Source organism: Ligilactobacillus sp. Marseille-Q7487 (genome assembly GCF_949152225.1).
Classification (GTDB): domain Bacteria; phylum Bacillota; class Bacilli; order Lactobacillales; family Lactobacillaceae; genus Ligilactobacillus.
Genome location: NZ_CASCJC010000001.1, coordinates 1,480,343 through 1,538,013 on the forward strand (window position 1 = coordinate 1,480,343; position 57,671 = coordinate 1,538,013).

General features: G+C 32.9%; 64 protein-coding genes and 1 riboswitch (2 of these 65 running past the window's edge). Of the genes, 10 read left to right on the forward strand and 54 right to left on the reverse strand.

The features are described from left to right. Window positions 1-250, reverse strand: partial view of an MATE family efflux transporter gene (locus QM017_RS07380; RefSeq protein ID WP_282709319.1) — the start only. Its footprint begins 1,076 nt before the window's first position; 250 of the gene's 1,326 nt are visible here — the first part of the coding sequence; the start codon lies at window positions 248-250; its stop codon lies off the left edge, out of view. 41 nt (window positions 251-291) lie between these two features. After that, on the reverse strand, window positions 292-1,164 hold the full coding sequence (locus QM017_RS07385) for a LysR family transcriptional regulator (protein WP_178196931.1): 873 nt from the start codon (window positions 1,162-1,164) through the stop codon (window positions 292-294). Between the two features lie 157 nt (window positions 1,165-1,321). On the opposite strand from QM017_RS07385, the gene QM017_RS07390 reads away from it, so the two are divergent. Further along, on the forward strand, window positions 1,322-2,167 hold the full coding sequence (locus tag QM017_RS07390) for a sulfite exporter TauE/SafE family protein (protein WP_282709320.1): 846 nt from the start codon (window positions 1,322-1,324) through the stop codon (window positions 2,165-2,167). A 1-nt stretch (window position 2,168) separates the two neighbouring features. Further along, window positions 2,169-2,540 carry a DUF1634 domain-containing protein gene (locus QM017_RS07395; protein ID WP_178196927.1) on the forward strand — a complete coding sequence of 124 codons (372 nt, stop codon included), beginning with the start codon at window positions 2,169-2,171 and terminating at the stop codon, window positions 2,538-2,540. A gap of 40 nt (window positions 2,541-2,580) precedes the next feature. Here QM017_RS07395 and QM017_RS07400 read toward each other — a convergent pair whose 3' ends face one another. From QM017_RS07400 to QM017_RS07450, 11 genes are all read right to left on the reverse strand, one after another. Then, window positions 2,581-3,345, reverse strand: coding sequence for a 3-oxoacyl-ACP reductase (locus QM017_RS07400; RefSeq protein WP_282709576.1), 765 nt, complete (start codon window positions 3,343-3,345; stop codon window positions 2,581-2,583). After that, entirely contained in the window at window positions 3,345-3,569 is a 225-nt protein-coding gene (locus tag QM017_RS07405) for a DUF2829 domain-containing protein (RefSeq protein ID WP_178196925.1), read from the reverse strand. Before QM017_RS07405 ends, QM017_RS07400 begins: the two co-directional genes overlap by 1 nt. 9 nt (window positions 3,570-3,578) lie before the next feature. Further along, entirely contained in the window at window positions 3,579-4,070 is a 492-nt protein-coding gene (locus tag QM017_RS07410) for a QueT transporter family protein (RefSeq protein ID WP_282709321.1), read from the reverse strand. A gap of 6 nt (window positions 4,071-4,076) precedes the next feature. Further along, window positions 4,077-4,121, reverse strand: a riboswitch (PreQ1 riboswitch). Window positions 4,122-4,203: 82 nt separating this feature from the next. After that, window positions 4,204-5,046, reverse strand: coding sequence for a DegV family protein (locus QM017_RS07415; RefSeq protein WP_282709322.1), 843 nt, complete (start codon window positions 5,044-5,046; stop codon window positions 4,204-4,206). A 13-nt stretch (window positions 5,047-5,059) separates the two neighbouring features. Beyond that, the gene (gene crcB / locus QM017_RS07420) at window positions 5,060-5,398 is read right to left on the reverse strand and encodes a fluoride efflux transporter CrcB (RefSeq protein WP_282709323.1); all 339 of its coding nucleotides are present in this window, start codon (window positions 5,396-5,398) and stop codon (window positions 5,060-5,062) included. Next, window positions 5,395-5,766: a CrcB family protein gene (locus QM017_RS07425; protein WP_178196917.1), complete on the reverse strand. Its 372-nt coding sequence runs from the start codon at window positions 5,764-5,766 to the stop codon at window positions 5,395-5,397. The genes crcB and QM017_RS07425 overlap by 4 nt, the downstream gene beginning before the upstream one ends. A gap of 106 nt (window positions 5,767-5,872) precedes the next feature. Next, a complete protein-coding gene (locus tag QM017_RS07430) occupies window positions 5,873-6,703 on the reverse strand; it encodes a PRD domain-containing protein (protein WP_282709325.1) in 831 nt (276 codons plus the stop codon). A 26-nt stretch (window positions 6,704-6,729) separates the two neighbouring features. Further along, a complete protein-coding gene (locus tag QM017_RS07435; RefSeq protein ID WP_282709577.1) occupies window positions 6,730-8,175 on the reverse strand; it encodes a family 1 glycosylhydrolase in 1,446 nt (481 codons plus the stop codon). Between the two features lie 19 nt (window positions 8,176-8,194). After that, the gene (locus QM017_RS07440; RefSeq protein ID WP_282709326.1) at window positions 8,195-10,006 is read right to left on the reverse strand and encodes a beta-glucoside-specific PTS transporter subunit IIABC; all 1,812 of its coding nucleotides are present in this window, start codon (window positions 10,004-10,006) and stop codon (window positions 8,195-8,197) included. Window positions 10,007-10,236: 230 nt separating this feature from the next. Beyond that, window positions 10,237-10,560, reverse strand: a complete 324-nt coding sequence (locus QM017_RS07445; protein WP_282709327.1) for a thioredoxin family protein — start codon at window positions 10,558-10,560, stop codon at window positions 10,237-10,239. 9 nt (window positions 10,561-10,569) lie between these two features. Beyond that, window positions 10,570-11,394: a Cof-type HAD-IIB family hydrolase gene (locus QM017_RS07450; protein ID WP_282709328.1), complete on the reverse strand. Its 825-nt coding sequence runs from the start codon at window positions 11,392-11,394 to the stop codon at window positions 10,570-10,572. Between the two features lie 195 nt (window positions 11,395-11,589). Here QM017_RS07450 and QM017_RS07455 point away from each other — a divergent pair, with 195 nt between their 5' ends. Further along, the gene (locus QM017_RS07455; RefSeq protein WP_282709329.1) at window positions 11,590-12,639 is read left to right on the forward strand and encodes an FUSC family protein; all 1,050 of its coding nucleotides are present in this window, start codon (window positions 11,590-11,592) and stop codon (window positions 12,637-12,639) included. Window positions 12,640-12,708: 69 nt separating this feature from the next. Next, complete coding sequence (locus QM017_RS07460; protein WP_178196905.1) at window positions 12,709-13,443, forward strand: TerC family protein; 735 nt, start codon at window positions 12,709-12,711, stop codon at window positions 13,441-13,443. A 91-nt stretch (window positions 13,444-13,534) separates the two neighbouring features. On the opposite strand, the gene QM017_RS07465 is transcribed toward QM017_RS07460, so the two are convergent. From QM017_RS07465 to QM017_RS07490, 6 genes are all read right to left on the reverse strand, one after another. Then, window positions 13,535-14,545 (reverse strand): type II toxin-antitoxin system antitoxin SocA domain-containing protein, encoded by a 1,011-nt coding sequence (locus QM017_RS07465; protein ID WP_282709330.1) that lies wholly within the window; start codon window positions 14,543-14,545, stop codon window positions 13,535-13,537. A 27-nt stretch (window positions 14,546-14,572) separates the two neighbouring features. After that, window positions 14,573-14,959 (reverse strand): type II toxin-antitoxin system MqsR family toxin, encoded by a 387-nt coding sequence (locus QM017_RS07470; RefSeq protein ID WP_282709331.1) that lies wholly within the window; start codon window positions 14,957-14,959, stop codon window positions 14,573-14,575. 137 nt (window positions 14,960-15,096) lie between these two features. Further along, window positions 15,097-16,275 (reverse strand): acetyl-CoA C-acetyltransferase, encoded by a 1,179-nt coding sequence (locus tag QM017_RS07475; protein WP_282709332.1) that lies wholly within the window; start codon window positions 16,273-16,275, stop codon window positions 15,097-15,099. Window positions 16,276-16,407: 132 nt separating this feature from the next. Then, the gene (locus tag QM017_RS07480; RefSeq protein WP_282709578.1) at window positions 16,408-16,647 is read right to left on the reverse strand and encodes a thiol-activated cytolysin C-terminal domain-containing protein; all 240 of its coding nucleotides are present in this window, start codon (window positions 16,645-16,647) and stop codon (window positions 16,408-16,410) included. Window positions 16,648-16,799: 152 nt separating this feature from the next. Next, window positions 16,800-17,066, reverse strand: coding sequence for a thiol-activated cytolysin family protein (locus QM017_RS07485; RefSeq protein ID WP_282709333.1), 267 nt, complete (start codon window positions 17,064-17,066; stop codon window positions 16,800-16,802). A 237-nt stretch (window positions 17,067-17,303) separates the two neighbouring features. After that, complete coding sequence (locus tag QM017_RS07490; RefSeq protein ID WP_282709334.1) at window positions 17,304-18,395, reverse strand: glycosyltransferase; 1,092 nt, start codon at window positions 18,393-18,395, stop codon at window positions 17,304-17,306. Between the two features lie 161 nt (window positions 18,396-18,556). Between QM017_RS07490 and QM017_RS07495 the strand changes: the two genes are divergently transcribed. Further along, window positions 18,557-18,883, forward strand: coding sequence for a hypothetical protein (locus QM017_RS07495; RefSeq protein WP_282709335.1), 327 nt, complete (start codon window positions 18,557-18,559; stop codon window positions 18,881-18,883). A gap of 262 nt (window positions 18,884-19,145) precedes the next feature. Here the strand turns inward: QM017_RS07495 and QM017_RS07500 are convergent, their stop codons facing one another. The 26 genes from QM017_RS07500 to QM017_RS07625 form a co-directional block, all read right to left on the reverse strand. Then, window positions 19,146-19,514 (reverse strand): hypothetical protein, encoded by a 369-nt coding sequence (locus QM017_RS07500; RefSeq protein ID WP_178196895.1) that lies wholly within the window; start codon window positions 19,512-19,514, stop codon window positions 19,146-19,148. Window positions 19,515-19,527: 13 nt separating this feature from the next. Continuing rightward, a complete protein-coding gene (locus QM017_RS07505) occupies window positions 19,528-20,334 on the reverse strand; it encodes a hypothetical protein (protein WP_282709336.1) in 807 nt (268 codons plus the stop codon). A gap of 485 nt (window positions 20,335-20,819) precedes the next feature. Next, window positions 20,820-20,942, reverse strand: coding sequence for a hypothetical protein (locus tag QM017_RS07510; protein ID WP_282709586.1), 123 nt, complete (start codon window positions 20,940-20,942; stop codon window positions 20,820-20,822). A gap of 248 nt (window positions 20,943-21,190) precedes the next feature. After that, window positions 21,191-21,913, reverse strand: a complete 723-nt coding sequence (locus QM017_RS07515; protein ID WP_282709337.1) for a CpsD/CapB family tyrosine-protein kinase — start codon at window positions 21,911-21,913, stop codon at window positions 21,191-21,193. 12 nt (window positions 21,914-21,925) lie between these two features. Then, window positions 21,926-22,699, reverse strand: a complete 774-nt coding sequence (locus QM017_RS07520) for a Wzz/FepE/Etk N-terminal domain-containing protein (RefSeq protein ID WP_282709338.1) — start codon at window positions 22,697-22,699, stop codon at window positions 21,926-21,928. A gap of 13 nt (window positions 22,700-22,712) precedes the next feature. After that, window positions 22,713-23,519, reverse strand: a complete 807-nt coding sequence (locus QM017_RS07525; protein ID WP_282709339.1) for an acyltransferase family protein — start codon at window positions 23,517-23,519, stop codon at window positions 22,713-22,715. An 11-nt stretch (window positions 23,520-23,530) separates the two neighbouring features. Then, window positions 23,531-23,698, reverse strand: coding sequence for a hypothetical protein (locus QM017_RS07530; protein ID WP_282709340.1), 168 nt, complete (start codon window positions 23,696-23,698; stop codon window positions 23,531-23,533). A gap of 6 nt (window positions 23,699-23,704) precedes the next feature. After that, window positions 23,705-24,664 (reverse strand): glycosyltransferase family 8 protein, encoded by a 960-nt coding sequence (locus QM017_RS07535; RefSeq protein ID WP_282709341.1) that lies wholly within the window; start codon window positions 24,662-24,664, stop codon window positions 23,705-23,707. Beyond that, window positions 24,664-26,193 carry a hypothetical protein gene (locus tag QM017_RS07540; RefSeq protein ID WP_282709342.1) on the reverse strand — a complete coding sequence of 510 codons (1,530 nt, stop codon included), beginning with the start codon at window positions 26,191-26,193 and terminating at the stop codon, window positions 24,664-24,666. The genes QM017_RS07535 and QM017_RS07540 overlap by 1 nt, the downstream gene beginning before the upstream one ends. 24 nt (window positions 26,194-26,217) lie before the next feature. Next, window positions 26,218-27,258: a glycosyltransferase family 2 protein gene (locus QM017_RS07545; RefSeq protein ID WP_282709343.1), complete on the reverse strand. Its 1,041-nt coding sequence runs from the start codon at window positions 27,256-27,258 to the stop codon at window positions 26,218-26,220. A 3-nt stretch (window positions 27,259-27,261) separates the two neighbouring features. Then, on the reverse strand, window positions 27,262-28,269 hold the full coding sequence (locus QM017_RS07550; RefSeq protein ID WP_282709344.1) for a glycosyltransferase family 8 protein: 1,008 nt from the start codon (window positions 28,267-28,269) through the stop codon (window positions 27,262-27,264). Window positions 28,270-28,287: 18 nt separating this feature from the next. Then, complete coding sequence (locus QM017_RS07555; protein WP_282709345.1) at window positions 28,288-29,376, reverse strand: hypothetical protein; 1,089 nt, start codon at window positions 29,374-29,376, stop codon at window positions 28,288-28,290. A gap of 44 nt (window positions 29,377-29,420) precedes the next feature. Further along, window positions 29,421-30,347, reverse strand: coding sequence for a glycosyltransferase (locus QM017_RS07560; protein ID WP_282709346.1), 927 nt, complete (start codon window positions 30,345-30,347; stop codon window positions 29,421-29,423). Then, window positions 30,335-31,708 carry an O-antigen polysaccharide polymerase Wzy gene (wzy, locus tag QM017_RS07565; protein ID WP_282709347.1) on the reverse strand — a complete coding sequence of 458 codons (1,374 nt, stop codon included), beginning with the start codon at window positions 31,706-31,708 and terminating at the stop codon, window positions 30,335-30,337. Before wzy ends, QM017_RS07560 begins: the two co-directional genes overlap by 13 nt. Next, window positions 31,701-32,846, reverse strand: coding sequence for a glycosyltransferase (locus tag QM017_RS07570; RefSeq protein WP_282709348.1), 1,146 nt, complete (start codon window positions 32,844-32,846; stop codon window positions 31,701-31,703). Before QM017_RS07570 ends, wzy begins: the two co-directional genes overlap by 8 nt. Window positions 32,847-32,869: 23 nt before the next feature. Then, window positions 32,870-33,880: a glycosyltransferase family 2 protein gene (locus QM017_RS07575; RefSeq protein WP_282709349.1), complete on the reverse strand. Its 1,011-nt coding sequence runs from the start codon at window positions 33,878-33,880 to the stop codon at window positions 32,870-32,872. 49 nt (window positions 33,881-33,929) lie between these two features. Next, window positions 33,930-35,066 carry a glycosyltransferase family 4 protein gene (locus QM017_RS07580; protein WP_282709350.1) on the reverse strand — a complete coding sequence of 379 codons (1,137 nt, stop codon included), beginning with the start codon at window positions 35,064-35,066 and terminating at the stop codon, window positions 33,930-33,932. Window positions 35,067-35,068: 2 nt separating this feature from the next. After that, window positions 35,069-36,238 (reverse strand): aminotransferase class I/II-fold pyridoxal phosphate-dependent enzyme, encoded by a 1,170-nt coding sequence (locus tag QM017_RS07585; RefSeq protein ID WP_282709351.1) that lies wholly within the window; start codon window positions 36,236-36,238, stop codon window positions 35,069-35,071. A gap of 24 nt (window positions 36,239-36,262) precedes the next feature. After that, window positions 36,263-37,384, reverse strand: a complete 1,122-nt coding sequence (locus QM017_RS07590) for an ATP-grasp domain-containing protein (RefSeq protein ID WP_282709352.1) — start codon at window positions 37,382-37,384, stop codon at window positions 36,263-36,265. Continuing rightward, the gene (locus tag QM017_RS07595; protein WP_282709353.1) at window positions 37,381-38,115 is read right to left on the reverse strand and encodes a sugar transferase; all 735 of its coding nucleotides are present in this window, start codon (window positions 38,113-38,115) and stop codon (window positions 37,381-37,383) included. The genes QM017_RS07590 and QM017_RS07595 overlap by 4 nt, the downstream gene beginning before the upstream one ends. Further along, complete coding sequence (locus QM017_RS07600; protein ID WP_282709354.1) at window positions 38,112-39,203, reverse strand: hypothetical protein; 1,092 nt, start codon at window positions 39,201-39,203, stop codon at window positions 38,112-38,114. The genes QM017_RS07595 and QM017_RS07600 overlap by 4 nt, the downstream gene beginning before the upstream one ends. A 24-nt stretch (window positions 39,204-39,227) precedes the next feature. Next, window positions 39,228-40,274, reverse strand: coding sequence for a GNAT family N-acetyltransferase (locus tag QM017_RS07605; RefSeq protein WP_282709355.1), 1,047 nt, complete (start codon window positions 40,272-40,274; stop codon window positions 39,228-39,230). 16 nt (window positions 40,275-40,290) lie between these two features. Next, the gene (locus tag QM017_RS07610; RefSeq protein WP_282709356.1) at window positions 40,291-42,162 is read right to left on the reverse strand and encodes a nucleoside-diphosphate sugar epimerase/dehydratase; all 1,872 of its coding nucleotides are present in this window, start codon (window positions 42,160-42,162) and stop codon (window positions 40,291-40,293) included. Window positions 42,163-42,177: 15 nt separating this feature from the next. Further along, on the reverse strand, window positions 42,178-43,410 hold the full coding sequence (locus QM017_RS07615; protein WP_282709357.1) for a nucleotide sugar dehydrogenase: 1,233 nt from the start codon (window positions 43,408-43,410) through the stop codon (window positions 42,178-42,180). Between the two features lie 21 nt (window positions 43,411-43,431). Beyond that, window positions 43,432-44,478 (reverse strand): NAD-dependent epimerase/dehydratase family protein, encoded by a 1,047-nt coding sequence (locus QM017_RS07620; protein ID WP_282709359.1) that lies wholly within the window; start codon window positions 44,476-44,478, stop codon window positions 43,432-43,434. A 1-nt stretch (window position 44,479) separates the two neighbouring features. Further along, window positions 44,480-45,421, reverse strand: a complete 942-nt coding sequence (locus QM017_RS07625; protein ID WP_178196848.1) for a GDP-mannose 4,6-dehydratase — start codon at window positions 45,419-45,421, stop codon at window positions 44,480-44,482. A gap of 366 nt (window positions 45,422-45,787) precedes the next feature. Between QM017_RS07625 and QM017_RS07630 the strand changes: the two genes are divergently transcribed. Both QM017_RS07630 and QM017_RS07635 read left to right on the forward strand, forming a co-directional pair. Next, window positions 45,788-46,888: a hypothetical protein gene (locus tag QM017_RS07630; RefSeq protein WP_282709360.1), complete on the forward strand. Its 1,101-nt coding sequence runs from the start codon at window positions 45,788-45,790 to the stop codon at window positions 46,886-46,888. Between the two features lie 93 nt (window positions 46,889-46,981). After that, window positions 46,982-47,710: a hypothetical protein gene (locus QM017_RS07635; protein ID WP_282709361.1), complete on the forward strand. Its 729-nt coding sequence runs from the start codon at window positions 46,982-46,984 to the stop codon at window positions 47,708-47,710. A gap of 103 nt (window positions 47,711-47,813) precedes the next feature. On the opposite strand, the gene QM017_RS07640 is transcribed toward QM017_RS07635, so the two are convergent. The 4 genes from QM017_RS07640 to QM017_RS07655 form a co-directional block, all read right to left on the reverse strand. Continuing rightward, window positions 47,814-48,047, reverse strand: coding sequence for a DUF2922 domain-containing protein (locus tag QM017_RS07640; protein WP_282709362.1), 234 nt, complete (start codon window positions 48,045-48,047; stop codon window positions 47,814-47,816). A gap of 21 nt (window positions 48,048-48,068) precedes the next feature. After that, window positions 48,069-48,281 (reverse strand): hypothetical protein, encoded by a 213-nt coding sequence (locus QM017_RS07645; protein WP_282709363.1) that lies wholly within the window; start codon window positions 48,279-48,281, stop codon window positions 48,069-48,071. A 237-nt stretch (window positions 48,282-48,518) separates the two neighbouring features. Continuing rightward, complete coding sequence (locus QM017_RS07650) at window positions 48,519-49,814, reverse strand: PTS transporter subunit EIIC (protein ID WP_282709365.1); 1,296 nt, start codon at window positions 49,812-49,814, stop codon at window positions 48,519-48,521. Window position 49,815: 1 nt separating this feature from the next. Further along, a complete protein-coding gene (locus tag QM017_RS07655) occupies window positions 49,816-51,267 on the reverse strand; it encodes a glycoside hydrolase family 1 protein (RefSeq protein WP_282709366.1) in 1,452 nt (483 codons plus the stop codon). Window positions 51,268-51,541: 274 nt separating this feature from the next. Here QM017_RS07655 and QM017_RS07660 point away from each other — a divergent pair, with 274 nt between their 5' ends. Beyond that, complete coding sequence (locus tag QM017_RS07660) at window positions 51,542-52,264, forward strand: GntR family transcriptional regulator (protein ID WP_178196835.1); 723 nt, start codon at window positions 51,542-51,544, stop codon at window positions 52,262-52,264. 214 nt (window positions 52,265-52,478) lie between these two features. Here the strand turns inward: QM017_RS07660 and QM017_RS07665 are convergent, their stop codons facing one another. The 3 genes from QM017_RS07665 to tnpA all read right to left on the reverse strand — a co-directional run bounded on the left by QM017_RS07665 (window position 52,479) and on the right by tnpA (window position 54,792). Next, window positions 52,479-52,964, reverse strand: coding sequence for a VanZ family protein (locus QM017_RS07665; protein ID WP_282709579.1), 486 nt, complete (start codon window positions 52,962-52,964; stop codon window positions 52,479-52,481). A 264-nt stretch (window positions 52,965-53,228) separates the two neighbouring features. Then, window positions 53,229-54,371 (reverse strand): IS200/IS605 family element RNA-guided endonuclease TnpB, encoded by a 1,143-nt coding sequence (gene tnpB, locus QM017_RS07670; protein ID WP_282709367.1) that lies wholly within the window; start codon window positions 54,369-54,371, stop codon window positions 53,229-53,231. 16 nt (window positions 54,372-54,387) lie between these two features. Beyond that, window positions 54,388-54,792 carry an IS200/IS605 family transposase gene (tnpA, locus tag QM017_RS07675; RefSeq protein ID WP_282709368.1) on the reverse strand — a complete coding sequence of 135 codons (405 nt, stop codon included), beginning with the start codon at window positions 54,790-54,792 and terminating at the stop codon, window positions 54,388-54,390. A gap of 272 nt (window positions 54,793-55,064) precedes the next feature. Between tnpA and QM017_RS07680 the strand changes: the two genes are divergently transcribed. Further along, window positions 55,065-55,562 (forward strand): LysM peptidoglycan-binding domain-containing protein, encoded by a 498-nt coding sequence (locus QM017_RS07680; protein ID WP_282709369.1) that lies wholly within the window; start codon window positions 55,065-55,067, stop codon window positions 55,560-55,562. A gap of 56 nt (window positions 55,563-55,618) precedes the next feature. Here the strand turns inward: QM017_RS07680 and QM017_RS07685 are convergent, their stop codons facing one another. Then, on the reverse strand, window positions 55,619-56,395 hold the full coding sequence (locus QM017_RS07685) for a CpsB/CapC family capsule biosynthesis tyrosine phosphatase (RefSeq protein WP_178196303.1): 777 nt from the start codon (window positions 56,393-56,395) through the stop codon (window positions 55,619-55,621). Between the two features lie 17 nt (window positions 56,396-56,412). After that, window positions 56,413-57,399, reverse strand: coding sequence for a polyprenyl synthetase family protein (locus QM017_RS07690; protein WP_282709370.1), 987 nt, complete (start codon window positions 57,397-57,399; stop codon window positions 56,413-56,415). A gap of 180 nt (window positions 57,400-57,579) precedes the next feature. Here QM017_RS07690 and QM017_RS07695 point away from each other — a divergent pair, with 180 nt between their 5' ends. Then, on the forward strand, window positions 57,580-57,671 hold the 5' end (the start) of the coding sequence (locus QM017_RS07695; RefSeq protein WP_282709371.1) for a prenyltransferase. Its footprint extends 817 nt past the window's final position; 92 of the gene's 909 nt are visible here — the first part of the coding sequence; the start codon lies at window positions 57,580-57,582; the stop codon falls past the right edge of the window.

A 57,671-nucleotide genomic window follows, 5' to 3' on the forward strand; every position in this document is an offset into this window, starting at 1 on the left:
CTTTTTTAGGATTATTAATTTTATTTAGTGAATAAAGAGCCGATCCCCCTATTCCAAATAATAATCCAATCGAATTAAAGACATTAAAAACAGGTAAAACTAGATTTAAAGTCGTCAACCCCAATGCCCCAGCAGCTAAGGCAATAAATAAAGTATCGACGATGACATACATCGAAACTCCTAGTGAAGCAAAGATGTTTTTTACTATGTATTGTCTCACCTCATGCTTAATTTTACTTACTTCATTCAATTCTTTTCTCCTTAAATTCTTTAATATACTTACATTTTAAGCTAACTTTCACTAAATTGTGCAATGAATTTTTTCATCAAGGGTGTTGTTAGCTTATCTTTAGGCCAAATCAAGGCCATTTGTGTCTTCCATGAATCTTGCTTGACCGGAATAATGCGTGTTAAGCCTTTAGCATTGAGCTTAGCAATCGAGCTAGGTACCAAGGCTAATCCCATATTCATTTCAGCCCAGCGAATTGCGGTTCTAGCATCATCACAGCGCACTGCGATAAACGGATTTAAGCCATAATGCGTGAAAGTTTCTTTAAAGATAGTCGAAAACCTACGATAAATAATCAACGGATACTGACTAAGCGTTGTAATATCAAAGCTTTGTGGCAAGTTAGCTAAATCAGGATAGTTATTAGATACCACAACAACCATCTCTTCTTGTGCAAAATAATGTACGTTTAACCCTTGAGCATTAAACGGTGTACGTACAATAGCTGCATCTAACAGTGAATGTTGTAATTTATCAATGATTCCAAACGTATTATCTTCATAAATTTCAAAGTTAACATCGGGATATGCTTGGCAAAAGACTTGCAAATTAGCATTTGGCATCACATCACCAGACGATGAAACCGTTCCTAGACTGATTGTACCAGTAGTCCCATTTGAGTGTTTTTGAACCCGCGTGCGTGCCAATTGTTCAAGATCAATGATTTGTTGTGCATATTTAGCTAGAAGTTTGCCTTCTGGAGTTAGTTTAATACCACGTGGGGTACGTTCAAATAATTCTACGCCTAATTCTTTTTCGAGCATTTTTATCTGATAGCTAAGCGGTGGTTGCGAAATATTTAGCCGTTTAGCAGCCGCAGAAAACTGCTTTTCTTCAGCGATTGCCAAAAAATACTCCAGTTGCTTAAAGTTCATTTTCATTACTTCCTTTCGTCTGCGTCTTTTATTATAACATTTGATATATTTTTTTTGGATATTTGTTGACTAAAAGTTGTATTTTCAATATAAATGAAAAAATGGTAGGATTATTAATGAAATTTTCAGTAATCTATTTTCAGAAAGGAAGTTCACAATGGTTAGTACAGTTGTGACTATGTTACTTGTCGGGGTTTTTGCTGGCACAATGGGGGCCATCTTAGGTATTGGTGGTGGAATGATTGTCACTCCAATTGTAACGATGTTATTTGGTTTAGACATCAAATACGCAATTGGAGCAAGCATCATCGCTGTTATCGCCACTAGTTCTGGCTCAACCATCGCTTTTTTACGCGATGACGTTTTAAACTTACGAGTTGCGATGTTTCTTGAAATTGCAACTACAATTGGGGCCATCTTAGGTGCGATCTTAACTGGCATCGTTTCAGCAGGCATTCTTTATTTCTTATTTGGTTGTTTATTAATCTTTTCTAGCTGGAACATGTATCGTAAATTACGTGGAAATAATGAAGTTTTGAATCGTGCCAACCCCGATAAATTAGCTGCAAAGTTCAAGCTCAACAGCTCTTATTACGATAAAAACTTGAAAAAACAAATCGATTATCAAGTGGAAAATATTCCGGGAGGCTTTGCAATCATGTTAGGTGCCGGCTTGGCATCTGGTATGCTTGGAATTGGTTCTGGTGCCTTTAAGGTAATGGCAATGGATAATGCGATGAAGATGCCACTTAAACCGTCTAGCGCCACTAGCAACTTAATGATGGGCGTTACGGCTGCGGCTAGTGCGACCGTTTATTTCTTTAACGGTTCAATTCGCCCTGACATCGCTGTTCCTTTAGCATTAGGCATCTTAGTCGGTGCAACTATCGGTAGTCGAATCATGCAAATCTTACCTTCACGTATCATTCGGATGGTCTTTATTCCAGTGTTATTGTACTTAGGTTTGCAAATGGCATTAAAAGCGTTTGGGGTGAATATCTAGTATGCAAAAAAACAATAACGTCAAAGACGAAATGGCACAAGTTGAGATTATCATCGGCAAAATCATGCGCATCGGTGTTTTAATCGCAGCAATTGTGATGATTATTGGCTTAGTCATGTTTTTCATCAATGGTGGTGGCGGTTATGTAAACAACGCCTTTCCAACGACTTTAAGCAGTGTCATCAGCGGAATCACCCATGGTAAAGCATATGCCTTGATGATGGGTGGAATCTTTTTATTGATACTGACACCAGTTTTACGGGTAGTTGTTTCAATCTATGCTTTTATCGTTGAAAAAGATACACTCTATACTTGGATTACAATCTTAGTTTTAGTCATCTTAATCATCAGTTTCATCATTGGTCATAACTAAAAAAACAGGAACTTGAACAAAATCAAGTTCCTGTTTTTTATTACTGAATTATCCAACCACCATCAATTGGAACGACTGCTCCGTGAATATAGCTTGCGTTAGGTGAAGCTAAATAAAGTGTCAAATCAGCCACTTCACTTGCGGCTGCCCAACGTTTAACTGGTGTTTTAGCGGCAACTTCTTTAGCCATTTGACCATCATTTTCTAAAAAGTCGGCCCGATTCATTGGCGTATCGATGGCCCCTGGTGCAATGCAATTAGCTCGAATGCCACAACTTGCATAATCATAAGCCAACTGCTTGGTATAACCAACGATCGCATGCTTAGCCGCACTGTAAGCTGCTCCTCCGCCTCCAGCAACCAAACCTGCAATCGAAGCCATGTTGATTATCACACCAGCTTTTTTCGCCAACATATTGGGCAAAAATTCATTAGTCAATAAAAACATACTTTTAACGTTAGTATCAAAGACTTTATCCCATAACTGTTCGCTGGTGTCTAAACTAGACGTATAGTCATCTAAAATTCCGGCTGTATTTAACAAGATATCAACAGCATCTAGTGTCGTTAAGACTTTGGCAGCCAATGCCTTAATCTGTGTACCTTGCGTTAAGTCTGCAGGATAAAAATAAAAAGATTTCGGATAAGTTTGCAATATGGCTTGAATGTTAGCATTAGCTTGCAAATCTGTGCCAAACACATAGGCACCTTGACTTAAGAAAGCCTGTGCTTGTGCTAAGCCAATCCCAGAGCCACAGCCTGTCACAACCACTTTTTGGCCTTTTAATTCAGGATAAACAGGCATTAATCCACCAACTTCCAATCATCTGCCAAAACATCACACGAAGTCGGCATAAATTGAGATAATGCCGGTTGTTCTTTAGTTTTAATCATTAAGTATGGATTAATTTTTTCTCCATTAAGACAATGATCTGTCACAACGAAAATATATTCTTCACTGCCACCCCAATTAGTGCGGACAGCTTTTTTGCCCGCTTTTAAGGCTGGTAAAACTTCTTCAAATGTCATTTTCTTCACCTATTTTGTTAAGTCCATTTTTTGGCTGACCATCCAGACAATGATTGCACCGATAGTCATTGAGATAAATTCACCTAAAGCTACGGTAAAGTAAGTCCACCAAAACGGCGCATTAGAAATTAAGTGTAATTCTAACGCTACACTCCACATCATCAAAGTACAAATAACGACTGTGATTGCGAGCTTTAATGGTACTGATTTAACCTTTTGACTCAAGTAACGACTAATCACCGTCATCACCAAGGTACCTAACGTTCCAAAAATCACGTCAACCGCACCTAAAGATGACCAAATATTAGCCAATGCACAACCAAGAGTCACTGCCCAAATGTATCGCTTGTTAAAGACAACCAAGTTATTGAATGCCTCAGACAAACGAATTTGAATTGCGCCATAACTCATAAAAGATAAGGCTACCGTCAAAACGGCATATAATGCAGCTACGATCCCAATTTTGGTGAGTTCGACTGCCTTTACATTTGTTTTTGTCATAAGTATAACCTCCTAGTTTTTTTAAGTGGGATGTTTACGAACCACTTTTATTTAATTTTGGCGGTCAAAAACCGCTTGTTCCAGTATACGCAAAAAAACCGCCTGTGACAAGCCACAAACGGTAATTTCTAAATTATTCCCATGTAATCAAGGTACTCTTGGCCCCAGAATAAATCGTTAAGAAAGCTGGCATCAAGCCACTAGTAAGCTGAATTTGTGGACAGCGTTTAGTCAAAAATTCTTGCCAATCTGCTAATCGTTCTTCATCGGCTGTCAACAATGTGACGGGCAAAATCTCTGGGTGAGTCAGTAGATAATCTTCGATTTTTTCACCAAATTTCTTCATTCGCAAATGCGTATCTAAAACCTCAAGTTCCCCAGTATCGCTAAAGCGCAACAATGTTTTAGGTTTTAACAAAGCATTACTTACAAAATTTACCCCATTTGAAATCGATCCGGTCTTCTTTAGTCCTTTGAGATTGCCCAATATCAACAAAGTTTTAAGTTTAGCACGATATTTTTCTAACATATTCAAGATAGTTGCACTGTCTACACCATCATTAGCCAAAGTCGCTGCCAGACAAGCTAGTTTTCCTTGAGCCGGTCCAAACGTATATGTATCAAAAATATGGAGATTAATTCCGCCTAAATCACAATTTTTAGCATAAGCCATCAAGTTAGAACCAATCCCGCTGATGCTGTGAGCCAAATGGATCCAAATGATATCTTTAACACCTGGTTGTTTGAACTTTTGAATCACTTCATCGATCTGTTGTAAAGACACTTGTGCTTCAAAGATACTGTTATCTTGTTGTTCCATGATTTGCATCACACTTTTTAAGTCGCCTAATTCTTTTTCATAATAGGTAGTTTCACCAAGCACAAATGGGAGTGAGAAAACTTCGATGTCCAGTCGCTGACATTCTTCATCACTTAAGCATGCAGCATTATCAGTAATTATAATTGTTTTGTTCATCAAATACTCTCCTTTATAGTAGTGCTAAAAACACCAACAACAAGCCTCCTAAGACACTAACTAGCAAATAAAGCCAAGCCAATAAGTAGCGCCGATTAGAGACAAGTGCTAACAATTCAACATTAAAGGTTGAAAATGTTGTATATCCGCCTAAAACTCCGGTACCTAAAACAGCGTAGACACTTGGTGGACAAAAGCGAAAAACTAACCCCAAAATAAATGCCCCACTCAAGTTGATTATTAACGTTGCCAAAGGAAACAAGGTCATAAAATGTTGTTTGAAATAAGTTGTTATCAAATAACGTAAGCAAGCTCCGATAGCTGCGCCTAATCCAACTGCTAGTACAATCATCGACCTTGCCCCCTTAACGCCAGTTTTTGTGCACAAATCAATCCCAACAAGGCACAACTAAAGCCTCCTATCAGACTAATTGCCAAATAACACAAACTAGCTGTCATTGTAGAAAACTTATAAAAATCAAGCATCAAGGTTGAAAAGGTCGTAAATGCACCCACAAAACCAGTGCCTAACCCAAGACAAAGCCAATCTGCCAATAATGAGCGTTCGATAATATAATACGTAATAAATGCTAACAAAAAACAGCCCAATAAATTGACAAACATGGTTGCTTTAAAGCTAAGCCAGGTAGTCAAAAGATAACGGAAACTACCACCAAAAAAAGCAAAAAACGCTACACTGGCAAAATTTTTAAAACTCATCTTTTCTCTCCTAAATTTAGCAATTCCTACAAAATATGATACCGCCAAAGAATTTTTAGTGCAACCACACAAAATAACCCGAGAAAATATTTCCCGGGTTATTTTTTCAAATATTTCTGTTTATATGAACAATCAAATATGTCAATTCTTCACCACTAACTTTGTAATGATAATTGATATCAATAAACTCAACTAATTTGATAGCAATACTAGCAGCTTTAGTATAAGTGTTCAAAATATGCTCTTGCATAATCATATCTGTACTTTCTAATTGACGCTGACTCAAAAGACGCTCAACAAAAAATTTGAGATGTGTTACCAATCTTTGATAACTGATGCTTTGACTATCAAGCTTTGTTCCTACTTGCAATCTAATAATTGTCATCAACTCATTTAAAAGTTTAGTAACTCTCATACTATCATATTCTTGAGTAGTATTTTTTTGTGCATTAATAATGTGAAAAGCTATATTAGCAGCTTCTTCCTTAGGAAACGTCTCATTTAATTGCTCTTCAATAACCTTTAAAGCATAACATCCTACATCAAACTCTTTGGGATAATAATTTTGTACTTCCCAGTAAAGCTTATTTTGAATTTGAATATTTTCTTTCAAACGTTCCAAAGCAAATTTCAAATGATCAATCAAAAAATACATTAGATTTTTGTTCAATTCATCAGCAATTTTTTCTTCAGCATAAGCAATTATTAATTGAACAACCTCAACTAATTCTGGAGACACTTCAGCTAATAATGTCGCAAAATTACTAAATTGAGGGGCATCAGCAGGTAAAAACATTTTATCAATTTCTTGTCTGTTTAATTGTTGGCCTGCTTTTTTCCCAAATCCAATGCCTTTTCCTAACGCAATAATGTCTTTATTTTTTTTATCTTGCGCCAAAACAACACTTGAATTTAGTACTTTTTTGATTACAAGCATTTTTATCCCCTCCTTTAGTTTCTATGCTAAAGCTTTTCACCATTAGATGCAATCACATCTTTATACCAGTAGAATGAATCTTTGCGGTAACGATCCAAAGTACCATTGCCTTCATCATCTTCATCAACATAGATAAACCCATAGCGTTTAGACATTTGTGAAGTTGATGCACTAACTAAATCAATGCATCCCCAACTTGTATAGCCCATCAAATCAACGCCTGCTTCTACGGCTTTCTTCATTTCAGCAATGTGTTCTTTGAAATAATCGATGCGGTATTGGTCATGAATCGTACCATCAGGATTTAAAGTATCTTGTGCTCCCATACCATTTTCAACGATGAACAATGGTTTTTGATAACGATCATAAAGTTCGATTAAAGAGATACGCAATCCCATTGGATCGACAGTCCAGCCCCAATCAGTTGCCTTAAGATATGGATTTTTACCACCAACAATCGTATTACCACTTGTCATCTCTAAGCCACTTTCATCAGCAGCGGCAAGTAATGACATATAGTAACTAAACGAAATGAAATCAACTGGATATTTTTGTAACGCCTCTAGATCTTGCTCCGTCATTTCGATGTTTAGATTATTTTTCTTGAAAAATTCCAAGACCAAGCGTGGATAGTATCCTTTAACCTGGACGTCTGTTGGTAAGTAGTTCATCATGTTTTTATTTAAAGCAGCCAACACATCTTCGGGCTTACATGTTGCTGGATAAGTTGTCAACTTGGTTAACATACAGCCAACTTGGCTTCCTGGAATCATTTCATGACACATCTTAGTTGCCAAAGCAGAAGCTACAAATTGATAATGCAAAGCTTGATATTCATCTTGTTCAAGATTTTGACTACGATCAGGAATGATACCAGCCGAAGTAAATGGATGACGGGTAACACTATCAATTTCATTGAAGGTCAACCAATACTTAACATCTGGTAGACTTTCAAAACAAGTTTTACAAAACTTCAAGAATTCATCAATCATAGAGCGATCAGCCCAGCCATTACACTTCAAGCTCAAATGCAAAGGCATTTCATAATGCGAAAGAGTCACAAGCGGTTCAATGTTATACTTTTTAAGTTCTTTGACGAAATCTTGATAGTACTTGATACCGGCTTGGTTAGGCGTTTTTTCATCGCCATTTGGATAAATTCGTGACCATGCGATTGAAAAACGCAAGGTCTTAAAGCCCATTTCAGCATAAAGTGCGATATCTTCTTTATAACGATGATATCCATCGATTCCACGGCGTTTTGGATAATAGGTCGCCGTTTTATCAGCGATTGCTTTGGCAATATTTTCTGAAGTTACCTTAACTTGATTTTTATAGTCTTTGACATCAACATTAGGCTTATACATTGCAACATCAGCAACAGATAAACCTTTGCCATCAACATCAAAAGCTCCTTCAAATTGGTTAGCAGCAACAGCGCCACCCCATAAAAATCCTTCTTTAAATCCCATTTGTATCTTTCCTTTCATTTTAAGCTCCTACTGGAAGCAAAACTTGATTATCATTAGCTTGGGTAATCACCATAATAACGGTTGGATCAAAACCTTCTTCTTTGATTTTATCTAAATCAAATTCAACTAAAACATCACCTTTTTTAACCATTTGTTCTGTTTTAACCTTAACATCAAAATATTTCCCTTTAAGTTGCACTGTATCTAAACCTATATGGAATAAAATTTCAGAACCACCCATGGTCTTCATTCCAACTGCATGACCAGTTTCATAAACCATTGTTATTTCACCATCAATAGGAGCTTTTAATTGCCCATTAGTTGGTTCAAATGCTACACCTTCACCTAATACACCACTTGAAAACACTGTATCATTAACATCTTTTAAAGCAATTTGCTTTCCTTCTACTGGAGCAACTAATTTTTCTACTTCAGCATTGTTAAGTACTACTGGTTCATCATTTTTTTCTTCTTCGATTTCTTCAGAAACTTGGTCAGACCACAAGAAGTAACCTAAAATAAATGATACAACAATTGAAGCAACAAAGCCCCAAATTGCATGTACAAGATTAGATGGATCGTTTTTATCAACATACATTGTTAAACTTGCAATACCAGGTCCTACTAATGCAAATGCACGTACTGCTAAAATTCCAATAAAACCACCACAAACTAAACTACTAATCATAACACTCAACAAAGCACGCTTATTTTGTAAAGTAATACCGTATAATGCTGGTTCTGTGATTCCAAATAAAGCAGAAATCCCTGCAGAAATAGCTGTTGCACGCACTTTTTCATCTTTTGTCTTTAAAGCAATTGCAAAGCATGTTCCACATTCAGAAATATTATGAGCCAAAGATGCTGGGAGATATAAAACTTCTTTACCCATAGCACTCATAGATGACACTGCATAAGGAATCATTGCTTTGTGCATTCCGGTTGCAACCATCAAAGGTAAAACTGCTGCTAAAATAGCTGTTGCAATCCAACCAAAGTGATTAAACAAGAATAAGATAACACTAGTAAATCCTTCACCAACAACATAACCAAGAGGTCCTAAGATTAACAAAGTAACTGGAACGGTGATTGCCATACACAATAATGGTACAAGGAAAATTCTGACTGGCTTTGGACAATATTTGGTAATATATTTTTCCAATAAAGCATAGAATAAAACAGTCAAAATAGCTGGAAATACTTGTGATGAATAAGTAATATTATTTACACCCATTCCAAAAAGATTAATCCCTTTACCTAAAGCTGTCACCATATCTGGGTAAACAAAGCAACTCACAGTCGAAACGGCTACTAAGACGTTAACATTTAACTTTTGTGCAGTCGTTATCGCAACTAGTAATGGTAAGAAATATAGCGGCGCAGAACCAACAAAATTCAATACTTGGTAAACATCGCCTTTTTCATTAACCCAACCAAAAAGCGCAAACAACATCAACAGAGATTTTAAAACCCCACCACCTGCAATGGCTGGAACGAGCGGTTGGAAAATCCCAATAACAAAATCTAATAAGACTTCATACCATTTTTGTTTAGGAGCATTGCCTGCTTTTTTATTACCATCAATTTGTCCGACTTGTGCTTGAACTTCATCAAACATTTCAACAACATTGTTGCCAATAATAACTTGGCATTGGCCTGTAGCTATCACTGCACCTAAAACACCATCAATTTGTTTAAGACCATCTAGATCAACTTTATCAAAATCAGCTAAACTAAAACGTAATCTTGTAGAACAATGCAAAATTTTAACGATATTTTCTTTACCGCCAACCTTTTCAATAATTTGTTTTGCACTAGCTGTATAATCCATTTTTGTCATTCCTTTCTATGCTTAGAAAAGAACATGTCTTTAATCTATCTGGGCCCTAGATAAATAAAAAAAGGACCTAAAGCTAGCGTAGTGCACACTGATACTTTATCAATGTCTCAACGCTATCTCTAGATCCTGCCTGCTTTACCAGTCACATGTCTTTTAATAACTAAATAATTTTCTTTACGAAAATCATTCTAGCTCACCAAGAAAACGTTGTCAAGAAAAAATTAATCGTTTTCTTTAATTTTTTCTTGCAAATACTTAGCCAACTCATTTTTTGGTTTATAGCCGGTTATCTTTTCTTTAGCGACTCCATTGATAAATAAGATGAGTGTTGGCACACTCATGATATGATATTGTTCGACTAGAGTAGCTACCTTTTGGACATCGACTTTACAAAAAGCAATATCTTTAAATGCGCTTTGCTTGGCTAAACGCACCAACACATCTTCTAAGATAGGACACCGATTGCACCAAGGTGCGTAAAATTCGACTAAGGTCAATTTGGCTGGTAAATGCTCAAAGGCTTTTAGATTAGCAAGCTCACGCATAAATTCCACCTACTCTTCGTTAAAGATAAACTTATTGATGACTTCGGCGATTGCATCGTGATTGTTGTCAGCACTTGTCACATAGTTTGCTTCTTGTTTGACAAAATCACGACCATTAGCGACACATACACCTAAACCAGCGGCCTTGATCATCGATAAGTCGTTGCCATTATCACCAATTGCGATGATTTCACTTGGTTTAATTCCTAAAATCTCACCTAAACGAACGACAGCTTGCCCTTTATCGGCGGTTGGATCATTAAATTCGATATAACGATCAGAAGAATATGTGATATTTAATGGTGTTTTGACATGTTCTTCAACATAAGCATGCATCTCATGGCGTTTGGCTTCTTCATCAATGTTAAAAATAATCTTGGTAATTGGTTCGTCTTTTAAAAACGCAATATCTTGTTGAGTTGGTTCTTCCCAACCATCAACACGTCCGGCCAAATAATCGATTTCGCCTTGGTTAACGTTCCACATATACAAGGTTGACACCGTATAAACGTGAATACATACCCCAGCTTTTAAACCGATTTCAAATAATTGTTTAACGACATCATAAGGCATCGCTTGCACATCGACAACGCGCAAATCTTTATTTTCAACGATTGTAGCTCCGTTAAAGGAAATCACATATTGATCTGGCTTTTGAACTAAATCTAGTGTTTCTAAGTTATCTTGAATCGTTAAGAAATTCCGTCCGGTGTTAGGCACAAAATATACCCCTGCTTGGCTAGCTTTTTTGATAGCTGCGACAGTCTTTGGTGAAATCTCTCTTTGATCATTTAATAATGTTTCATCCATATCACAGGCAATTAACTTGTACATTCTAATCAACCTCACTAACTGCTTTAAAGAAAACGTTTATTGTACATATACAATTTAATACACCTCTGCCAAAAAAGCAACTCTAAGCTGTCAGTAATCTTAATAAAATCCTAAACTTTGAACGCTCTTGACTTTAAAACTCTATCAACTATACTTTATTTCACTGACTATTTTTAAGGATGTGTTTTTTTATTCATGAGTTTTTATCAAATGTTACAACTAGACGTAGGTCCGCTCAAACAACGCATTGCCAAAGCGCAGACTAAAAAAGAAAAATACACTTACCTAGCAGCGCTCATCGTGCGTGACATCTTGTTGGTGTTATTTGCCATTTTATTTGTGGCTAGTTTTGAAATGCTGTTTGGCAAAGTCAATACTCCAATGGCTATCGTTATCTTTTGTGCCTTATTAAGCATTCGCTTCATTGATTTTGGCTATAATATCTACGATTCGCTCATCTCACTTGGGATTGTGTTTGGTTTATTATGGTTTTCACCACTTGTCATGCAGCATATCTCAGGAATAGCCGGTTTAATACTTAACTTTTTGTCTTTATTGATCATCTTAATCCTAACTAGCGATCATCCTACGATGGGAAATGCTGGATTATATATGTTTGGCTATGTTTTTTTAACAGGTAGTAAGCTAAGTAAGGTTCAATGGATTGCACGTGGTGAAATGACGCTTTTAGGTTTTATTTTATGTGCTATCGTGCTTTACCGCAATCATGCTCACAAGCATCCTGAAAAATCGGTTTTCCATCTTTTTTCACGCTTTAGCTTGAAAAATGCTAAAAATCGGTGGCAATTTCAAATTGCATTTTCTTTAAGTATCTTGTTTTTATTAGGACACTACTATGATTTCAATCGGTTCATGTGGATTGGCTTTGCCTGTTCTTCATTGATTTGTGGTTATCAAATGGACTTGACTGAACGTTTTAAACAAAGGGCTTTGGGTGTTATCTTAGGCTCATTGCTATTCATGGTAATTTATCATTTCACACCGCATAAATTCTTATTTTTATTTGGCCCAGTAGCAGGATTGTGCTTAGGCTTATGTTCACATTACTATTACAAAACAATCTTTAATTGTTTTGGTGCACTTTTAGTTGCGACTAGCATCTATGGCTTGACCGGTGCAGTTGAGTTGCGCATAATCAATAACATTTTCGGTTTAATTTTTGGATATTTGTTTTTTGCAGTTTTTCAATTCATTGCAAAAGCCGTGAAAACATCTCAGAATTAATCCCACATTTTTGCAGAAAATTATGTTAGAATTTAGTTGTAAATAATATTTAACAAAGGGGAATCGTAATTGGATATCTTACAAAATCTTTATGGACCATTTTTCGATATTGAAAACTGGCGCGCTGTGATCACTTCTGGTGAGGATTGGTTAATCATCTTATCACTGGTTTTGATCGAATGTATCTTATCCGTAGATAATGCGATTGTGTTAGCAGCCCAAACACAAAAATTACCAACTAAAAAAGAACAAGAAAAATCCTTGTTTTATGGGCTATGGGGCGCTTATCTTTTCCGTTTCTTACTCATCGGAGTTGGTAGTTACCTGATTCATTTTTGGGAAATCAAAGTTATCGGGGCTTTATATTTAGTTTATCTTTCAGTAAATCACTTCTGGAAGATGGCTCATCCCGAACGTGTTAAACGTAAAAAAGGCAAGAAAAGAAAGCCAATTTTACCGCTGTTTTGGTCGGTGGTTTTGTCAATTGAATTGATGGACATTGTCTTTTCTGTTGACTCAATTCTTGCATCACTTGCAATCTCGCCTAATCCGGTCATTGTCTTGATTGGGGGCTTGATTGGGATCATCTGTATGCGTGGGATTGCCGAAGTTATCATGCGTTTGATGGACATAGTGCCCGAATTAGAAATCACGGCTTACTTCTTGGTTGGTTTAATCGGGATTAAATTGTTCTTGACGATTCCAATGATTGAAATTGAAATTCCAGCCGGGATTTTTGGCGGGATTGTCCTAGCCTTATTGGCTTTGACCGTTGTCGCACACAAATTTCGTGATCAACGTTAACTAAAAAAACTGTAACAAAAATCAGATGTTACAGTTCTAAAAATAAAGAGAAAGCCTATGAAAAAATGTTTTTTCATAGACTTTCTCTTTTTTAGTATTTTATATTTGCTCGTTTTAGACATTGATGAATATACTTTCGAATTTCTTCAGAATTAGCTAAGTCATATTTTTGGGCGACTTTGCGATAATAATTTTTGATATTTTCTTTCGTAATAATCTCTGTCGCCCGTGAATTATCATGATACCCTTCACGAGCTTTCATCCAAGGTTCCTCAACATGTGTAATACTTTCTAAGATCTTTGCGCCATAGATACCAAAAGTCCCAACTAAACAATCGATTAATTCTTTTTGTTGTAAAGTTAGTTTTTCTTTTTGCTGACTAAACATTATAAATACGGGACTTTCAATTGGATTATAGCTAAATTCTTTAAAAATATCATACACTTCACGATACACTGGTCCATGTACCCATGCTTCACAATCTTCCTTAAAAAATTGTTCATCATAGCGAGCTAAATAAAAAGCTTGCGTAAAATATAACATTTTTTGTAACATTAGTGGCGTGATTTCCTCTAATTTATCAAATAAATAACCAATTACTCCCCGAATTTCATCAGAAAGACTGTCAACTTTTTCAAGATCTAGAATTTGTTTTTTAGCTTTATTATAGGCATTTTTGCTTATCTTAGCTTTGTTTTTAATCAATAGCTTCTCAAAATAGCTCGGTGAACTCAAAGCAAGTTTCATAATATCAGAATACCGCTTAGAAGGTATTTGGCCTTCGAGATAACGACTAAGCGTTACTTCACCAAATCCCAAAGCCTTGCCAAGAGGTGCTTTCCCTAAATCATAAATAACCAGCAGACTTTCAATTTCAGGAACAGTTATTAAATCTTCAGCTTTACGATACTGTTCATCAATTTCTTTAATATTTTTATCTATTAAGCCATGTGGATTAACCTCTTCACCACAACAACGACAAACAGCAATAGTTATCTCAAAATGATATTCTTTCCCTCTTATTTCTTCTGTAACAGTTTCTTTACCTAATTCATACGGTTTAACTGTACGACAAGTTGGACAAAAAATCTTATGCTCCATGATTCTTCCTCCTTTGAATTAGACTCTTTATTTAAACGGATAATTTAATTGATACTTCTGTTCATGGAAAGAAATAATAATTACATATTGGTTGTCTAGTTTATTAATTTTAATATACAAGGATACATTTCTTAAATTCTCGCTTGTTCTCTCAAGTAATTCAACTTCTTTTCCAAAAATATATAATAATTCATACTCATATTCCGGATGATGATTACGCACAATTTGTGAAAAATCCTGAACTGTTAAACTTAATAATATTTTTCTAGCCTTAGCTTCATTTAACATATATCTCCAAAAAAGCTTATTATTATCTTCTCGACGCTTATTTCTAGATATCTGATAATTACCTTCTCTAATGGCTTTTTTCACTTCGTTTAAATAAGCTTCAACCTCTTTTTTTGTTTTTTTCACGTTGTCACCTTCGTACAAAATGATAGCTTTTTTAAAAATTCCTATCATCAAGATAGAATATATCTTGCATTTTGTCAATCAAAAATGGCTTATACACAAGCAAAAAGCTCCTCTTTAAAGGAGCTTTACTTTCTTTATTATACTTTTTTAATCGTCATGGCAATGCCCATGCCACCACCGATACACAAGGTAGCCAAGCCATTTCGGGCAGTTGGGCGCTTGGTTAGTTCATGAACCAAGCTCACAAGGATGCGTGCCCCAGAAGCGCCGATTGGGTGTCCTAAGGCAATTGCGCCCCCATTGACATTGACTTTTTGTTGATCTAAGCCAAGTTCATAAATATCGGCTAACGCTTGGGCGGCAAAAGCTTCATTTAACTCGATTAAGTCAATCTCATCTAACGTTAAATCAGCTTTTTTGAGGGCTTTTTTGACTGCAGGCACCGGACCTAAGCCCATGACTTCGGGATTTACCCCCGCTTGGCCCCAGCCAGTCACTTCGGCAAGCAACTCCAAGTTATATATGGCAGCGGCTTTTTTAGTCGTCAACAAGACCAAAGCTGCCCCATCGTTAATCCCTGAAGCATTGCCTGCAGTAACTAAGCCATCTTTTTTGAAGGCTGGGCGTAATTGTGCTAGCTTAGACAAATCAGGCGTGCGTGGATGTTCATCTTCGGTAAACCAAAAGCTACCTTTTTTACTTTGAATCTCAACCGGGACAATCTCATCTACAAAGCGTCCACTTTCTTGCGCTTGCTTAGTCTTTAATTGTGATTGATAGGCATATTCGTCTAGCTTAGCGCGCGTTAAGTTATATTGGTCAGCCAAGGTTTCAGCCGTCAAACCCATGTGCTGATGACTAAACGCATCTTCTAAGCCATCGTATAACAAGCTATCTTCTAGGCTAACTTGGCCCATCTTGGCTCCAAAGCGCACATTTTTTTGCAAGTACGGTGCATTGCTCATGCTTTCGCTTCCGCCCGCTATCACGATTTGATTATCGCCAACCATGATAGATTGAATTCCGTTTAAAATAGCGCGCATTCCTGAACCACAAACCATATTGATGGTGGTAGCTGGCACTTGCCAATCGAGTCCAGCATTTAAGGCGATCTGGCGTGCCACGTTTTGACCTTGGCCTGCTTGTAGAGCCGAACCGACCAAAACTTCATCGATGGCGCTTGCTGGCAAAGCCGTTTGCTTTAAAAGCTCGTTTAACACACACGTTCCTAGCTGAGCAGCGCTTTGTTGGCTTAAAGTACCACCAAAACTCCCAATTGGTGTGCGTAAGGCTTTAGCAATATATACTTTTTCCATGTTTTCCTCCACAGCATCTCATTATGCTTTCATGATACAAAAATCTACGCGATTCGACAATCTTTTTATCAAAATATATATAAAGATTTACAACAAAACCCTCCTAGAAACTCTTTCTAAGAGAGCTTTTTATTAACTTAATGTTTCGGATACACGTGGATAAAGGGTTGTGCTCCAAATCTCAATTGTGCGATTTTCCGTTAGTGGAAGCTTTTGCTTGTTATAAATTGTCCGCCACCATTCCCATGCCAAGCCGGTCGCTTCTTGAGCAACTATACGTAAATTACGTGCATTGCTTGGAAGTTGCAAGATTTCTTGCCAATGAGCAGTCAAGTTATACCCGTTTTTATCCCAAGTCTTATGAGTCGAGATTTCGTTACCCTTATCATCGTAGCTGACTTCATCTCAATCAATATAGAAACATGCTACGTAAGCACCTGAGTGATCAAGTGTTAAGCTAAAGCTAGGATAGTTGGTTGCTGTGATTTCAATATAATCAGAAGTACCATTAATATTTGAGCCAATCACTGATAAATCGGCAGTATTGTTGCTAAGGCTCTTTTTTCACGCTTAACGACTGTGAAAGTTCCATTATCTAGCTTGCTGCTAGTCGATACAATGATTAGTAAGTTTTCCCCATTTTGCGCAAGAAGTTGGTCAGCTTGATAATTAAGCCCATAAATATAATCGTTAACGTCTGTTGCACTAGCTGCTTTAACACTCCCCATACTTGGAGCAACAAGAGCACTTAACAATAAGGCACTGGCCAAAAAATATTTGAACTTCTTCATAATAAGCGCCCTCTTTCATCTATACCAATCTTGATAAAGTTATTTTTTTAACTCTAAAAATACTGTTTTACCAAGGGTTATAAACAACTTTTAAACAGATATCTTATCTGTATATTTACAATAACAAAGGGCTAAATTGCGCACAATATATTTAGCTAAAAAATTTCACTTTGCCTTGTCACTTTGAAATAAAAAAGATAGAAAAAATTCCCGTAACGCAATATTACGAGAACTTACTTATTTTTGATATTCTGCGATTAATTTATCTAAGACTCTTTGCACATCAAATTGCATGATGTCTTGACTCTCAGGACGAACATCTGTGGCTAACAGCCGATCTGCCCAAGCACTTGCAGGTTCATTAAGTGCCATTCTAAAACAATTATTGTTACAAATAACTTCTATTGGAACTGTATTCGAACAAACACAACGTAAGTTTTTAGCTTGATATTCAATCATTGTTAATGAAAAGCCTTCATGTAACGATGGTAAAATTCCTGCATCAAAAACACTCATTAAAGCTCCAATGTCAGAACGCAAACCTAAGAATAAGACATTATCAGCCACACCTAATTGCTTGGCGTAATCCTTGAGTTCGGTTAAATAGCTGTCTTTACCTGTTCCAACTACGACTAAATAAGAATGTGGGCGTTTTTGGCAGAGAGCTTGTAGGATCTCAAGGCTCTTTTTATGATTTTTGACTTCATCCAGACGAGCAACATGTCCCACTAAAAAGGCATCGTCAGGCAGGTTATGTTCCTGTAAGAAAGTTGAGCGCGCCATTGTTTGTGCCCGAAAGGCGATGATGTCAATCGAGTTTGGTAGATACATGACGTTTTTAGGTGAAATCAAGCGCTCTGCATCTCGTTTCATCTCTTCGCTTAAAACAAACGAGGTCAAGTTGTTGTTTTCGATGTGATAACGTAAACTATCAACCCAAACATTCCCAAAAACATCGATATAACTTGGGATATTAATGTGGTGCGTGTAAAAGAGCTTAGCCGCAAACTTCTGTCGTGGCAAGTAGTTGCTTGTTTGCATGTGCAGATGCAAGACATCATAATCTAATTGATTGAGCAACTGCTTGGTGCGCCACTTGACAAATAACTTGCGTTGCAGACGATGCCAAGGCTTATGGTCGTTATGTTTAAATAACGAAATCACTTCGATACCATTTTCTTCTAAGCGTCGTAAAAGATGATTGTCGTCTTTAAAATAGACAAGTAATTTGCCATCGATACCCCGTTTTTTCATCTGAATTAAGTATTCAACAAACATCGTCTCGGCCCCACCAACGTTTAAGCTGTATAAATATTGTAAGACTTTCACTGTTTTTCCTCACTTCACGCACTAAATTCTTTTTTAACTATACTCAAAAATGCCAAAAGATTCAAGCAATCTCAAAATACCTTTATGATAAGCTTGCACAAGCCACTTTAGGGTGCTAGAATGAGGCCAACAAAGTAACTAATTTTAGGGGGAGTGCTTTGATGGAAAAAGAACTAAGAAAACAAGCTTATGAACTAATCAGCCAATTTCAAACTAGCTTCAATGAAATGCCACGACTAGCTGGCTATGACGCAGAGGTTAAAGAGCTAATCGTAGACACTTTAAAAACCTTAGAAAATCCTAAGGTTAGCTACAAGGATTCCGATTATGCAATAGCTCGCTTTTATGCCAGAATCAGCAAGCTCATTGGCTTTGGCAGCATCGAAATTTCTGAGCAAACCAAGCAAGATTGGCGCGCTTTTAACCACTTCTTTTACTCGGATGCGTTAAACGATGTGCGTGCGGTCGGTGGACCATTGCTTAGCTAAAAGACACAAAAGGCGACTATAACCAAAAGCGGTTTATAGTCGCCTTTTCAATTATCTTTATGAAAGCAGCGTTACAATTCAAGTTGCCAAAAGTAATTTATTTAGTATACCAGCGCAATTTTTCGTCAGCTAATCACCTTATTTTGCAACAAAAAATCCCGCGCCTAACTGAACAAGTTAAGCGCAGGATAACTAAAGCATGGAATACTATTATGACAGGTATTATTTTTTCCAAACTTCCATAGTTAAAATTTCTCTGAAACTATTCGTTATTTCCAATCTTTTCAAGAGAATTAATTAATGTAGTTCCTTTTATTTTAAAGGATTGCATTGCTTCACTCTTGGAAGAATATACATATTCTTCGGAAGTTTTATCTTTTCCAGCTACCACTACTACTTTCAATTGAACAATTGAACCTTCTGGTATAGGTTGCTTATTCCCATTACTATCTGTATATCTAAGTTCTGAAATATCAATTGAGCGTTCTCCTGCCGCACATATATCTCTATATCCGTCTTGATGGCAAACTATTTTAGCACTATTTTCTCCACTTTCAATAGAGCAGATAACATCCATCTTTGCTACAAATGCACCTTTATTTTTTAGTCTGAAATATCTAATTATATCCATGTATATATCCTCCTTATAATGTTTTTACATATTGAACTAAATTTTCAAATTTTTCATCAAATTTTGGACCATACTCTACGTCGTCTATTCCTACGTAAGAAAAAGAATTTAAACTAATTACTGTATTAGTTCCTTTTTTTACCCAAGCACCGCCGGAGCAACCGCCCCCCATATTATTTCCTGCCATTTTTAAAATACCATTTGAATATAAATCCTCGACCTTATCTGTGACTGATACCATTCTATGGCCTTCATAATAATTGCTAGGATAACCAAATGCAGTTGTCTCTCCTGTACTTACATTAAGATCATAGTCAAGACAAAAATCACCTTGATTCTTCTTAGAAATCACACCAAACCCATAATCCCAACGATAGTTTTTTTCTTTATACCACATTGTTTTAAGAGCCAATGTACTAATCGGATAAATTTTAGCAGACCAACCGGAATCATATTCCAACTGAAATAATACATTATCTGACCATTCGCCCGTTTCTTTGTTTCTTAAACAATGAGCTGCAGTTAATATTAAATTTTTTTCTCCGCAAAATTCTGCCGTTGCCACATAATCGTTACCTTCACGAGTAAAGAATAGTTTACCTCCAGCTTTATATGGCTCAGTTCTAACCTCTACGGGAATAACTTTTCCACCAAGATTATTGTTGTTTTTTTCTATTGGATGCTCTGGTTTTAATTCTATAACCATAGGGAGCGCATTTTTCATACGTTCTTTTGTCCAATAATTTTTGACTTGTAAAATATTTTTTTCCTCAAAAAAAATTGCTTCATTTTCACCACTAGATAAATGTCTAAATCCCATACATTTTCCTCCTTGGTTACGTCCTATTTTCTCAAAATTCTCCCTTATTTTATAAGAATTTTAGCATCTATACTTTAAAAGTCACCTACTTTCCTGGCAAGTTTCATATATTTTTGAAAACTCCCTTTTATGTATAAGTTTTCTTTTTTTGACTATCTTAAGGTTGAAAATTTTTATTGCCCCTTATCCTAGAAAGCCAGATTTAAAATAAAATCTCCAAAGTTCAAAAAGAAATAAAAAAATACTTCAATTTTAAAAAAATGAATACTGTGAATATATTTTAAAAAATATCATTAATCACTGATTATCTTACAATAATATTTTAAGAAGATTAATAAGGTTTTTCAAGTGTTATACTTCGATTTTTTTCGATAAATATATCTATTTATTGAGAAATTTTTTCCTATATGATTTTTCAGCAAAACCTCCTTCATCGAGATTTCGGGAAAATATTAAAATGCTCTCTATATTACTATATTCAAAAGCTAAAAAAGGCTTAATTCAACATTTCCTACTTTACAACGAAGCAAAACCTCGTTTTTATTTCTTTGTTTAAACTTTTGTGGGACAGCTTCAGACATCTCAAGTGGAACAATTGGTTGTTGCATCATAAAAACCTCCAGTTTTACTATTTGAATTTAGTATAGCTGGAGGGAATAAGATATTCTATATACCTTGTTATTGGGCGCTTACACTATACTATTGGGGAATTACAAACAAAAAAGCTCTCCTCACCGGAAAACTCCAGTAAAGAGAGCTCAAATATCAAAATTAATAAATTTTAACCTTTGGTGATTACTTTATCAGTCCGACTTAACAAAGAGCAAAAAAGTAACTTTAGTTTTATAGGTTAAAATTATTTACCATAATAACCATAGTAGCCATAATAGCCCTGATTTTCTTCAGGAACATCATTTAAGATAAAGCCTAAAATCGGTGCATGCACATGATCTAATAAAGCTTTAGCTTGTTTAACCGCATCTTTTTCAGTCTTACCTTGACGAACGACTAAAACGGTCCCATCAACTTTAGTTGCGATTAATTGGGCATCTGTGGCAGAAAGCAATGGTGGTGCATCATAGATCACTAAATCAAGTTGTGATCCTAAGGCTTCAATCAAATTCTCCATTCGCTTAGAACCAATTAATTCTGAGGGATTAGGTGGCACAGGACCACTTGGCATTACAAAAAGATTCTTAACGCTAGTTTCATAAATGATACTATTTACGTTTAAACCGCGATCAGTTAAAAAATTCGTTAATCCCTTTGTATTACCAATGTCAAAAGTTGCTCCCACAGTTGGACGCCGTAAATCAGCGTCCACTAATAGAGTCTTTAAACCTTGTTTTGCAAAACTTGCAGCTAAATTCCCAGAAACAGTAGACTTTCCTTCTGAAGCAGTTGATGAAGTCAAAACAAGACTCTTATATTCCTTATCAACGTTGGAAAATTGGATATTCGTACGAATTGTATTAAATTGTTCAGTATTAGACGATTTTGGAGAAGAAACGGTAATCATGCGAACACCATTTTCCATACTTGAGCGATCAAGTTGTTTCTTTTTCTTAAATAAGTTCATCCTTTAATCCTCCTAGACCCGACGCCGACGCTGTTGTTCTGGTTTTGCTTGCTTTGAATTGCCACTAAGAACTTGCACAGCATGTAGCCCTTCTTCTTGTTCCTTGATATGATAAACAAATCCTAGATAAGCCAACCCTAGTTCTTCTGTTAAAAAGCTAGATTCCTTAACTGTTGTATCACGTAGATACTTGATAACAACAATTCCTACACCAATTAATGCTCCAACTAACAAACCAATTAAAGCATTCATCTTTTTGTTAGGAGAAACTGGTGTTAAATTAGGTGTAGCTTTAGTAACAATTGTGACGTTATCAATCTTCATCATTTGTTTAATCTTCTTAGAAAAGATATTCCCAATCGTATTAGCAATATCAGCTGCCATATAGGCATTCGTATCTGATACAGTTACACTAAAAACTTGTGAATCAGTTTGATTATCAACCTTAATTGCACCTTGAAGTGAAGCTACAGAGCCTTGAAAATTATTCTTTTGTTTTAATTCTTTAACGACTGGTTCTAAGATAACAGCCTTTTGAATCACATCTTTATAGGTATTAATTGCCTGTAAGTCAGCTTGTTGCGTTGTATACTGCGCTTGTGCTGAATCAGACTTTTGATTAACTAAAATATCAATAGTTGCACTATACTTAGGTGTAATAAAGAAAAAAGATACTACTAACGATACTACCAATCCTAAAATAGCCCAAATTGAAATTAACTTAATATGTTTTTTAAATTCATTAAAAAGTTGAAATAGATCAATTACTTCTTCTTGTTGTTGCATGAAAAATCCTCCACTAACTCTTATATTTAACACCAAATATCCATGAAATTTTAAATTTAGCTATTATTTTTGTCAACAAGGTTAGTACAACCAAACTTACAATAATTTGTAACATTCCTATTGTATATCCTCTTTGAAAAATAGAATAATTTGAAAATATTTTTAAAACTATATAAAAAACTATCCATTGATGCAAAGAATAATATAACATACTATTTCTTCCAATATATTCTAATAACTTACTTTTAACATGCATGCTTAAACTAATTATTATAAATATGAAAATTAATGCTGTTGTATAAAATAATACATAGTTTCCATATTTTCCCGCATCAATATCTACTCTTTGATTACTTAATTTAACATTAACAGCTGCTAAAAAAATAGCACTTACAGTTAATAAAAAATAAGCAATAATATTAATATTATTAATTTTTTTAAATAAATTATGTTTTTTAGTTAAATATCCTATACTAAAAAAAGGAAATGCCATTGGAACTATATCTAAACAAAAATATAAATGAATATTGACAAAATAATTATATATACTCCCAACTAATGCTATAAATATAGTGCATATAATTAGATACTTATCATCTTCATTAATCCACAACAACATATATAACAATATATTTAATATGAACAAAACTGTTATATACCACAACGTTCCAAAACGAAATTGAAATACATATTGCCAAAAAACATTCATTTTTCCCACATCTTGAGGATATAAGGTAATTTGATGCGTTAATTGTATTGTTACAAATAAAATTCCTCCTAATACATAGTATGGAATCATAATTCCCTTAAGCTTCTTCATTAAAAAATTCTTTACCCTATCTTTATTTGAAAAAACATATCCTGATAAGAAAAAAATAATGGAATATGAAATGAATATATTATGAGCTGAATTCTTGGCTCAAAGCGAATATGACCAAAGAAAACAAATATTATTCCCATTCCTTTAGCTATATCAATCCACTGTAATCTTCTAGACATCATCTATTATCTCCTTACTAATAAACGATTTATACATTTTTTTATTTTATATGGAATATATAATGTATATATTGATGATAGATATTGTCTAATTGTTTTATTATTTCTTACAAGTTTAATTTTTTTTCCATATAATTCTTCATAATATTTTCTATATATATTTCGTTTAGGATGAAAACAATATTTTTCCCACGGACGATTTACTAAATTATTAAATTTTAAATAATGAATTATTATTGGGTTCTTTCTAGCTTTTAATAGTTCTTTATCAGAATAAAAGTTTTTAATATTAAATCTCTCAGTAAGATATTTTGAACTTACAAAAAAGAATGGAGTTAACATATTATACTCTGGAGATAAAATTTTTATTCTTCCTTTAAGAATGGCATTAATAGCTCCTTGATCCTCTTGGACTACATTTCCACTCTTTTTTAAAATATATTCGTGAATTTTGGAAGTTATATTTTCTTCTTTCCACAATTTCACATTAAATAAAATCATCCCCGAATTTATATACCTAGTCTTTTCATTTAATCCATTAGATAGTCTAGCTTTAGAATCCGCAAAATCTTGTACACCAGCAATTATATCATCTTTCATATCTATATAATATAGCTTAGATAATTTTTCAACATTAACACAATCAGAGTCTATATATAAGATCCTATCTATATCATCTTCTAGCATGTTAGGTAAAAAAATTCTTGCATATGCACCAATAGGTAATACGTCTGATTTAGATTTAAACCCATAATTATTTTCCATGTCAGATAAATCATATATAGTATAATTTTTATTATTGTCTTCCATCATTCTTACTATAAATTCTTTACTTTTGTAATTCATGCCAGTATCTAAAATATGAAACGTTATATCTTCCTGACTATTAGATTGTATTATCGAATATATTGCGATTGTCATTTGTTGAGCATAATTATCATCACTTGCTAATGCTATATTTAACATCATCTGCCTCCTAGCACTCTTTTTAAAATCATTATCATATCTTTAAAATAATCTGTCCTATACCAAACAAATATAAATAATATTTGTGGAATAATTACACAAATTATTATATTTACTAATATCTGCTTTATAGGATCAAAATGCATTAAATTGCATAACCAGTATACAAATAATCCAATAATCAAAACTTCTATCATCCATTTAACATTCAAAGCTATATACTTACCAAAACTAAAATCTTTAAAATATGATTTAAATAATATTTTAGTCATATAAACAAAGTCAATAAATAAAGATGTAAATATTGTCGCTAATAATATCCCTGTTATACCAAGATATTTTCCAAGAACTATATTTAAAATAATATTGGATATCAACTGAAGAATATAACCTTTTTTATAAAATTGTTGCGTTCCAGAAGCCGTAATATATTGATTTTTTATAGTACTCATATTTATAACATAAAAATAGATACAAAATAACAACATATTAAAATTACTCAATAGCAAATTTTCACCCATCCATATTTTCATGAAAGGTTGATATAAACAAGCAAGACATATACTCAACCATCCGGCAATCCAAACATGAATAAATGAAAATTTTTCTAAGTCTTGATGATTTTTTTCGTCACTTTCTGTTATTAAACTATTACCTATACTGGCTGTCATTGAATGTCCTATTACTAATACTAATGTATATAACGAGTTATAAATAGAGTAATAATTACTATATATTGTCACTGACACTAGTCCTAAAAACGAAGAAATGATTATGCTGTCTATTGAATTTCTTGAAACTGTACAAATCCTGTCTAACAACATTGCACTTAGTTGTTTTTTCATTTTTTTTGAAATTTTAGCAGATTGCTGCCCTATTTTCTTATACTCAGGATACATCTTATTAACAATATAATAAATCATAAAATTAGTACATACTGTTCCTAAAATTGCAATTAACATATAAACATAATAATTTTTTGTTATTATTAGTAGAATAAATTGTAATACATATTGTAATATAGTAATACCCGTTCTTATTAAGCTTGAAACATCTTGCCTTTGATCAGCTAATAAAACAGATTCTTTATATGCAAATAATAAATAACTTAGAACCGAATTCAATAAATACATAAGATATAATATATATAAATTAATATTACTTGGAACGTCACCTTTTATTAATAATTTTATAAAAGGTAATATTGCAATCCCTCCCAACAACATAACTATTCCAACAATCTTATATATTCTTCTATATAATACTAAAAGTTTTTTTACTTCATTAACATCAGCATCAGCTATTGGTTTATACATATTATAGATAATAGCTGCGTTGAATCCTAACTCTGCTATATTTAGAACAGATAAAATTGAAGTAAATAGACTAGATAAACCAGTAAACTTGGCTCCCAATGTATATATTAATATAGTTCTATTAGCGAAAGGTAATATTAATACTATACATTGGCAAATTAATCCTACCCCAATATTTCTAGAAGTATTTTTTAATCTATTTTGCTTATTCATAATATTTTTTCCTAAATAATAATATCATTTAAACATAGAAGTTTTCTTATTATTAGTTTTCCTTGATAATAATCTTTTAATTTTAGATAAATTCGTGTATTGATATAACAGCACATCGCAATGTTTATTATATAAATTTCCCCATAATTTAAAACTTTTATTGATTTTTCTTGATTTTATATCATGTTCCAATGTATACTTCCAATCTGGAAAATTTTTTCGTAAATAAATTAAGGTCTGCCTTTTTTTTACCCATGATGAGGAATCAGGAACTACTGTTGTTAAAAAAATATCTAACCTAAAATCCATATATTTTTTAATAAAATCATTTCTTTCTGGACAATTCAATTGATAAAATTGATATAACTTTTTCTTAACTCGTTCTAAAGTTTGTACTTCTTCAAATATCTTCCTATCCTTATGAGTTAAACTACTCATTCGTTGTAACTGCATATATTTAATTTCATTATTTATTACCATTTTTTTAGCAACGCCATAAAACATTCCATTAAATTCAATATCTTCATTTCTAGGAATATCTTCGTCAAATTCAAAAGTTATTATCTTTTTTCTATACAATTTATTCCATACTGGATGAACTATCGAGGCATCTTTGATCAACCAATTAACTTGATTTAAATCAACAACTTGCTCTTTAGCATAAGAAAAATCAAAATATTCTTTTCGTCCATTTTCAAAACACTGAGCTACCCTAACTATCGAAATGTCTGCATTATTTTTTTTAATTGACGTATATAATATCTCTAACATATCTTTTTCTATAGTATCATCTGTATCAATAAAGCAAATATATTCTCCTTTTGCGCATTTTAAACCTATATTCCTTGCACTAGCTATTCCTCCATTATTTTTATTACACACTTTAATTCTAGTATCTTTTTTTGAAAATTTTTCAATTATTTCTCCTGTTTTGTCAGTCGAACCATCATTAACAATAATGATTTCAATGTTAGTATATGTTTGATTTATAACAGAAGTGATACAATTATTTATATAATTTTCTACATTATACGCTGGTAAAATAACACTTATTAATTCATTCATCCATTAACCTCTTAATTGCTTTTTTAATAATGCCCCAACCCCAACAATTTTTAGATACATCTTATATATAGAATAAGTTGTATTTTCTAATAAAAAATATCCAAAGAAAATTGGCTTTGAGATATTATATTCTTGAAAATACAGAGTACCTAATTTAGCTTTTTTCCAAATAGAAATAAATTCACTTTTCTCAGGATGTCTACACTTTTTCTCCCAAGGTCGTGAAGTGGTAAATCTTACAAAATGTAAAAATACACCATGCTTTTTCGCTGTAGTTATTTCTTTGTTTGTATAAAAATTCTCCATATCAAAATATTGTAATATTTTTTTCCTAGATATCATAAATATAGGGGTCATCAAATTATATTTAATATCAATAATTTCTATCTCTTTGTTAAATGCTCCATTTATTACACCTTGATCATTATGCATAACCTTACCATCATATTTTTGTATAAAATCCATTGCTTTTTCAGTAAAATTATTCTCTCGCCATTTTTTCAAATCAATTAATAATATTCCAGCATTAATATATTTATCACCTTTAGTAAGACCTATTTCTTCTTTTATATTATCTGAAACGGTATCCAATACACCATAAATTATTTTCGAACTGTCTAAATTTTCTTCCCACAGTGAACGGATTTCTCCTATACATACAGTATCACAATCGACATATAAGGTTTTATTATACTTATTTAGCATTTCTGAAATAAATAGTCTTGCATATGTTATCAATGGCAATGGCGGATTTGCTTTTTGAATCAATGTTTCTAATTTAATTTTATAAGGAGTAAAATTTATATAATTAATTTCGACATTTGGATATACATATAATACTTTTTTTTGTATTTTTTCAATGCTCTTTTCTGTTATCCCATCATCAATAATATTAAAAACCATATATTCTTTAGGGTTATTTACTAATATTGATACCATAGATACTAGCATAATATCCACATAATTATCATTTGTAGCCATAGTAATAATTATTTTATCTTTATAATCCATACTTCATAATCCCTATCTCTAGAGTGGACACTCATACCCCACTGTTTTTATTAATCTTGAATGACTATTTTGACTAAAAAAGTCTTCTACTAACTCAAGCGACAAGCATCTAAACCATGTTGCAAATAAGTTACTTTCATCTTTTTCACTCGTTAAACTCACCTGGCTTCCGTACTTAAATTTTTTATTTCGCTCAAAAACAAAGCCTCCATCTTGATTCTGATTAAAAATAATCCATTCCTTTGCTCTATCAACAACTTCTTTAATATCTGAAGTATATTGGTAACCATTTTCTTGAACCCAAAGTCTTAACAGTGGATCCAATCCATCAATATCTGCACATGCTGAAGATCCTATATTTTTATCAAAACCTCCCCATTTATTTTGTGACAATACTATTTGATCTATTGCTTTTGAAGCAAAAGGAGTTTTAATATTATCATAGTAAAAAATTGGTAAAATATGATACATTCCCCGTATCATTTCGTTTCGGCTATTAATATCGTTTGCTTTCCCGTCAAACCACATTCCATATTCAGGATTAATTTTTTCTAACAAAATTTCTTCAATAGTTTGGATTGATTCAGAAAAATCCATTCTTAATCTATCTCGAGCATATTGCATAGCTACTACTCGATTCATGATATGATTACTACTTCCCCAAATATTTCTATAGTCTAATTTTTCTAACCAATTATCCTTTGTATTATAGATTTCATATTTTTTTAAATACTTCAATTCATATTTAGGTATTGCCTGGAGTCTATCATATGCAACTAATATATGCGGTACTAAATGTTCAGCTCCCCAGCCACCATTTTCACTAAAAAAATTTCTATCATCATAGTTTTTATCTACAAATAACCCATCTTCTCTTTGGTGACTATCAAAATATTCAATCCATTTTCTTCTTTCATTTTCTGTATATCCTATATACATTCCTTGCAATAAACATGCATAGGTTCCAGAATATATTGAACTAATTTTACCAGAATTAGAAAATTCATATTTATTGCTTTGTATTTTTCTGTTTGATAAATACTCAATAACTTTCCTTTCCGAATAAAAAGTTTTACTTTTATTATATTTAGAAAATTCTTTTTTCAATCTTTCCCGTTCTAGAACATTATTCAATCGTGATAAAAAAAACATCATAAAAAGTCACCTATTTTCATTACTTTAAACAAAATATTGCTTTTAAGTTGATCAAATCTATATGGATGTACATAAAATAGCATTTTTATTTTTTTAAATATATTCTTAATATTATGACTACTTACTAAATCTTTTATAAAATTTCTCATACTTGCCAATTCAATTAAATTTTCTTCACCATACTTATTTATATCATTTTGTATAATATTGCCTAAATTTTTTTGTATAGATAAATTACCTTTTCTATAAAACTTTTTAATATAATATGCAGTAATATTTTGATATACTTGCTTTCTAGGTGAATTCCTCTCTAGCCTATAAAATAACAATTTTTCATTCATATTAGCTATCTTTATTCCATTTTCAACACAGCGACAAACAAAATCATAATCTTGCGCATATTTCAGATCTTCTCTATACTTAATTTTTTTCATAACTATCGTCTGTGCAAAGTACGTTGGATGATTCATACAATTCTTATACTTTAAAGATTTTTCTATATTTTGAGGCAATATATTATCTTCTAATATGAAATTACCATTTTTATCTATATACTCTACTGCAGTACCGCAAATACCAATTTCCCTATTGTTTGTCATATAATTATATTGCTTTATTAGTCTATCTTTCTTAGAAATATCATCAGCATCCATGCGCGCTATATATTTTGAATTAATTTCAGAAATAGCCCTATTCAAAGTTGCTGCTAATCCTAAATTCTTACAATTTATCATATACCTAACTCTGCAATCTTTATGTTTATAATTTTTTATTAAATTTAATAACTCATAGTTTTGAGGATTATCTAATATTAGTAATAGTTCAAAATCAACAAATTCTTGTAATAAAATTGAATCTATAGCTTTTTTTGCATAATCTAAACTTTCAGAATACAAAGGAAGAATTACTGTTATTTCTGGCATACTTTTATCCTCTTATTTCTAAATATTAATCGTACAAAAATAAATAAACATAATATAACCGCAAACACTTGTATATTAGTTGCAAATCTTGCAAAATAATCTCTTGTATATACAATTATTGGATATATAAAGCACAGTATTAATAATGAATTAACATACTCGTTATTTATATCATCCATTAGGAAAATCTTTTCAAAACTTCCTAAAATTCGTCCCCAAAAATAACAAAAAATAAATCCAAAATAAGAAAAATTATAATATACTTCTCCTAACCAACTTCCACCTAAATATGGATTATATAGAAATCCATAAATAAATGTTAAATGTTTAGGATCTGTAAACTTTTCTGTAACAGGAAATATACTTAATATAGTTTCCCAATAGGAACTTCCATAACCATAATTATTATGTGTAGGAAAATTTATAATACTATATACTAGTGATTTTAAAGTTGAACCTAACTCTGCAATCATACTTAATATTGGGCTATTTTGAACATAAAATAGCTGTGTAAACGCATTTATATCAACACCTGATCCATCTTTTCTAATTAATGGAATAATACTCATAACAGAGCAAATAACGTATACCCCTATTCCTCCTAATAAAACAACTTTAGTACTTGGCCGATCTATCCTTAAACAATATATATATACCAAACTTATTATATAAGAAATACTATATATACGCCCACCTGATAACATTGTAAATATTTCCCAACATATTATAATAGCTAAAATCACTCTAGCAATTTTTTTATTCTTCAATATAAATAAAATTATTAATATACCTACCAAACAAAATTGATTTAAAATACTTAATATTCCATATCGCATACTTAGAGTTGCTCTGTATCCTTCAGTAATCCCTAATAATATTTGATTAACATCGATATATATTTTAGGAATTATTCCAACAACGGTACATATAATACCTATCATTAATAAATTTTCTCTATTTATTTTACATAGTTTCTTTTTTTTTAAAGGTACTCTTTTCTTAATGCTTATTATTGTACCAATAATAAAAAAGGTATGAAACAATTGAACTAAATACAGACTCTCACACATAATATTATTATTTGCATAAATATATTCCGATGATGGATAAGAAAAATATAATACAACTAATAAATTGCCTACATGTAATAGATACGATAAAATAATAAAAAAACTTGAAAAACTTATCCAATATCCAGATTCAATCCTTATAGACAATAATCCTAATCCTAATGAACAAGTCAATATACCTGTCAGTATTTTTAAATCTTTAATACTTAATATAATTATACAAAAGATAAGTTGTAAAAATATCAGTAAAATTGTTTCTTTTTTCAATTTAAAATTGTTTATTCTATTCATCTTTATCTCCAATAAAGTTATATATTCTCTTAATTATATCAATGTTTTCATCAATACCATAACCCTTTTCTATTACTTTTTTACTATATAAATTACGATTATACTCGAGCCTACATGAAACAACAGCATTTGTCCACTCTTGAATATTTTCCTCTTCAATAGAAATAAATGTGAGTAAGTCTGTAATTTTAACTTCTTTTGAAATATTTTCTGATACAAAGCATCTTACTCCTGCTGTTTGAGCTTCAATCAAAGTCAAAGGTACTCCCTCAAATAATGATGGCATTAACAAAATATCTATAGCTTGGAGCCATTCATTGACGTTATTAACATTTCCCATAAATTTTGTAACATCTTGTAAATTATTATCAAATATTTGTTGTTGTAAGTTATTCTTTAATTTTCCTTCACCAAATATCAATAATCTAGAATTAGGAATTTTATCATGAATGTTTTTAAAAATCTTTATTGCGTAACTATGATTCTTAACCATTTCTAAATGTCCTATAATTGCTATAACAATATTATTCTCTAAACCATATAAGTTTCTCAAAAATTTTCTATTATTAGAATTAAACGTATATTCTTCAATGTTTATCCCATTTCTTACTAAAATTCCTTGACTATGATATAATTTCTTACCATAAAGATATTCTCCAGCTTTATCACCACATGCAATATAACAATTGGCATATTTTAATATGTTCCTTCTCTCGACATAAGTATATACTTTTCTAATTAGCTTTCTTAATAAGTTATTTTTCTCAGAACCATCATCTGTACTATGTGCATGACTTATTTTCAAAGGTATGTTATATTTTTTCAAACTAGAAAAAATTTTCCCATTATGAAACATCATATGGGCATGAACAATATCATATGGTCCATTTTTTTCAATTATTTTTTCCAATGTTTTTCTATATTCTAAATCAATTACTTTGGGTTTATATGAAATATGGATCACTTTTCCACCCATTGTTTCTACTTCTCTTTCATAGTCGCCAATTTCCTTACCGTATACTAGATAATGAAATTCATATTTATCTCTATTAATATATCGATAAATATTCATTGCTACATTCTCGGCGCCACCTATTCTTAAGCTTCCAACAATTTGTAATACTTTTATTTTTTCCATTTAAAGTTATCTCACTTCCTATATTAAATGCTTATACCTCTATCTTTTACTGAAATTTTGTATCTAGCTTTATTTAAAATAAGTGCTACATAATATAATATTGTTGGTGTAAAATATAATAACATCAATTGTAAAATATAAAAATACCAATTGAGTGTATAACTTCTTTTAGAATTTTCTACATATTCTACATAATCTCTCTTAATATGTTTGATTTCCCTTATTTTTTCTCTATATACATATGGACAGTTCTTATTTTGTAAGTTAAAAATCGAACTATACACAATTTTTATTTTTGAAATATCATAAAAACTATATTCTATTTTGTTTCTCTCACATATATTTTTAGTCTTTTCTAATGAATAACATCTTTCATTATAAAAATTTTTTATATACTTTTTAGTAAGTGTTGAATTATCAACATGATATTCATACAAAATATCTGATATATATTGTATATTATCTGCCTTCAATATATATTCTAAATTAAAATGAAAATCTTCTCCTAGCGTTAAATTTTCATCAAATAAAATATTATTTTTAATTAGTTTATCTTTTTTATAAACTTTATTAAAAGAACTGTTTATTTCTCCAAAAGTCAGTAAGTCATCAAAATTTTCAACTACTTCTTTTCGTGAATATATTTTATCTACCAAATTACTCTTATTTATCACCTTATCTTTTACAATTTTTTCTATCCCAAATACTAATAAATCAATTCCTCTAATTAATTTTTTTTCTATTATTTCTAGCAAATTTTCTTTCCATATATCATCTGAATCTGCAAATAATATATACTCACCTTTTGCTTTCATTAATCCTATATTCCTCGCACTACTACTACCACCATTTTCTTTATTTATCAAAATAATGTTCTCCATATCTCCTTGTAAAACATCAATAGTAGCGTCAGTAGATCCATCATTTACTACAATAATTTCAAAATCTGTAAAATTTTGCTTTTTTATTGAATCAATTGTATCAGCAATTGTATTTGCACAATTGTATGCTGGAATAATTATAGAAAATTTCATTTTTTACTCCTATATTATAAGGTTTATTCTTCTTGTAATATCCCATATTTTACTTTAAAATACTCATGTATATTTGTGACATAATACTTTCTACATTCTTAATATCATACTTCCCTGCAATTTTTCTATTATGTTTACCAAATTTTTCTTGCATATTTTTATCACTAACTAAATTTTTAATCCCCTGTAAAAAGCTTTCTATATCATTAAACTTTGCTTTATATCCTGTAATCCCATCTATTGAATAATCGTTTATTCCTCTGGTATCTGACGTAATGAGAGGTAGCCCCGCTGCCATCGCCTCAATCGCAGCAAGACCTAATCCTTCTCTTATAGAAGGAAATGCAAATATATCGCAACTATTAAGCAATTCGGGAACATCACTTCTATACCCTAAAAAACAAACTTGATTATCTAATTTAAGTAAAGAAACCTTTTCTTTTAACTCCATTTGTTTATTTCCGGTTCCTGCAATTAGATACTTTATATTACAATTATCTAGTTTAGCAATTGCATCAATAATAATTTCGTGATTTTTATTAGCATTTACTTCTCCCACAGATATGATAACTACATCTGACATACTTAATCCTAATTTTTTTCTATATAAATCTCTATCAAAATTTAAAATACTAAATTTTTTAGTATCAATTCCCACTCCTGGAATATATTCTAATTGTTTCATTTTAAATTTATCTTTTGCTCTTTGATAGTCTTCTTTATTAATTGTAATTAGAATATCGGTATACTTAGAAAGATATTTTTCAATTGGATAATATAATAACCAATTTTTTAATGGTGCTCCTTTAAAAAAATGAAAACCATGAGCAGTATACATAATCTTCATATCTCTTTTTTTACAAATCCATCTTGAAATTACGCTTGCCATTGGTGTATGTGTATCTAAAATATCAAAATTTTCTTTCTCAACTAATTCTTTTAATTGCTTATAAGCTTTGATATTTTGCTTACTATATGGACTTCTAGCAAATTCTACATGATATAAATGAATGCCTAAATTTGTACAGACTTGTTTCAATTCTTCTCCTGCACGGGTATTTAAATTGCATGCATACGATACATCCATTCCCAAATCTAAACAGATTTTCATGTTATTTAAAATAAATTTATAAAAATCACTAACTGATGAAACAAAAAGAATTTTTTTCTTACTTATTTCTGTCACTCTTATTTCTCCTCAAAACAACTCTTAATCATTTCAATAATAATGTCTTGTTGTTGCTCCGTCATCTTGTTATCACTTGGTAAGCATAGACCACGAGCAAAGATATCTGCCCCAACGTCGATACAATCGTCTGCTTTAACATATTTATTACGCAAGAAAATTGGTTGCATATGCATTGGCTTCCAGATTGGACGTGGTTCAACGTTATAGCTCATCAATAATTCTTGAATCATCATTGGTTTTACTTGTTTGTACTTTTGACTTGTCCCGTTGAAAATATCTTCGTCAATCAATAAACAGCTCAACCAGTGATTAGGTTGCATATTATCCATGTATGGATTCATCGTGATCGGTAAATCTTTTAAGCCTTCTTTGTAGCGATGATAGATAGCTGTTTTTTGTGCAATATGTTCATCTAAGTGAAGTAATTGTCCACGTCCGATTCCGGCTAAAATATTAGACATCCGATAATTATAACCGATATCTTCATGTTGATACCATGGATAGTTTTCACGTGCTTGTGTTGACCAAAAACGTGCTTTATCGATTGCGGCTTGATCGTCTGATAGCAACATCCCACCACCAGAAGTCGTAATAATCTTGTTACCGTTAAAACTAATGGCATTATATTGACCAAAAGTACCAGTTTGGCGTCCGTTTAAAGTTGCACCTAAAGATTCAGCAGCATCTTCGATTAAGATAGCACCATGTCGTTCACAAATTTCTTGAATTTGATCTAATTTGGCTGGTGTTCCATACAAGTTAGCAACAACAACAACTCTAACTTCTGGATATTTTTCAAAGGCTTTTTCTAAGGCAACAGGATCCATGTTCCATGTATCACGTTCACAGTCGATAAAGACTGGTTCACCTTTTTCATAAACAACCGGATTAACAGTCGCAGCAAATGTCATATCTGAACAAAAAACCTTTTCTCCTGGCTTAACACCAGCTAGCTTAACAGCTAGATGTAAAGCAGCCGTGCCTGCAGATAGCGCTACTGAATGGCCAATTCCTATGTATTCGCGCATACCTTTTTCAAATTGATTTAAGTTAGCCCCAATGGTAGACACCCAGTTAGTATCAAATGCTTCTTTAACATACTTTTCTTCGTCACCATGCATTGTAGGAGATGACAACCAAATTTTTTGATCAAATTTCTTAAATTCCATGATTATTACTTCTTCCTCAAAATTTTAATACTTCATTATATAATATCCTGGTCTATCAGCACTTTTCAAAATTTCTGAATTCTTCTTCAATTCATGAATATCTTCACTATATCTATATATTTTTTCAGGACTATTATTTTTTATATATTCAAATTCTTCTAAATCCTGTTCATTAATAATATACTTAATTTCAGAAGTACCTGGTGTACCAATCAACTCAAAACTTGGCGCTTTACCACATCCTATCGAAATCACCATTCCCATATAATCATAGCCTGTTGATAAGGGAACTAAATCCGAACCTATACAGTCGCCGCCCATTCTAGCACCAATTTCCATAAACATTATTTCGCCATCTTCAGTAATTTTAAATTCTGGATGTACAGCTCCATATTTTATTCCCATTGCTTTAAATGCCGAATATAATCGCTCTTCTACTTTTTTAAACATTTCTTCACTAAGATTAGCAGGTTGTCTATGTCCTGTTTCTACAAAATGTGGTGCTCCAGTTGTTGTCTTTTCAGTAATTGTCAACAACTTATACTTTCCATTGTAAGCAATGCTTTCTCCGCTATATTCTTGACCACCTATATACTCTTCCAAAATAACTTTTTTTTCTTCTGACCAATTTAAAGCATACTCAATACCTTGATTTAATTCATCAAGATTGTCAATCTTAACAACTCCTCGACTCGAACTTAAATCAATCGGTTTAGCAATCAAGGGGAATTTGAAATCTTTCACCAAACTGTAATCAGTCAAAATATTTTCGATGAGCATGAATTTAGGCCCCGGAATTCCTGCATCTCTTAACGCACATCTCATTAAATATTTATTAGTTGCAATGTCATCAGTTTCTTTACTATTACATGGTATATTCATTTTACGCAACAAATAATGAACAGCCGGCATAGCTACCTCTGAAGCAATTGAAACTACTCCTACCGCGCCCAATTTGGAAACATTTTCCCATAATGCATCATAGTCTAAAATATTTACATTATGATAAAAATCTGCTGTTTTTTCCCCAATATTCCCTGTTTTCCAACCGAAAACATGGGTTTCATAACCCAATTCTTTAGCTCTTAAAATTAATGGATTTTGATATTCATTTGTACCAAGGATGACTATTCTTTTTCTATTCAATTGTTTTTCCTCTTTCCATTATTTTTCATGTAATTCACATCATTAAATTCAATATCTAAATATTCTGGTCTTTCTACTTTTCTTGCTAAGTTTAGTTCAACTTCATCTTCAACACTAGGAATTCCAATATCTGACTTTTTCACTATCTTATAAAAAGTTAAAAATATTATTTTTATATCATTAAAAAAAGACATATTCTTCACATATTCTACGTCTTTTTCAAACCGTTCATCCCACTTCAACAAAGCTCTACCATTAACCTGTGCTAATCCAGTAATCCCTCCTCTAACAGAATGCCTCAAAGTTTCTTTTTCTTTATAATATGGCAAGTAAACAGGATATAACGGTCTGGGTCCAACTAAACTCATGTCTCCTTTTAAAACATTCCATAGTTCCGGTAATTCATCCAAACTTGAAGTCCGCATAAAATTTCCAAATCTAGTAAATCTCTGCTCATCAGACAGAAGATTTCCATCCTCATCTCTTGCATCTAACATAGTTCTAAACTTAATCATATCAAAGACTTTTTCATCTTTTCCTACTCGTTTTTGTTTAAAAAATACAGGACTTCCTAGATTTATCTTAACTAATACAATAATTATACAAAATATCGGAATACACAATACAACTCCAATAAAAGAAATAATAATATCAAACAATCTTTTAAAAAATAGTCTATAAATATGTCTTTTTACCCCATACTTTTTCTCTAGCGATTTCCAATTCTTCATAAAATCTCCTCTATGCACGATATTATCCTTTCCATATCATCAATATCATATCGTTGATCAATAGGTATACATATTCCAGAATTATATAATTCTTGCGCTACATTACATATTTCCACATGATATTTTATAGACTGTTCCCAGACAATAGGAGCGTATATTTGATTCTCACTCAATTTAAACTGAAATTCATCTCTATTATTAACTAGGCACATAATGTACAAAGGAACTTCATCCTCATATATTTTAGGAGTTATTATATTTATGTTTTCTATCCCTATTAAATGATTATAAAGATAATTATAATTTAATATCCTCTTTTTCTTTAATTCTTCTATGTTTAGCCTTTTTTGTATTTTTATAGCCGATTCACTCATCAAATAATATTCATTTTGGTTTTCTAATGTATGTTCTGCTTTTTTAAGAAGATTTAAATATTCTTCTTTACTACCTAAATTTTGATGTAAGTAACTATATTTTTTCTTAAAAGCTTCAATTTTTTCATATTCTAGTTTTGTATCACGATGCGTAGGTTTATTTTTAAATTTTCCTGTACAACAAATTGCAAATCCTCCATCAGGTAAGCAAGACCACTTCCTTATGCTACCTACAATATAGTCCACAGGCAATACCGCAAAATCGCTATATAAACACTGTGTCCTATCTTCAATGAAAACTATTCCCCTTGCTGACAATCTATATATTGTTTCATCCAATCCTTTCATTGTTTGAAAACCAAAATATTGATGTATTAAAACAATACTAGCATTTGATTCAAGAACTTCCTTTTCAAATATATCTCTATTCACATTTAATTTTTCATTAATTGAATATGTCGAAATTTCATATCCTTTTGTTATGAATGGTTCAATAACTGTTTCACAAGTAAAAGATGGAATTAAAACTTTTTTTTGTAAACTCGGATTTCTTTGCTCTACTTCATCTATTACTAAGGCCTGAGCGCTGCGTCCAGTTGACATTAATACACTATCTGCCCCAAATAACCCAAGATTTTCCAAACTCCAATGGTTTTCTTCGTTTTTAAAAATATTAGGATTAAGATCGAAGTTACTCCCTATTTCTCTTTGCATATCAACCTAACCTCCAATAAATTATTATCCTCGATACAGTGGAAAATACGAACAGTTCTGATCCAAGCCAATTCTATTATTCACTAAATAATCATATTTTTCTTGATTCCAAATTCTCTTACCAATATAAAACTGCGCATCTTCTTGGCGATTGAATGACTTTTTAAATTTATACAAATCATCTTCCTGAGCACCTAAGCCACCGCCCATATGCAATTTTTTATATCCATGGTTACATGCCCACAACGCAGCTTCTGCTAAAATTAGATTAATTGGTGCAAATTTTTGATATTCTCGCTTCGCTCCTGATAAATGATAATGAACATTGCCATTACAAAACATGAAAATTGCACTGGCCACAATTTCATTATCTTTTTTAGCATAGAACCACATCGCTTGATCTTTTAAATCATCTAAAATGCTTTCATAAAAATTACGTTTAAAATAATAATAATCCGTTGCATTATCTTTATCCATAGTCTCATTGTAAATAGCCATAAAATCATCGATAATTTCTGGATATCTTCCCCAATAAACTTTCAAGCCATTTTTAGTAGCCTTGCGAATTTTATTGCGACATTGACTAATCATATTTTGCCAAATCGTTTCTTCTGACGTTGTATCAATATAAACCGTATTACCTAACAAAGTAGTTTCATAGAAATCTTCAAGTTTATTCCAATTTTCTAACAACGGATGAAATCTTACGAACTCACAAATGATTTTTTGCTTATAACAAAACTTTTTGTACTCATTTTCTAATTCTTCAACATTTTCACCTTCGATAATGAAGCTTCCGTAACCGTATGGTGTCGTGCTATCAAAATATTCACCTTTATTCAAGATACCTTTAAATTCATCTTGATCAGCTACATCCCGTCTGATAATCACATTAATCGCACGTGTTTTAGGCTTTTGTTTACTTTCAAAATACACCAACATCGGTTCACCATCACCATGTAATGCAAAAGCCTTAACGTATCCTGATAAATAATAGACATCATAATTCTCAAAAGACTTAACTATATTATCCCATTCTTCGCTTTGTTCTAATGTGTAATGTTTAATCATATCTCTATCCTCTTAACTATTTCTTATACTTATACGTATCCACAACTTCTGCCACAAGTTTTCTGATATCTTCGCTATCGTTTTTACTTGCTTCGTCTAGTTTATGGATTTGTTGTTCGAACCATTCATCATCCATTTGAATTGGATGGCCGATATGAATCAACTTATTTTCAGTATCGGTCAAGCCTTCTTCATCCATCAAGAGTTCTTCATACATCTTTTCACCTGGACGAAGCCCGGTATATTCAATCTTAATATCAATATCTGGTTTATAACCTGATAAACGAATCAAGTTGCGTGCCATATCATCAATCTTGACTGGTTCACCCATATCTAAGACGAAGATTTCGCCTCCATGCGCATAGTTAGCAGCTTGTAAGACCAACGAAACTGCTTCTGGAATCGTCATGAAGTAACGGATGATATTTTTATCTGTTACCGTCACGGGACCACCTTCAGCAATTTGTTTTTTAAACAACGGAATAACACTCCCATTACTACCTAACACATTACCAAAACGTACGGCGGCAAAATCAGTATTGGCATATTTACGATCCATCATCTGCACAATCATTTCACAGATACGTTTAGTTGCTCCCATCACATTCGTTGGATTAACAGCTTTATCAGTTGAAATCAAGATAAATTTCTTAACTCCATGTTCTGCCGCAGCCTTAGCTGTTTTGTATGTTCCCATCACATTATTTTTGACAGCTTCGTTAGGACTATCTTCCATTAATGGCACATGCTTGTGTGCTGCCGCATGGAAAACATATTCTGGTTGATATTTTTCCATGATTGTATTTAAACGATGAGTATTACGAACAGAGCCAATTAGCGTCACTAAATTTAAATTTGGATATTTCCGGCGTAATTCTTGTTGAATATCATAAGCATTATTTTCATAGATATCAAAAATTATCAGTTGATTAGGACTATGAGCGGCAATCTGACGGCATAACTCACTTCCGATGGAGCCGCCCCCACCAGTAACTAAGACATTTTTACCACTAATAAACTTTAAGACTTCTTCATTATTAATGTTAACTTGTTCACGCCCTAAAAGATCAGAAATTTCTACATCACGCAGTTTTTGAACCCGAACATCACCATTAATTAACTGATATAATCCTGGCACAATCTGTAAACGACACCCTGTCTTTTTACAGATATCTAAGATAGCTTTTTTCTCTTGTGTATTAGCTCGTGGAATCGCAATTACAATTCGATTAACTTGATACTTTTTCACCATTTCAACAATATCATAACGTGTGCCAACAACTGGCACTCCATTTAATAAACGCCCAACTTTTTCTAAGTTATCATCAATCAAGCAGACAACTTTACTATTCAATTGTGTACTATTGTTAAACTCACGTAATAACATACTTCCTGCTGAACCAGCACCGACAATCATTACCCGATCACCTGTACTTGGTTGCGTGCCATTACTTTCATGACGAATATATAATAAGCGCGCTAAACGATATGATACCCGAATCCCAAATTGTGCTAAGAAGGCGAAAATATACCCTAAAATGTACCAAGAAAGTGGCATATGTAGATGTAATAACATATCTAAGCCAAAATAAACTGGAATTAACACTAGATAAGCTTGAATCATCCGATATAACTCGGCTACACTAACATACGTCCAAATGCTGTGATATAGTCTAAAACAAAATAAAACAAAAATTGTGATAATACACCAATATGGCATCGCATGTCTAAAAGCCAATAAGTATTGACTTGGAATATGTGAATAAACTAGATCAAACCTGACTAATAACGCAAAAAAATATGCCACAATCACACTTAAAATATCTGTAAAAATAAAGATTAGTGCCCGACTCCGTGGCATCATATTCCTTAACTCTCTTTTTGTCATCTTAAAACATCCTTTTTAGTCTCTTCTAAATAAATCCCTCGTATAAACTTTAACCTCTACATCATCTAGGCAACTATCATATCGATTGGCAATGATCGCATCACATTGTTTTTTGAAAGTCGTTAAGTCATTGACAACTTTACTTCCAAAAAATGTTGTTCCGTTTTCTAGCGTTGGTTCATAAACGATGACTTGTGCGCCTTTGGCCTTAATTCGCTTCATCACACCTTGAATCGAACTCTGGCGGAAATTATCGGAATTAGATTTCATTGTTAAACGATAGACACCAATAACAACTTCTTTTTCTGCATCTTGTGCCCATGAACTATTATCTGAATAGTATCCGGCTTTTTTCAAAACTTGATCAGCAATGAAATCTTTTCTAGTGCGGTTTGATTCAACAATCGCTTCAATCAATTCTTCCGGTACATCTTGATAGTTAGCCAATAATTGCTTGGTATCTTTAGGTAAGCAATAGCCCCCGTAACCAAAAGATGGATTATTATAATGATCACCAATCCGTGGATCTAAACATACCCCATTAATAATTTGTTTAGTATCTAGTCCTTTAAGTTCGGCATATGTATCTAATTCATTGAAGTAAGATACACGCAAGGCTAAGTAAGTATTGGCAAATAACTTAACTGCTTCTGCTTCAGTAAAGCCCATTACTAATGTTTCAATCTCTTCTTTAAGAGCCCCTTCTTGTAGCAATTGGGCAAATTGTTTAGCTTTAGCAGTTAAGTTTTCATCAGCTAAATCAGTCCCCACAATAATTCGTGATGGATATAAATTATCGTATAAAGCCTTAGATTCACGTAAGAATTCTGGACTAAAGATAATATTTTGACTTCCTGTTTTTTCACGAATCATCTTGGTATACCCAACTGGAATCGTTGATTTAATAACCATAATTGCATTAGGATTATATTCCATCACTAATTTAATAACAGCTTCAACGGCTGATGTATCAAAAAAGTTCTTTTGACTATCATAATTAGTTGGCGCTGCAATAACAACGAATTCAGCATCCTGATAAGCTGCTTTAGCATCTAAAGTAGCGGTCAAGTTTAATTGCTTTTCAGCTAAGTATTTTTCAATATATTCATCTTGAATCGGTGATTTTTTATTATTAATTAATTCAACCTTTTCTGGCACAATATCAACAGCATAAACTTCATGTTTTTGTGCTAATAAGGTTGCGATTGATAGACCAACATAACCGGTCCCAGCAACTGCGATTTTCATAAGAAAACTCCCATTTCATCTTTACATATAATATTTCTTATACCACTCCGCAAACTTTCTCAAGCCTTCACGTAATGGTGTTTGTGGCTTAAAGCCGTAATCTCTTTCAAGAGGAGTAGTATCTGCATAAGTTACAGGCACATCTCCCGGCTGCATTGCCACCAATTCTTTATGAGCTTCAAAATCATAATCTTTTGGCAAAACTTCTGCTCTAATCAACTCTTCTTGTAAAATTTGGACAAAATCTAATAGATTTTCTGGATGATTATTTCCTATGTTATAAACTGCATATGGTGGAATTGGTAGTCCATCTTCTCCATTCTTCTTTTCGGGTGCTCCTTGCATCACACGAATAACACCTTCGACAATATCGTCAATATAAGTAAAGTCTCGTTTACAATTGCCATAATTAAAGATTTGAATTTTTTCACCTTTAATTAATTTATTTGTAAACCCAAAGTATGCCATATCTGGCCGTCCGGCTGGTCCATAAACCGTAAAGAAACGTAGGCCAGTTGCCGGAATATTATAAAGTTTTGCATAAGAATGCGCCATTAACTCATTAGATTTTTTAGTGGCTGCATATAATGAAACTGGATTATCAACTTGATCATCCGTTGAATAAGGTACCTTCTTATTAGAGCCATATACCGAAGAACTCGAAGCATAAACTAAATGTTTAACTTCATGATGACGACAACCTTCTAAGATATTATAAAAGCCAATTAAATTTGCCTCAACATAAGCATCTGGATTAATAATCGAATATCTTACGCCAGCTTGCGCTCCTAAGTTAACAACAATTTCTGGTTGATATTCTTCAAAAATTCGTTCGATAACTTGCTTATCAGCTAAATCTCCTTTAATAAAATAAAAATTGCTAAATTCTTCTAGTTCTTTTAACCGTGCGTTTTTTAAATTAACATCATAATAGTCATTTAAGTTATCAATTCCAACAACTGCTTTAACCTTAAAATCTTGTAATAATCTTTTGGCTAAATTAGAACCAATAAACCCTGCTACACCTGTAACAAAGATTGTCTTATTATCTAAAGAAATCTTTTGCATCTTAATCAACCACCATTTTCGTATATTCTGTCAATCCGTCTAATAAACTATATTTAGGCGAGTATCCTAAAGTTTTCAAATTACTAATATCAGCTACAGAATCTTTAATATCTCCCGTGCGAGCTTCTTTGTATTCTACATTTAACTTTTTATCCATCGCTTTTTCAAAAGCATAAATAACATCATTAAGTTCACTACTTACACCTGTTGCGACATTATAGACGTCCCAACAGGCTTCTTTTGTTTTTAATAAAAGATCTAAAACATTAATCACATCTTTAACATAAACGAAGTCACGAGTTTGTTTACCATCACCGTATAAAGTAAATGTTTTATCTCGGACTAAACAATTTTGGATAATTGATAAGACGCCTGAATAAGGTGAATTAGGATTTTGTTTTGGTCCATAAACATTAAAGAAACGTGTTGCTACTGTTGGAATGTTATATAAGCGTCCGTAAGTTAAAACATACCGTTCACTTGCAAATTTATCAATTGCATAAGGAGTTAACGGACAGATGGGAGAAGTTTCTTTCTTAGGGAGTTCGGGATCATCGCCGTAAACAGCTGCTGATGAAGCAAAAATAATTTTTTTAACAGGAATTCCATATTTTCGAATTGTTTCTAAAATATGGATATTAGCCTCTTGATTAACAAGATGGGTATCATATGGTCTTGCAACAGAGTCAGCTACACTAGCTATAGCAGCTAATAAAACGATATAGTCAAAACGTTCCTTTAATAACAATTTAGTCATAAAATCATAATTAGTTATGGATTCATTATAAAATGTACATTTATCTTCTGGTAAGTCTTCGATGTTTCTTAAAAGCCCCATTGATAAATCATCAACAATTACAACTTCATTACCTTCTTCGACTACCTTGTATGCAAAATTCGAACCAATAAAGCCCGCTCCGCCTGTAATTAAATATTTTGCCATTCCGTATATCCCTCGTTTCACATATACATCAATTTCTCAAAAAAACCACAAAATCAAAAGCTGATTTATCTAGGCAAAATACTGACTAAATAAATCGTTTCTCAATCTTGCGGTTTTGTATATTTCTCTTTACTTATGACGGGCCGACTAGAGACGACCGTTTCTATGTAACGAATTACTTTCATTGTATCTTCCTCAAATCTTTTATCTCAAAAGTTTATTTTTCAATGAATAAAACTTACCTATTATTCTAACTTTTTTTGCAATTTTTGTAAACCGCTAATTCTACTTATAAAGTTAGCGCTTTTAAAATAATCAAAGTTTTTTATAATAAAATTAATGAATATTTTCTTAGGAGTGATTATCTTGGTTAAAACCAATATTTTATCGCCCATTCCTGACGAAGAATGGCCTTGGATTAAACGTTTTTTCATCGATCAAAAAATAAAAACATGGCAGGCTTGGTATAAACATGACTTATTCGATATCTTCAACTATACTCGTCTATCTCTTGATTCTGTCTATGAGATTCAATGGCGCTTAGCTGAAACCGTCCCTCACTTGCATCGCATCGATTTAAATAATCTTAGCGATATCAAACAAGCCAGCATGCCTTATCTGCCTAGCATTCACAATTACCATAAGCACTGGTTTGAAGACTTGCCTTATCAGATTCTAGTAAGAAACTTCCGTAAGTACTATGACTTAGAAACAGAAATAGGTAAGGCTAAGATCAAAACTATCAGTCAATTACGCAGCTTTTTGCAACAAACACACTCATTTCTTCCTTATTATAGGGATTTTTATCATCAAGTTACTAGCGAACTTAATTTATTTATGGGAAAAAAGATTACTTCTTTTAGTCAGCTTACTGAAATTGTTCCTGAATTGACTTGGCAAAACTACTTTTCACATATCAATCTCAATCAGCTATTAACAGCAGCCCTTAGTTTAAAGAATTTCAAGGCTTTAAAAGCTGAGCTCTACGCTAAAAAAATTATTACTAATGAAGATCTATTGAGCTTTGATTTTAACAATCAGATACTGACAATATGTCTTAATCGCAAATATTATACTACCTGCATTCTTAAGCCAAAACACCTAGCCTTGCCTTCAACTACTAATCCTGTCTTGGCAGACATCTATACTTGTTTATTAAAATACTTGTTGTTTCCTTTTACACATCAACAAGTCGTGACGCTTTATCATCAAAACTATCATATTTTGGCCAACTTATTGTCTTTACCGCTTAAGCAGGTTTTACAACAAGAATATCTTTTTGAACCGACTGTTATTCACAAGTTTGACTCTGTGCATAATTTAACACTAGAGCAGTTCTTACAGTATGCATTGTCTTCACAGATTCCTAATTTTTCGCCTCAGACCTTGCGTAGTATCTTTTGTGGCTTAGATTATCTGTGGCTAGCACAAAACAAGTCTAAAAATGTAATCGTAATCAATTTTTAACATAAATGACTTATAAAAAAATAATTTGCCCATTCTTTATATAATGTGCTTTGTTAACCGGTTAATAATTTTAATAATTAAGAAGGCAAAATTATGATTAATATTACAACAGATTTAGCCAACCTCGTTGACACAGCATTAGTAGACGAAGAGGCTGGTATTAGCAAGCAAACACTTTTAATTATCGATTGTCGTGCTCTTAACAAATCAACGGCCAAGTCGTTATTAATTCAAAGCGACGGACGGATGCTTGTTTCTAATAAAGAGACTGCTCGCCTAATCAACCAATTTTTAGACCGTCAACCAATCGGCTTACTACTCGCTAAAAGCGTCTTAAATTTACTAAAAATCAACGCTAAAGTAGCAGTTCCTTATGTCTTTGGCTCTACCATTCTCTTACCATTAGGAGGATATACTAGACACTCGACTAGTTGGATAATGTTGGGTAATGTCTTTGATCTTAACTTTTCAAACAGCACTACCTTATGCTTGACTGCTAAAGAAACAAAACAATCCTATCTGATCGAAGCTAATAAAACTTCTTTTTTGACTAACTTTAAAAATGCACTAGAGATTCATGATGTCTTACAAGCTCTAAGTACCGAAATGTTAAAGCAATGTCCAATAAAACAAGACTTACCTCCACAACTTTTGCGTTGGAGCTTAGATAATCAACCATCTGTTTCACTACATGCATTCATGCACTCATGGCTGTTAACCATAACTAAAGCCGTCTATCGCAGTAGTGGAGATAATCTGTCAGATGAATACTTAACAGAAATCTGTCATGAAATAGTTAAGTTATATGATAAATTAAATTAAATTAAAGAAAAACTGGTTAGGCATAGGCTTAACCAGTTTTTTATACTAAAAAACCGTGGCACCCACTGGATACCACGGCTGTTTAGAGCGTTATTCTTTTGTACTAATCTTGATCTTCATCAAACAAAACAGTTTCTTGTTCATCAATATATGAAGCAGATACAGGCTTAGCATAAATCTGATCACCAGATTTATCAGCAAACATATTCAAACTCGCAATCTTTTGCATGGCTTGTTGTACTGCTGCTTTATCCAAATCAGAATCAACATAATTGAGCTTTAGATGGTGTACGCTACCTTTAACACTAGAACGAAATCCTAAATCTAAAATCTTCATAATCTTTTTCCTCCTTTAAAATTATTCTTCTACATCAGCTGCTAAAGTTTCAACTGTGGTCGTTGTTACATTGATTGTTTCTTGACCAGTCAACTCAGCGATTATTTCGGCAAAAGCTAAAACATTGTCATCGCTAGCTCCTTCAACAACATTGTTGTAAGAACGTTTACGACTATTGTCTGCGTCCACCTTTGATTCAATACTGATTGTTGTCTTATTCCAAGCTTTACTCATTGTAATTAGCTCCCTTCTTGTTTTAAGTTTCTGTTCTTAGGCCTTTGAACATTATCTATCTTAAAACTTAGGCAAGTCTTTTTTGAGATGCATCAAACACTAATTTCCCTGCATCACTAATATTAAAAGCTTAAAAAACGCTAATTTTAAAGGATTTAGGTAAGGTGTAAGCAAAAAGGTAGTTAAAAAATTTTTGTACAAAAAAACACCCCCCTAAGAGGATGTTTTAGATATATGCTATTTTACATCAAGTTTTTCATTTTCAATCAATTGTTTTTCGTAAATCTTCAAGAATGGATAATAAATCAACATATCAATAATAATCAAGACTACAATCAAAACACTAGCCTTAATATCTAAGGTTGCAAAGAATGCCCCAAAAATTGACGGCATGTTCCACGAAACCATCGAAAATGTCTTAGCGATCATCCCAATATCCATCAATATATACGTAATAATTGCATTTACGGTTGGTGCTAACAAGAACGGAATAAAGAACAATGGATTAAGCATCAATGGCACCCCAAAGATAATCGGTTCTGAAATCCCAAATAAAGCCGGTAAAAAGCCCAAACGTCCTACGACATTCAATTGTTTAATTTTAGAAACTGATAATAGTATCGTCAACCCTAAGACCGCACCTGCTCCGCCGATAATAATAAAGTAGACATAATAAGAAGTCGTAAAGATATATGGTACTTGTTGACCGGCTAAATGCGCCGAAGCATTCACAGACAAGTTACCATCACGCAACGGTCCCAAGATTCCAGCCAAAGCAGCATCGTGAATTCCAAAGAACCAGAAGAAATGAACTATTAAAGAGATTAAAATAACAGAAGGTAGACTATCCGCTAATTTAAAAGCTGGTGAAATTGCACTAAAGAACCATTCTGGCATACTTTGTCCTGTTGTTTTAAAGAGAGCATAGATAATAGTGTAAAGTAAAATCAACACCATTCCTGGTACCATCGAAGCAAAAACCGCAGATAGACTCGTTGGTACACTATCAGGCAATTTGATTCTCCCAAAGTTCTTTTGAATCATCAAACGGTATAACTCACCAGTCACAATCGCAATCAACATTGCTGGAATAATTCCTTTACCATCAATGTAGGTAAAGTTTAAAGTATTAGCTTCAAATGTCATTTTAACAGGGAAAGTCACTAACACCATAAACCCTACTAATGACAATAACATCGGAATGATTGTATCAATTTTATAGGATTTAACTAAAAAGTGTGTTAAAGCTAAACAAATATATAATGACATCGCCCCAAGCGTAAAAGCATACAACCAGTTTAGTAATACACCATTACTTTCGGCAAAATTTTGCCACATCAACAAAAAGCCATTCGTCGTTTTTTCAGTCACAGGCGGTGACTTCAAGATTGCAAAAACCCCGCCCATCAAGTTAATTGCAAGTAAACTGATAAATGAATCTCTAATCGCTAACAAATGACGTTGATTTCCCATCTTGTTAGCCAACGGCATCACTTTAGCTTCAACCATGCTTCCAAACGCTTTAAAATTCATGCTACAAGCCCTCCTTATTCAAATCCCACATACTCAAATAATTCTTGTTATATTCTCGCTTGCTTTCAATCACTGCCCCATTTGTCTGGCATACTTTTTGATACCAGTAATAGGAAGCTTTCTTCTTTCTTTGACAACCATTTTCAAAATCAACCGCCACTAAACCATAGCGTTTTTCTGTACCATTTTTCCAAGAGTATAAATCCATTGTCGACCAAACATAATAACCTCTAACATCGGCTCCATCTTTGATACTACGCATAATTGCATCAATGTGTTCACTTAAATAACTAATTCGGAAATCATCATTGATTTCTTCTTTAGTTACATCTTCATAAGCGCCAACCCCGTTTTCGGTAATATAAATTGGAACTTGATACTTTTCATACGCCATCATTATTCCATCGTATAACCCTTGCGGATAAATTTCGGTATCCCAATCCGTATATTCTGTGTCTGGTAAATCAAAAATCTGTTCAAACCAATCTTTAACAACAATCTTGCTAGTTCCTTTACCTGCTTTACCACTATTATTAATCTTTAAAATAGTTTCGCCACCTTGATACGGCGCAATCATTACGCGTGCGTAATAATTTAACCCGATAAAATCGACCGTATTTTTTTCAAAAACTGCTCGATCATTTGGTTCAATAAAATCTAGCTTGATTCCTGATGAGCTCAACTTAGTCAACAAATCTTCAGGAAAATAACCTAAGATAGCAGTATCTAAAATCCAGTTGTTGTAATAATTATCAGCATCTCTCATTGCTTGTCTTGTTGCAGGCGTATCATCAATGCCATAAATTGGGCCATAACTATGTACTACACCTATTTGTCCTGATAAATGTAAACTATGATAAAGTTCAACAGCTCGTGCATTAGCTAACATCATATTATATGCAGCTTGTGCTGTTTTTTGAGCATCATTTAATCCTGGTGGGTAATTGCCAATAAAATATCCACTAAATACGTAGTAACGTGGTTCATTAAATGTTGCCCATAATTTGACCTTAGCACCATACTCTGCAAAAAGTACTCGGCAGTAATCAACATAATGCGTGATTGTTTCACGATTCAACCAACCACCTAATTTTTCTAGATAATCTGGTAAATCCCAATGAAAAATCGTAATTAATGGTTCGATACCAGCTTTTAAACATTCATCGATTACATCATGATAAAACTTGATTCCTTTAGGATTCAATGTTCCTTGCAAATCCGTTATTATTCGATTCCAAGAAATCGAAAAACGATATGTTTTTTGGCCACATTCTTTCATCAAAGTGATATCTTCACGATAGCGATGATAAAAATCAGATGCTACATCACCGTTTTCTAAGTTATTTTCGTGCAGATATACATCCCACAATGAAGGAGTTCTGCCGTCTTCATTCCATGCACCTTCACATTGATATGAAGCCGTAGCACTTCCCCACAAAAAGTCTTTTTTCATACGCTCACTCCTTTTAATACAAAAACTAATAAAAAATACTACTTTTGTATTTTAACATACAACTTGAGTTTTAAAAACACATAAATTCGCCTTTTTGTTGTTTTTAAACCTAAAAATCGATTAAATATATAATTTTATTGTTTTTGTTTACGTTTTCTTTCTTAACATTCGTGTTTAATGTTTGTATTTTTTAGAAGAAATTTTACGAATATACAGATTTTACCTTTCCGTGCTAAAATTAATATTAGAAATTACACAGACGAGGAGTAACAAAATGAAAAAGGAATCTAAAGTGCAGTTAGCATATGACTATATTTTCAAGCTTATTAAAAAAGGTATTATTCCATTTGAAAAGAAATTACCCACAGAAGACGAACTAGCACAAACCTTAAACGTCAGTCGTGTTACGATTCGCAAAGCTTTAGATATTTTAAAAGAAGATGGTTATGTTAAAGGACGACGTGGTCAAGGGAATTTCGTCATTAAAAATATTCACGAAAAAAAGACCGTCTCTCTTGTAGCCGGTCAAAATCCTTTATATTCTTCATTACTAACTAAAATTGACAATATCGACTTTTCTTTTAGTAGCGATTTTAGTAATGAACATGATAAATCCGCCCTCGAAATGGATTCAAGTGTCGTTATTCGTGCAACACGCTGGTATCAAAATAATCACCAAAATGTTGCTGTTTGCCACACAATTTTAGATCCTACCTTCTTTGAAGATAAAGAATTGGATTTTGCTAATTGCGAACAAAAACAAGTTCTTGCTTACTTAGAGGAACAACTTTATCAAGATATTACTACTAGTCATCTTGAAGTTTTATTCGTGCATGTTGCATCTGAAGAATTTGAACAACCTATTTTCAACTCAACTCCTGAACAATTTATCTTATTGCGTGAACAACTAACCAATTCTAATGGTAAATATATTTGCGAAAATAAGTTTTACCTTCCCCTAACTCAAGCACGCATCCGTCTATCTTTGACAAAATAAAAGGGTGGCTGATAATCTCAGTCACCCTTTTATTCTTTTAATTTTAAACAACCTAATTAGATTTCTACACTAACTAGACTAAATCATTTATTCACACCCTTAACTCCTACATATTCTTGAATAATCAATCTTCACTATAAATCATAGCTCCAATACTTTTATTGCACTTAATACCTAGTTATTTTACTAAATAAAAAAGAACAGTAATTAACCATTACTGTCCTGACTTTTTAGAACCAATTTTAACTAACTTCAAACACCAACTCATGCATAAATATCCCAACAAACAGCCTAGCGAATTATGGATCATGTCGTCCCACTCAAACCAACCGCGTTTAAAGATTAACTGGCTAAACTCAATGGTCGCAGAAAACACTAAGCCCGCTAGCCAAGCAGTCTTCCAGGTTATCTTGTCTTTAAATGCCCATGGTAACAATAGCCCCATTGGAAACAACAAGGCAACATTTAAGAGATTTTCTAATAATAGCCACTTGTTATGATTTACAATGACTGCTCGCCACGACCAAAACGGCACCAACTCATAGATACGGACTGTACTAATCCGAGTTAAAACCGTCGAAGCATAGACAATCGCCATGAAATCAAATAAAACTAAACCCGCAAACATTTGTACAAGTGTAATTTTGTTTTGCTTAACTAAATAAGCTAAGATGATTGCAAGAATCGTCAAACAAACCATAAACGCCAAAGTCTCCCTCAAACTCCACGGTTTATTGTATGTGCGTACCAGTTGAAAGATATCCATCTTATCCCAACCTTCTTATAATTTTCGTTCAATTATACTCCGTGAACTACTCACCACTTAGCTAAACCTAACGGTTCTTAACGCTTGAAGTGGGAGTTTCTTGGGAAGAGAGCATACTTGATAGCGTATTTCTTTACTAACAGCGGTGTCTCTTATTTACCAAGCTATCCCCGTAGTTCCTACGGTTCTTGATTATATCTAAGCTAACGCTTGTATTCTTAGACCTTCGGTAAGAATATTGATACTAGCATTGATATCTCGGTCGTGATGAGCATGACAAATAGGGCAAGTCCATTCTCGAATTTCGAAAGATTTCTTGCCGTCTTGATGTCCGCACTCTGAACAAATTTGACTTGATGGAAACCATTTATCTATCTTAATGATTTTACGTCCATACCAGTCAGCTTTGTATTGTAATTTCGTTACAAAACTAGACCATGACACATCAGAAATACTTTTCGCTAGTTTATGATTACGCAACATACCTTTTGTGTTTAAGTCTTCAATACAGATAATATCGTGATTTTTGATAATTTCTGTACTCAACTTATTTAGAAAGTCGTTACGCTGATTCATTACTTTTTCATGTAGTCGTGCTACTTTTCGTTTTTGTTTTTGGTAGTTTTTGGCTTCAAAAAGATTGATGGCTTTCTTTTTAGCTAGTAATGCACGCCTTGACAGTTTACGTTGTTCACGTTTGAGTTTCTTTTCCATTTTTGACGTGAATCGATTATTATCAATTTTTTGACCGTTAGAAAGAATGGCAAAATCAGTCATACCAAGGTCAATTCCGATAGCAGAATTAGTTTTAGGAAGCTCAATTATTTCTTCTTTACACAATAAGGAAATATAATATTTACCACTTGAATGACGTGATATTGTGGCAGATTTAATCATTCCTTTAGGTTGTCTATGAAGCTTAATTTTGACTAAAGACTTCAACTTAGGAATTTTGATAAATTTATTATCAATCAAAGCTACTGTTCCTTTTTGATTATTAGTCGTATAACTTTGAACTGGATTCTTCTTACTTTTGAATCGAGGAAATCCAACGGATTTATCTCTAAAGAAATTCTTATATGCTTTATCTAAATTGAGCTGGGCATTAGCTAGAGCAAGGCTGTCCACTTCTTTCAAAAATGAAAATTCTTCCTTGTATTTAGCAGGCGTTGGAAATTTCATTTTTTTAGAAGGATTCTTTTTAGTTTCTTCATAAGCTTTCATCCGGTCATTAAGCATTAGATTGTAGACCTTACGGACACAACCAAAAGATTTAGCAAAGAAAATTTCTTGTTCTTCTGTTGGATATAATCTGAATTTATATGCTTTTAGTCGTTCCACAAGGTTCACCTGCTTTCTATTTATGATTGTTTCCTTGATTCTGAATGTATTTCTTTATAACGTCAATTGGTGCTCCACCCGTAGTCAAAAGACAGAAACTTTTAGACCAGAACATTTCTTTCCAAAGAAACTGTTTGACTCTTGGGAAGTCTCGTTTTATCAAACGTGAGCTGGCACTTTTATAAGCATTGATAAACTTTGTCAGCTCTGTTTTAGGTTGTGCTTTGAACATAATATGAACATAGTCTTTATCATGATTCCACTCAATTAGAGTAATATGATACGACTCTGCAATTCGTACAAAAGTTGTTTTAGCAAATTCAGATATTTCATCGTCAATCACCTGTCTACGGTATTTAGTTACTAGTACAAGATGATAATAGAGAAGAAACACTGAATGATTATTAGTATCTAGTTCCATGTTATATCAACTCACTTCTTATATAGACTGATTGTAACATAGGACAAAATAAAAAGGCAATATGCCTTGTATGTCGGCATTCATCACCCACCTATAGAGGATGGGCGACTTCTGCCTAAATTAAGTTAAAATTAATTTTTTGAATATAACTTATTTTTTATAACTTTTTAAACTTGTGCAATTGTTCACATTTACATAGTAAACAAAACTAGTATTATCTTGCTTTTCGATGTATAATAACTTTGATATATATACTACTGGAGGTTAATTGCATGGGGCAACAAAATAATAATCGACTCTCAATCATAGCCTTGATTATTTTGGTATTATTCATTGGATTGATAATGTTTTTCTTTTTCCGTGGTCATTCACCATTTGATAATTCAGCTACCGCCCAAAAACAAGAATATGAGCAACAACGTGCTATCGCTCAGAAAAAATACGGCAAGGACGTAGATAGTTCAGATGAAAAAAGTAGTAGCTCTGAGACCGAATCTACTACAAATTCATCATCTTCTAGTAGCAAAGATGAAACTACTACAGAAAGTTCTCAAGCTTCATCTGAAAGTAGCTCAACTAAAAAAGCAACTACTAAAGATGAAGATTACGAGTCTTATGTCGTCAAATCTGGTGATACTCTTTCAGCTATCGCCAGCAAATATAACACAACAGTTGATGAGTTAACCACTCTCAATAAATTAGAGTCTAAAACCATTTCTGTTGGCCAAACACTTAAAGTTCCAACTACACAAAACACAGCTAATCAATAATAAAAAGTCCCCCCATTGGTTGAACATTCAAACCAATAGGGGGATTCTTATTGTTTTTAAAATAGCCAAAATTTCTTCTTTTTAGTTGGTAGTGTATAGCCTTTTGCCACGACTCTTTCACCGTTTAACAAATCTTCTGCTGTCTGTTCAAACAGTATCGCTTTTTGCTCACCAAAATCTTTTGCAATCTGATCTAACGCTTCATGCATCAAGATTCCACGACCTTTCATCGCATGTGCATCTGAGCCTAGCACTTGAACTAAATTATTTTTTACCATTTGATAGGAAACTTCTGCAACTTGTTCGCCAAAGCCTCCTAAATAACTTGTGGCTGTCACCTGTGCTAATGCTCCGTTTGCAATAAAGTCATACAACAAGCTCAAGTCTTTTTGAAAATCACTATTACGTTCCGGATGAACGATTATTGGTGTTGTGCCTAGACTTTTTAACTTGAAAAACAATTGCTTAGCATAAGCCGGTACACTTCCATGAGGAAATTCAATTAGCATATAATGTTTATCTTCATCAACACCCAACAAGTCCGCATAACGTTGATCTAAATCACCATTAATATGAACTTCTTGACTTGCAAAAACAGTTAACGGAATCTGTGCTTGGTCTAACGCGACTTGTAATTTTTCAGTTACTTCATTTACTTGTTTAGCATGATTTACATATTGTTTATCCAAATGATGTGGCGTTGCCAAAATATGTGTTACTCCGTCTTTCACCGCTTCTCTTGCCAAAGATAACGACTGTTCCAAATCTTTTGGACCATCATCTAATCCTGGTAAAATATGGCAATGAATGTCCACAATTTTTTCAAATTCCATCGCTTATCCACCTCATATTATATAGTTCTTTGCAATAGTTTTCTAGTTAAATAATCTAATTGTTTCTTAGCTTTTCCTATTGGTAACATAGATATTTGATCTAGCGCTTGTTGACTATAGTCTTTTGCCAATTTACGTGCTTCTTTTACTCCGTCATTTTCAATCACTAAACGTGTGATTTCTTGAAAATCTTTAGGTGTTAGTGCTTGTCTTTTCGCTAAAATTTCTTCAAGTTGCCCTGTTTGCTCATTTTTCAAAGCCAACAGTAACGGCAATGAATATACCCCAGTAGCTAAATCTTCTAATACTGGCTTATTAGCATCTTTATTTTCTAGCGAATAATCCAACACATCATCTAGCATTTGAAAACTCAAGCCAATCAACTTGCCAATTTCTGCAGCTTGCGCCACTTCTTGCTCGTTTGCCCCACCAAAATAAGCACCTTCCATACAAGCTAATTTAAACAACCATGCTGTCTTTTTACTTGCATTATCTAGATAAGTCTGTAGCGGTTGTTTTGCATCATAGCGCGCATACATCTGTCCTAGCTCACCGTTTAAAATTTCTTTTAGCGCTGTTGCATTAATCTTCAAATATGGCGTGTCGGCCATTTCATCTAGTGTTAAATCAAAGAAGATTGTAAATAATAAATCTCCCGCATACACTGCAACATCTTTGCCAAAACGACTCTGAATACTAATTGCTCCGCGGCGCAATGGCGAATCATCGATAATATCATCATGTACCAGCGTTGCCATGTGTAAAATTTCTAATGATGCTGCAATCTTTCTTAATTGCATCTCCTGTTTTCGAGGTGTCCCCCCAATTTGAGCACAGATGAAAAATAAAAGTGGCCGCAAAAATTTCCCCCCATTGCTTGCCATCACCCGCAATGCCGCTTGTAGCTGTGGATCGCTGACTTTTATTTGTTCTTCGATAATTTGTTTAACTGCCGTAATTCTTTCATCTAATTCCCGTGGCAATTTAACAGCTCTTTGCTCCATTTACCTTACCTCTTAAATTTTAGTTCTTATTCAAGATTTTAGCACTTTTTGCACCTAATCGTCATTAGCTTTTTTCTAGTTTGCTTTTCAATCTACTTTCAATTACACTTAATATCATACTGATTTGTCTTTATCTACGCAAGATTGAGGCTTTTATAAATAAATGAAAGAGGCTTTTTTATGTCACTCAAAGTATTTTTAGAATTAGTTGAAATCAAGGCTAAAACAGCCAGTGTCTTACCTTTTTTATTGGGTATTTGTTTTAGTTTCTA

What these genes read in the sequence shown, in the direction of transcription:
- QM017_RS07385 (WP_178196931.1), bottom strand. Translation starts at nt 1,164, where the DNA reads ATGAACTTTAAGCAACTGGAGTATTTTTTGGCAATCGCTGAAGAAAAG.
- QM017_RS07390 (WP_282709320.1), top strand. Translation starts at nt 1,322, where the DNA reads ATGGTTAGTACAGTTGTGACTATGTTACTTGTCGGGGTTTTTGCTGGC.
- QM017_RS07395 (WP_178196927.1), top strand. Translation starts at nt 2,169, where the DNA reads ATGCAAAAAAACAATAACGTCAAAGACGAAATGGCACAAGTTGAGATT.
- QM017_RS07400 (WP_282709576.1), bottom strand. Translation starts at nt 3,345, where the DNA reads ATGCCTGTTTATCCTGAATTAAAAGGCCAAAAAGTGGTTGTGACAGGC.
- QM017_RS07405 (WP_178196925.1), bottom strand. Translation starts at nt 3,569, where the DNA reads ATGACATTTGAAGAAGTTTTACCAGCCTTAAAAGCGGGCAAAAAAGCT.
- QM017_RS07410 (WP_282709321.1), bottom strand. Translation starts at nt 4,070, where the DNA reads ATGACAAAAACAAATGTAAAGGCAGTCGAACTCACCAAAATTGGGATC.
- QM017_RS07415 (WP_282709322.1), bottom strand. Translation starts at nt 5,046, where the DNA reads ATGAACAAAACAATTATAATTACTGATAATGCTGCATGCTTAAGTGAT.
- crcB (WP_282709323.1), bottom strand. Translation starts at nt 5,398, where the DNA reads ATGATTGTACTAGCAGTTGGATTAGGCGCAGCTATCGGAGCTTGCTTA.
- QM017_RS07425 (WP_178196917.1), bottom strand. Translation starts at nt 5,766, where the DNA reads ATGAGTTTTAAAAATTTTGCCAGTGTAGCGTTTTTTGCTTTTTTTGGT.
- QM017_RS07430 (WP_282709325.1), bottom strand. Translation starts at nt 6,703, where the DNA reads ATGCTTGTAATCAAAAAAGTACTAAATTCAAGTGTTGTTTTGGCGCAA.
- QM017_RS07435 (WP_282709577.1), bottom strand. Translation starts at nt 8,175, where the DNA reads ATGGGATTTAAAGAAGGATTTTTATGGGGTGGCGCTGTTGCTGCTAAC.
- QM017_RS07440 (WP_282709326.1), bottom strand. Translation starts at nt 10,006, where the DNA reads ATGGATTATACAGCTAGTGCAAAACAAATTATTGAAAAGGTTGGCGGT.
- QM017_RS07445 (WP_282709327.1), bottom strand. Translation starts at nt 10,560, where the DNA reads ATGCGTGAGCTTGCTAATCTAAAAGCCTTTGAGCATTTACCAGCCAAA.
- QM017_RS07450 (WP_282709328.1), bottom strand. Translation starts at nt 11,394, where the DNA reads ATGTACAAGTTAATTGCCTGTGATATGGATGAAACATTATTAAATGAT.
- QM017_RS07455 (WP_282709329.1), top strand. Translation starts at nt 11,590, where the DNA reads ATGAGTTTTTATCAAATGTTACAACTAGACGTAGGTCCGCTCAAACAA.
- QM017_RS07465 (WP_282709330.1), bottom strand. Translation starts at nt 14,545, where the DNA reads ATGGAGCATAAGATTTTTTGTCCAACTTGTCGTACAGTTAAACCGTAT.
- QM017_RS07475 (WP_282709332.1), bottom strand. Translation starts at nt 16,275, where the DNA reads ATGGAAAAAGTATATATTGCTAAAGCCTTACGCACACCAATTGGGAGT.
- QM017_RS07485 (WP_282709333.1), bottom strand. Translation starts at nt 17,066, where the DNA reads ATGAAGAAGTTCAAATATTTTTTGGCCAGTGCCTTATTGTTAAGTGCT.
- QM017_RS07495 (WP_282709335.1), top strand. Translation starts at nt 18,557, where the DNA reads ATGGAAAAAGAACTAAGAAAACAAGCTTATGAACTAATCAGCCAATTT.
- QM017_RS07500 (WP_178196895.1), bottom strand. Translation starts at nt 19,514, where the DNA reads ATGGATATAATTAGATATTTCAGACTAAAAAATAAAGGTGCATTTGTA.
- QM017_RS07505 (WP_282709336.1), bottom strand. Translation starts at nt 20,334, where the DNA reads ATGGGATTTAGACATTTATCTAGTGGTGAAAATGAAGCAATTTTTTTT.
- QM017_RS07510 (WP_282709586.1), bottom strand. Translation starts at nt 20,942, where the DNA reads ATGCAACAACCAATTGTTCCACTTGAGATGTCTGAAGCTGTCCCACAA.
- QM017_RS07515 (WP_282709337.1), bottom strand. Translation starts at nt 21,913, where the DNA reads ATGAACTTATTTAAGAAAAAGAAACAACTTGATCGCTCAAGTATGGAA.
- QM017_RS07520 (WP_282709338.1), bottom strand. Translation starts at nt 22,699, where the DNA reads ATGCAACAACAAGAAGAAGTAATTGATCTATTTCAACTTTTTAATGAA.
- QM017_RS07525 (WP_282709339.1), bottom strand. Translation starts at nt 23,519, where the DNA reads ATGAAGAAGCTTAAGGGAATTATGATTCCATACTATGTATTAGGAGGA.
- QM017_RS07530 (WP_282709340.1), bottom strand. Translation starts at nt 23,698, where the DNA reads ATGTCTAGAAGATTACAGTGGATTGATATAGCTAAAGGAATGGGAATA.
- QM017_RS07535 (WP_282709341.1), bottom strand. Translation starts at nt 24,664, where the DNA reads ATGTTAAATATAGCATTAGCAAGTGATGATAATTATGCTCAACAAATG.
- QM017_RS07540 (WP_282709342.1), bottom strand. Translation starts at nt 26,193, where the DNA reads ATGAATAAGCAAAATAGATTAAAAAATACTTCTAGAAATATTGGGGTA.
- QM017_RS07545 (WP_282709343.1), bottom strand. Translation starts at nt 27,258, where the DNA reads ATGAATGAATTAATAAGTGTTATTTTACCAGCGTATAATGTAGAAAAT.
- QM017_RS07550 (WP_282709344.1), bottom strand. Translation starts at nt 28,269, where the DNA reads ATGGATTATAAAGATAAAATAATTATTACTATGGCTACAAATGATAAT.
- QM017_RS07560 (WP_282709346.1), bottom strand. Translation starts at nt 30,347, where the DNA reads ATGCCAGAAATAACAGTAATTCTTCCTTTGTATTCTGAAAGTTTAGAT.
- wzy (WP_282709347.1), bottom strand. Translation starts at nt 31,708, where the DNA reads ATGAATAGAATAAACAATTTTAAATTGAAAAAAGAAACAATTTTACTG.
- QM017_RS07570 (WP_282709348.1), bottom strand. Translation starts at nt 32,846, where the DNA reads ATGGAAAAAATAAAAGTATTACAAATTGTTGGAAGCTTAAGAATAGGT.
- QM017_RS07575 (WP_282709349.1), bottom strand. Translation starts at nt 33,880, where the DNA reads ATGAAATTTTCTATAATTATTCCAGCATACAATTGTGCAAATACAATT.
- QM017_RS07585 (WP_282709351.1), bottom strand. Translation starts at nt 36,238, where the DNA reads ATGGAATTTAAGAAATTTGATCAAAAAATTTGGTTGTCATCTCCTACA.
- QM017_RS07595 (WP_282709353.1), bottom strand. Translation starts at nt 38,115, where the DNA reads ATGAAGAATTGGAAATCGCTAGAGAAAAAGTATGGGGTAAAAAGACAT.
- QM017_RS07600 (WP_282709354.1), bottom strand. Translation starts at nt 39,203, where the DNA reads ATGCAAAGAGAAATAGGGAGTAACTTCGATCTTAATCCTAATATTTTT.
- QM017_RS07605 (WP_282709355.1), bottom strand. Translation starts at nt 40,274, where the DNA reads ATGATTAAACATTACACATTAGAACAAAGCGAAGAATGGGATAATATA.
- QM017_RS07610 (WP_282709356.1), bottom strand. Translation starts at nt 42,162, where the DNA reads ATGACAAAAAGAGAGTTAAGGAATATGATGCCACGGAGTCGGGCACTA.
- QM017_RS07615 (WP_282709357.1), bottom strand. Translation starts at nt 43,410, where the DNA reads ATGAAAATCGCAGTTGCTGGGACCGGTTATGTTGGTCTATCAATCGCA.
- QM017_RS07620 (WP_282709359.1), bottom strand. Translation starts at nt 44,478, where the DNA reads ATGCAAAAGATTTCTTTAGATAATAAGACAATCTTTGTTACAGGTGTA.
- QM017_RS07625 (WP_178196848.1), bottom strand. Translation starts at nt 45,421, where the DNA reads ATGGCAAAATATTTAATTACAGGCGGAGCGGGCTTTATTGGTTCGAAT.
- QM017_RS07635 (WP_282709361.1), top strand. Translation starts at nt 46,982, where the DNA reads ATGATTAATATTACAACAGATTTAGCCAACCTCGTTGACACAGCATTA.
- QM017_RS07640 (WP_282709362.1), bottom strand. Translation starts at nt 48,047, where the DNA reads ATGAAGATTTTAGATTTAGGATTTCGTTCTAGTGTTAAAGGTAGCGTA.
- QM017_RS07645 (WP_282709363.1), bottom strand. Translation starts at nt 48,281, where the DNA reads ATGAGTAAAGCTTGGAATAAGACAACAATCAGTATTGAATCAAAGGTG.
- QM017_RS07650 (WP_282709365.1), bottom strand. Translation starts at nt 49,814, where the DNA reads ATGAATTTTAAAGCGTTTGGAAGCATGGTTGAAGCTAAAGTGATGCCG.
- QM017_RS07655 (WP_282709366.1), bottom strand. Translation starts at nt 51,267, where the DNA reads ATGAAAAAAGACTTTTTGTGGGGAAGTGCTACGGCTTCATATCAATGT.
- QM017_RS07660 (WP_178196835.1), top strand. Translation starts at nt 51,542, where the DNA reads ATGAAAAAGGAATCTAAAGTGCAGTTAGCATATGACTATATTTTCAAG.
- QM017_RS07665 (WP_282709579.1), bottom strand. Translation starts at nt 52,964, where the DNA reads ATGGTTTGTTTGACGATTCTTGCAATCATCTTAGCTTATTTAGTTAAG.
- tnpA (WP_282709368.1), bottom strand. Translation starts at nt 54,792, where the DNA reads ATGGAACTAGATACTAATAATCATTCAGTGTTTCTTCTCTATTATCAT.
- QM017_RS07680 (WP_282709369.1), top strand. Translation starts at nt 55,065, where the DNA reads ATGGGGCAACAAAATAATAATCGACTCTCAATCATAGCCTTGATTATT.
- QM017_RS07685 (WP_178196303.1), bottom strand. Translation starts at nt 56,395, where the DNA reads ATGGAATTTGAAAAAATTGTGGACATTCATTGCCATATTTTACCAGGA.
- QM017_RS07690 (WP_282709370.1), bottom strand. Translation starts at nt 57,399, where the DNA reads ATGGAGCAAAGAGCTGTTAAATTGCCACGGGAATTAGATGAAAGAATT.